At 61.7% G+C, this 56,010-nt stretch carries 53 protein-coding genes (1 of these 53 running past the window's edge); 31 read left to right on the top strand and 22 right to left on the bottom strand.

Features of this window, described 5'->3' with window-relative positions:
- Window positions 1–220, top strand: partial view of a response regulator transcription factor ErdR gene (gene erdR / locus ACVWZP_RS14290; protein ID WP_046384506.1) — the end only. 431 nt of this gene lie to the left of the window's left edge; 220 of the gene's 651 nt are visible here — the last part of the coding sequence; its start codon lies off the left edge, out of view; it ends in the stop codon at window positions 218–220.
- 75 nt (window positions 221–295) lie between these two features.
- Complete coding sequence (locus tag ACVWZP_RS14285) at window positions 296–658, top strand: diacylglycerol kinase (RefSeq protein ID WP_017137081.1); 363 nt, start codon at window positions 296–298, stop codon at window positions 656–658.
- Between the two features lie 3 nt (window positions 659–661).
- Here the strand turns inward: ACVWZP_RS14285 and ACVWZP_RS14280 are convergent, their stop codons facing one another.
- A complete protein-coding gene (locus ACVWZP_RS14280) occupies window positions 662–1,588 on the bottom strand; it encodes a LysR family transcriptional regulator (protein WP_046384505.1) in 927 nt (308 codons plus the stop codon).
- Between the two features lie 125 nt (window positions 1,589–1,713).
- On the opposite strand from ACVWZP_RS14280, the gene fpr reads away from it, so the two are divergent.
- On the top strand, window positions 1,714–2,493 hold the full coding sequence (fpr, locus tag ACVWZP_RS14275) for a ferredoxin-NADP reductase (RefSeq protein WP_017844669.1): 780 nt from the start codon (window positions 1,714–1,716) through the stop codon (window positions 2,491–2,493).
- Between the two features lie 117 nt (window positions 2,494–2,610).
- On the opposite strand, the gene tsaA is transcribed toward fpr, so the two are convergent.
- The 5 genes from tsaA to rimO all read right to left on the bottom strand — a co-directional run bounded on the left by tsaA (window position 2,611) and on the right by rimO (window position 6,551).
- Window positions 2,611–3,306 (bottom strand): tRNA (N6-threonylcarbamoyladenosine(37)-N6)-methyltransferase TrmO, encoded by a 696-nt coding sequence (gene tsaA / locus ACVWZP_RS14270; protein WP_288077717.1) that lies wholly within the window; start codon window positions 3,304–3,306, stop codon window positions 2,611–2,613.
- Window positions 3,307–3,309: 3 nt separating this feature from the next.
- A complete protein-coding gene (locus tag ACVWZP_RS14265; protein ID WP_457369867.1) occupies window positions 3,310–3,771 on the bottom strand; it encodes a DUF1456 family protein in 462 nt (153 codons plus the stop codon).
- Window positions 3,772–3,839: 68 nt separating this feature from the next.
- Window positions 3,840–4,550 (bottom strand): rRNA pseudouridine synthase, encoded by a 711-nt coding sequence (locus ACVWZP_RS14260; protein WP_017844672.1) that lies wholly within the window; start codon window positions 4,548–4,550, stop codon window positions 3,840–3,842.
- A 71-nt stretch (window positions 4,551–4,621) separates the two neighbouring features.
- Window positions 4,622–5,095 (bottom strand): GNAT family N-acetyltransferase, encoded by a 474-nt coding sequence (locus ACVWZP_RS14255; protein ID WP_126586102.1) that lies wholly within the window; start codon window positions 5,093–5,095, stop codon window positions 4,622–4,624.
- 115 nt (window positions 5,096–5,210) lie between these two features.
- Entirely contained in the window at window positions 5,211–6,551 is a 1,341-nt protein-coding gene (gene rimO, locus ACVWZP_RS14250; RefSeq protein WP_046384502.1) for a 30S ribosomal protein S12 methylthiotransferase RimO, read from the bottom strand.
- Window positions 6,552–6,864: 313 nt separating this feature from the next.
- Here rimO and ACVWZP_RS14245 point away from each other — a divergent pair, with 313 nt between their 5' ends.
- The 3 genes from ACVWZP_RS14245 to ACVWZP_RS14235 all read left to right on the top strand — a co-directional run bounded on the left by ACVWZP_RS14245 (window position 6,865) and on the right by ACVWZP_RS14235 (window position 10,555).
- A complete protein-coding gene (locus ACVWZP_RS14245) occupies window positions 6,865–8,766 on the top strand; it encodes a potassium transporter Kup (RefSeq protein WP_046384501.1) in 1,902 nt (633 codons plus the stop codon).
- A 225-nt stretch (window positions 8,767–8,991) separates the two neighbouring features.
- Window positions 8,992–10,098, top strand: a complete 1,107-nt coding sequence (locus ACVWZP_RS14240; RefSeq protein WP_128191527.1) for an NADH:flavin oxidoreductase/NADH oxidase — start codon at window positions 8,992–8,994, stop codon at window positions 10,096–10,098.
- A 271-nt stretch (window positions 10,099–10,369) separates the two neighbouring features.
- Window positions 10,370–10,555 (top strand): hypothetical protein, encoded by a 186-nt coding sequence (locus tag ACVWZP_RS14235; protein ID WP_017844677.1) that lies wholly within the window; start codon window positions 10,370–10,372, stop codon window positions 10,553–10,555.
- Window positions 10,556–10,614: 59 nt separating this feature from the next.
- Here ACVWZP_RS14235 and ACVWZP_RS14230 read toward each other — a convergent pair whose 3' ends face one another.
- From ACVWZP_RS14230 to ACVWZP_RS14195, 8 genes are all read right to left on the bottom strand, one after another.
- Window positions 10,615–12,240 carry a glucan biosynthesis protein D gene (locus ACVWZP_RS14230; RefSeq protein ID WP_026139759.1) on the bottom strand — a complete coding sequence of 542 codons (1,626 nt, stop codon included), beginning with the start codon at window positions 12,238–12,240 and terminating at the stop codon, window positions 10,615–10,617.
- 355 nt (window positions 12,241–12,595) lie between these two features.
- On the bottom strand, window positions 12,596–14,020 hold the full coding sequence (locus ACVWZP_RS14225; RefSeq protein ID WP_448123835.1) for a gamma-aminobutyraldehyde dehydrogenase: 1,425 nt from the start codon (window positions 14,018–14,020) through the stop codon (window positions 12,596–12,598).
- An 82-nt stretch (window positions 14,021–14,102) separates the two neighbouring features.
- The gene (locus ACVWZP_RS14220; RefSeq protein ID WP_010563467.1) at window positions 14,103–14,912 is read right to left on the bottom strand and encodes an ABC transporter permease; all 810 of its coding nucleotides are present in this window, start codon (window positions 14,910–14,912) and stop codon (window positions 14,103–14,105) included.
- Window positions 14,902–15,825, bottom strand: coding sequence for an ABC transporter permease (locus tag ACVWZP_RS14215; protein WP_017844680.1), 924 nt, complete (start codon window positions 15,823–15,825; stop codon window positions 14,902–14,904). The genes ACVWZP_RS14220 and ACVWZP_RS14215 overlap by 11 nt, the downstream gene beginning before the upstream one ends.
- Window position 15,826: 1 nt before the next feature.
- Entirely contained in the window at window positions 15,827–16,861 is a 1,035-nt protein-coding gene (locus ACVWZP_RS14210) for an ABC transporter ATP-binding protein (RefSeq protein ID WP_057005799.1), read from the bottom strand.
- A 120-nt stretch (window positions 16,862–16,981) separates the two neighbouring features.
- Complete coding sequence (gene ydcS / locus ACVWZP_RS14205; protein ID WP_017844682.1) at window positions 16,982–18,133, bottom strand: putative ABC transporter substrate-binding protein YdcS; 1,152 nt, start codon at window positions 18,131–18,133, stop codon at window positions 16,982–16,984.
- Between the two features lie 72 nt (window positions 18,134–18,205).
- The gene (locus ACVWZP_RS14200; RefSeq protein ID WP_017844683.1) at window positions 18,206–19,663 is read right to left on the bottom strand and encodes a gamma-aminobutyraldehyde dehydrogenase; all 1,458 of its coding nucleotides are present in this window, start codon (window positions 19,661–19,663) and stop codon (window positions 18,206–18,208) included.
- Window positions 19,664–19,795: 132 nt separating this feature from the next.
- The gene (locus tag ACVWZP_RS14195; RefSeq protein ID WP_017844684.1) at window positions 19,796–20,707 is read right to left on the bottom strand and encodes a LysR family transcriptional regulator; all 912 of its coding nucleotides are present in this window, start codon (window positions 20,705–20,707) and stop codon (window positions 19,796–19,798) included.
- A gap of 168 nt (window positions 20,708–20,875) precedes the next feature.
- On the opposite strand from ACVWZP_RS14195, the gene ACVWZP_RS14190 reads away from it, so the two are divergent.
- Window positions 20,876–21,586 (top strand): tellurite resistance TerB family protein, encoded by a 711-nt coding sequence (locus ACVWZP_RS14190; protein ID WP_017844685.1) that lies wholly within the window; start codon window positions 20,876–20,878, stop codon window positions 21,584–21,586.
- A 368-nt stretch (window positions 21,587–21,954) separates the two neighbouring features.
- Here the strand turns inward: ACVWZP_RS14190 and ACVWZP_RS14185 are convergent, their stop codons facing one another.
- Both ACVWZP_RS14185 and ACVWZP_RS14180 read right to left on the bottom strand, forming a co-directional pair.
- A complete protein-coding gene (locus tag ACVWZP_RS14185) occupies window positions 21,955–22,566 on the bottom strand; it encodes a hypothetical protein (protein ID WP_057005795.1) in 612 nt (203 codons plus the stop codon).
- Complete coding sequence (locus ACVWZP_RS14180; RefSeq protein WP_457369866.1) at window positions 22,563–24,008, bottom strand: PAAR domain-containing protein; 1,446 nt, start codon at window positions 24,006–24,008, stop codon at window positions 22,563–22,565. Before ACVWZP_RS14180 ends, ACVWZP_RS14185 begins: the two co-directional genes overlap by 4 nt.
- A 216-nt stretch (window positions 24,009–24,224) precedes the next feature.
- On the opposite strand from ACVWZP_RS14180, the gene ACVWZP_RS14175 reads away from it, so the two are divergent.
- From ACVWZP_RS14175 to ACVWZP_RS14105, 15 genes are all read left to right on the top strand, one after another.
- Complete coding sequence (locus ACVWZP_RS14175; protein WP_046384494.1) at window positions 24,225–25,847, top strand: methyl-accepting chemotaxis protein; 1,623 nt, start codon at window positions 24,225–24,227, stop codon at window positions 25,845–25,847.
- A complete protein-coding gene (locus ACVWZP_RS14170) occupies window positions 25,847–26,359 on the top strand; it encodes a chemotaxis protein CheW (protein ID WP_057004707.1) in 513 nt (170 codons plus the stop codon). Before ACVWZP_RS14175 ends, ACVWZP_RS14170 begins: the two co-directional genes overlap by 1 nt.
- Complete coding sequence (locus ACVWZP_RS14165) at window positions 26,356–27,615, top strand: CheR family methyltransferase (protein WP_057004708.1); 1,260 nt, start codon at window positions 26,356–26,358, stop codon at window positions 27,613–27,615. The genes ACVWZP_RS14170 and ACVWZP_RS14165 overlap by 4 nt, the downstream gene beginning before the upstream one ends.
- Window positions 27,608–28,309 carry a chemotaxis protein CheW gene (locus ACVWZP_RS14160; protein WP_017844692.1) on the top strand — a complete coding sequence of 234 codons (702 nt, stop codon included), beginning with the start codon at window positions 27,608–27,610 and terminating at the stop codon, window positions 28,307–28,309. Before ACVWZP_RS14165 ends, ACVWZP_RS14160 begins: the two co-directional genes overlap by 8 nt.
- Window positions 28,306–30,588 (top strand): hybrid sensor histidine kinase/response regulator, encoded by a 2,283-nt coding sequence (locus tag ACVWZP_RS14155; RefSeq protein WP_128191890.1) that lies wholly within the window; start codon window positions 28,306–28,308, stop codon window positions 30,586–30,588. The genes ACVWZP_RS14160 and ACVWZP_RS14155 overlap by 4 nt, the downstream gene beginning before the upstream one ends.
- A complete protein-coding gene (cheB, locus tag ACVWZP_RS14150; RefSeq protein WP_046384489.1) occupies window positions 30,585–31,595 on the top strand; it encodes a chemotaxis response regulator protein-glutamate methylesterase in 1,011 nt (336 codons plus the stop codon). The genes ACVWZP_RS14155 and cheB overlap by 4 nt, the downstream gene beginning before the upstream one ends.
- Window positions 31,596–31,646: 51 nt before the next feature.
- Window positions 31,647–32,648 carry a response regulator gene (locus ACVWZP_RS14145; RefSeq protein ID WP_046384488.1) on the top strand — a complete coding sequence of 334 codons (1,002 nt, stop codon included), beginning with the start codon at window positions 31,647–31,649 and terminating at the stop codon, window positions 32,646–32,648.
- Between the two features lie 240 nt (window positions 32,649–32,888).
- A protein-coding gene (prfB, locus tag ACVWZP_RS14140; protein ID WP_098100956.1) for a peptide chain release factor 2 occupies window positions 32,889–33,984 on the top strand; the annotation gives its coding sequence in 2 pieces (ribosomal slippage) (window positions 32,889–32,960 and window positions 32,962–33,984; 1,095 coding nt in all).
- A 70-nt stretch (window positions 33,985–34,054) separates the two neighbouring features.
- On the top strand, window positions 34,055–35,557 hold the full coding sequence (gene lysS, locus ACVWZP_RS14135) for a lysine--tRNA ligase (protein WP_024073787.1): 1,503 nt from the start codon (window positions 34,055–34,057) through the stop codon (window positions 35,555–35,557).
- 106 nt (window positions 35,558–35,663) lie between these two features.
- Window positions 35,664–36,380, top strand: a complete 717-nt coding sequence (locus ACVWZP_RS14130; RefSeq protein WP_017844698.1) for a TetR/AcrR family transcriptional regulator — start codon at window positions 35,664–35,666, stop codon at window positions 36,378–36,380.
- A 15-nt stretch (window positions 36,381–36,395) separates the two neighbouring features.
- Window positions 36,396–36,944 (top strand): hypothetical protein, encoded by a 549-nt coding sequence (locus ACVWZP_RS14125; protein ID WP_169881960.1) that lies wholly within the window; start codon window positions 36,396–36,398, stop codon window positions 36,942–36,944.
- A 21-nt stretch (window positions 36,945–36,965) separates the two neighbouring features.
- A complete protein-coding gene (locus tag ACVWZP_RS14120) occupies window positions 36,966–38,243 on the top strand; it encodes a flavohemoglobin expression-modulating QEGLA motif protein (RefSeq protein ID WP_017844700.1) in 1,278 nt (425 codons plus the stop codon).
- A 106-nt stretch (window positions 38,244–38,349) separates the two neighbouring features.
- Window positions 38,350–39,255 carry an alpha/beta hydrolase gene (locus ACVWZP_RS14115; protein ID WP_046490139.1) on the top strand — a complete coding sequence of 302 codons (906 nt, stop codon included), beginning with the start codon at window positions 38,350–38,352 and terminating at the stop codon, window positions 39,253–39,255.
- On the top strand, window positions 39,252–39,578 hold the full coding sequence (locus tag ACVWZP_RS14110) for a hypothetical protein (protein ID WP_017844702.1): 327 nt from the start codon (window positions 39,252–39,254) through the stop codon (window positions 39,576–39,578). The genes ACVWZP_RS14115 and ACVWZP_RS14110 overlap by 4 nt, the downstream gene beginning before the upstream one ends.
- A gap of 119 nt (window positions 39,579–39,697) precedes the next feature.
- Window positions 39,698–40,048 carry a hypothetical protein gene (locus tag ACVWZP_RS14105; protein ID WP_046384486.1) on the top strand — a complete coding sequence of 117 codons (351 nt, stop codon included), beginning with the start codon at window positions 39,698–39,700 and terminating at the stop codon, window positions 40,046–40,048.
- Between the two features lie 47 nt (window positions 40,049–40,095).
- Here the strand turns inward: ACVWZP_RS14105 and ACVWZP_RS14100 are convergent, their stop codons facing one another.
- From ACVWZP_RS14100 to ACVWZP_RS14090, 3 genes are all read right to left on the bottom strand, one after another.
- A complete protein-coding gene (locus ACVWZP_RS14100; protein ID WP_017844704.1) occupies window positions 40,096–40,881 on the bottom strand; it encodes an OmpA family protein in 786 nt (261 codons plus the stop codon).
- A gap of 56 nt (window positions 40,882–40,937) precedes the next feature.
- On the bottom strand, window positions 40,938–41,363 hold the full coding sequence (locus ACVWZP_RS14095; protein WP_026139763.1) for a DUF4398 domain-containing protein: 426 nt from the start codon (window positions 41,361–41,363) through the stop codon (window positions 40,938–40,940).
- 284 nt (window positions 41,364–41,647) lie between these two features.
- The gene (locus tag ACVWZP_RS14090) at window positions 41,648–41,992 is read right to left on the bottom strand and encodes a hypothetical protein (protein WP_017844706.1); all 345 of its coding nucleotides are present in this window, start codon (window positions 41,990–41,992) and stop codon (window positions 41,648–41,650) included.
- A 198-nt stretch (window positions 41,993–42,190) separates the two neighbouring features.
- Between ACVWZP_RS14090 and ppc the strand changes: the two genes are divergently transcribed.
- From ppc to ACVWZP_RS14060, 6 genes are all read left to right on the top strand, one after another.
- Window positions 42,191–44,836 carry a phosphoenolpyruvate carboxylase gene (ppc, locus tag ACVWZP_RS14085; protein ID WP_457369865.1) on the top strand — a complete coding sequence of 882 codons (2,646 nt, stop codon included), beginning with the start codon at window positions 42,191–42,193 and terminating at the stop codon, window positions 44,834–44,836.
- A 279-nt stretch (window positions 44,837–45,115) separates the two neighbouring features.
- On the top strand, window positions 45,116–45,763 hold the full coding sequence (gene adk / locus ACVWZP_RS14080) for an adenylate kinase (RefSeq protein ID WP_046384484.1): 648 nt from the start codon (window positions 45,116–45,118) through the stop codon (window positions 45,761–45,763).
- 90 nt (window positions 45,764–45,853) lie between these two features.
- Window positions 45,854–46,540 (top strand): tRNA (adenosine(37)-N6)-threonylcarbamoyltransferase complex dimerization subunit type 1 TsaB, encoded by a 687-nt coding sequence (gene tsaB / locus ACVWZP_RS14075; RefSeq protein WP_104903816.1) that lies wholly within the window; start codon window positions 45,854–45,856, stop codon window positions 46,538–46,540.
- A gap of 160 nt (window positions 46,541–46,700) precedes the next feature.
- Entirely contained in the window at window positions 46,701–47,000 is a 300-nt protein-coding gene (locus ACVWZP_RS14070) for a hypothetical protein (RefSeq protein WP_017844710.1), read from the top strand.
- The gene (locus ACVWZP_RS14065) at window positions 47,000–47,860 is read left to right on the top strand and encodes a DUF72 domain-containing protein (RefSeq protein ID WP_104903815.1); all 861 of its coding nucleotides are present in this window, start codon (window positions 47,000–47,002) and stop codon (window positions 47,858–47,860) included. Before ACVWZP_RS14070 ends, ACVWZP_RS14065 begins: the two co-directional genes overlap by 1 nt.
- A 27-nt stretch (window positions 47,861–47,887) precedes the next feature.
- Window positions 47,888–48,715, top strand: a complete 828-nt coding sequence (locus tag ACVWZP_RS14060; protein ID WP_017844712.1) for an isocitrate lyase/PEP mutase family protein — start codon at window positions 47,888–47,890, stop codon at window positions 48,713–48,715.
- 40 nt (window positions 48,716–48,755) lie between these two features.
- Here the strand turns inward: ACVWZP_RS14060 and ACVWZP_RS14055 are convergent, their stop codons facing one another.
- Window positions 48,756–49,376: a hypothetical protein gene (locus ACVWZP_RS14055; RefSeq protein WP_017844713.1), complete on the bottom strand. Its 621-nt coding sequence runs from the start codon at window positions 49,374–49,376 to the stop codon at window positions 48,756–48,758.
- A 96-nt stretch (window positions 49,377–49,472) separates the two neighbouring features.
- On the opposite strand from ACVWZP_RS14055, the gene ACVWZP_RS14050 reads away from it, so the two are divergent.
- Complete coding sequence (locus tag ACVWZP_RS14050; protein WP_324744536.1) at window positions 49,473–50,255, top strand: class I SAM-dependent methyltransferase; 783 nt, start codon at window positions 49,473–49,475, stop codon at window positions 50,253–50,255.
- A gap of 18 nt (window positions 50,256–50,273) precedes the next feature.
- On the opposite strand, the gene ACVWZP_RS14045 is transcribed toward ACVWZP_RS14050, so the two are convergent.
- Window positions 50,274–50,933, bottom strand: coding sequence for a TetR/AcrR family transcriptional regulator (locus ACVWZP_RS14045; RefSeq protein ID WP_026139764.1), 660 nt, complete (start codon window positions 50,931–50,933; stop codon window positions 50,274–50,276).
- Window positions 50,934–51,026: 93 nt separating this feature from the next.
- Between ACVWZP_RS14045 and ACVWZP_RS14040 the strand changes: the two genes are divergently transcribed.
- Window positions 51,027–52,127 carry an efflux RND transporter periplasmic adaptor subunit gene (locus ACVWZP_RS14040; protein ID WP_046384480.1) on the top strand — a complete coding sequence of 367 codons (1,101 nt, stop codon included), beginning with the start codon at window positions 51,027–51,029 and terminating at the stop codon, window positions 52,125–52,127.
- Between the two features lie 6 nt (window positions 52,128–52,133).
- Complete coding sequence (locus tag ACVWZP_RS14035) at window positions 52,134–55,205, top strand: efflux RND transporter permease subunit (protein ID WP_457369864.1); 3,072 nt, start codon at window positions 52,134–52,136, stop codon at window positions 55,203–55,205.
- Window positions 55,206–55,330: 125 nt separating this feature from the next.
- Here ACVWZP_RS14035 and ACVWZP_RS14030 read toward each other — a convergent pair whose 3' ends face one another.
- The gene (locus ACVWZP_RS14030; RefSeq protein ID WP_046490157.1) at window positions 55,331–55,786 is read right to left on the bottom strand and encodes an Lrp/AsnC family transcriptional regulator; all 456 of its coding nucleotides are present in this window, start codon (window positions 55,784–55,786) and stop codon (window positions 55,331–55,333) included.
- Window positions 55,787–56,010: the final 224 nt, after the last annotated feature.

The raw sequence follows: 56,010 nt of genomic DNA, 5'->3' as shown, positions 1-56,010 counted from the left end.
GGCTGCCCGCGATGGTCTGGCCAGCTTGACGCCCCAGCAGTTCCGGGTGCTCACCATGGTCTGCGAAGGCTTGTTGAACAAGCAGATCGCTTACGAGTTGAGCGTGTCGGAAGCGACCATCAAGGCCCATGTCACCGCGATCTTTCGCAAGCTGGGGGTGCGAACGCGAACCCAGGCGGCGTTGCTCTTGCAACAACTTGAGTCAATTTCGCAGCATTAAGCTATTGCCGATTCACGCTTTTTTGACTTCGCGTGATCTAGTTTTCCCACTTCTTTGGTTCAGTTGCCTACATTTATGTCGCCTTTCAAGGGTCAAACCGGTATCAAACGTATCTTCAACGCAGGGGGCTATTCCCTGGATGGCCTGCGCGCAGCCTTCACCGGTGAGGCGGCGTTCCGTCAGTTGGTGTTGCTGAACGTCATCCTGATCCCGCTGAGTTTTTTCCTGCATGTCAGCCGCGTCGAACGGGCGCTGTTGATCGCGGTGTGCCTGCTTGCGTTGATCGTCGAGTTGCTCAACTCGGCCGTGGAAGCGGCCATCGACCGCATTTCCCTGGACCGTCACCCACTGTCGAAAAACGCCAAGGACATGGGCAGCGCCGCGCAATTCGTGGCACTGACCATGATCACCCTGGTGTGGGCCGTGATCCTGATCTAAGCCTCAGGCAATGTTCGGCAGCACGATTTCGTCGCTGCGCTGAACCCCGGCGGTGAAGGCGCGGCACAGCTCGAGAAACTCGCGCATCGCCGAGGTCTGGTACTTCTGCTTGTGCCAGATGAAGTAGAACTGCCGGGCCAGGTCCAGGTCCGGGGTTTCTACCGGCACCAGGCTGCCGCGGCGGAAAGCATCGCGCAGCGCCAGCCGGGAAATGCAGCCAATCCCCAGCCCCGACTCCACCGCACGCTTGATCGCTTCGGTGTGTTCCAGCTCGAGGCGAATGTTCAGCGCGCTGCGATGATGGCGCATGGCCTGATCAAAGGTCAGGCGCGTGCCCGAGCCCTGTTCGCGCAGGATCCACGCTTCGTGGGTCAATTCTTCCATGCTGGCGACACCGCGCTGGGCCAGGTGATGCTGAGGCGCGCAAAATACCACCAGCTCATCTTCCACCCAGGTCTGCACTTCGATATCCGGGTGGCTGCAGTCGCCTTCGATTAGACCCAAGTCAATTTCATAATGCGCAACCTGGTGCACGATATGTGCAGTGTTCTGCACGTGCAGCTTCACCTGGCTCTCGGGGTGCTGCTGCATGAAGCTGCCGATCAGCAGCGTGGCCAGGTAATTGCCGATGGTCAGCGTGGCGCCGACGGCCAGTGAACCGAAGCCAGACTTGCCGTTGAGCAGGTCTTCGATCTCCTTGGCCTGGTCCAGCAGGGCTACCGCCTGGGGCAACAACTGACGGCCGAGGGCGTTGAGGCTCAGGCGTTTACCCGCCCGGTCGAATAACTGGCAGCTGGATTGACGCTCCAGCTCGGTGATTGAGGTGCTGGCGGCGGATTGAGATAAGGCCAGAAGGCCAGCAGCGCGTGAGACGCTTTCCTGCTGGGCGACGGCGACGAAGACTTGCAGCTGACGGAGAGTAAATCGCATATCGATATAACCGATAACCCTTATCTTAATAATCCAGTTAACAGATATTGTCGCCGCCATTAGAATGCTGTGCAATTGCGCACTTATCATTTTGGCGCAGACCCATCTCCAGGAGTCCCCCGTACATGAGCAACATGAACCACGAGCGTGTCCTCAGTGTTCATCACTGGAACGACACTCTGTTCAGCTTCAAGTGCACCCGCGATCCGGGCTTGCGCTTCGAGAACGGTCAGTTCGTGATGATCGGCCTGCAACAACCCAACGGCCGCCCGCTCATGCGCGCTTATTCGATTGCCAGCCCGAACTGGGAAGAGCATCTGGAGTTCTTCAGCATCAAGGTGCCTGATGGCCCGCTGACTTCCCAGTTGCAGCATCTGAAGGAAGGCGACGAGATCATCATCAGCAAAAAACCGACAGGCACCCTGGTGCTTGACGATTTGAAGCCGGGTAAACACCTCTACCTGCTCAGCACCGGTACCGGCCTTGCGCCATTTATGAGCGTGATCCAGGACCCGGAAACCTACGAGCGTTTCGAAAAAGTGATCCTGTGCCACGGCGTGCGTTACGTCAACGAAGTCGCCTACCGCGAATTCATCACCAAGCACCTGCCGCAGAATGAATTCTTCGGCGAAGCCCTGCGTGAAAAGTTGATCTACTACCCCACCGTGACCCGCGAGCCGTTCGAAAACCAAGGCCGTCTGACCGACCTGATGCGCAGTGGCAAGCTGTTCCGCGATATCGGCCTGCCACCGATCAACCCCCAGGACGACCGCGCCATGCTGTGCGGCAGCCCAAGCATGTTGGACGAGACCAGCGAAGTGTTGAACAGCTTCGGCCTGAAAGTTTCGCCACGCATGCGTGAGCCGGGTGACTACCTGATCGAACGCGCCTTCGTCGAGAAGTAAACGCGGTCAAAAAAATGTGGGAGGGAGCTTGCTCCCGATTGCTGAGTGTCAGTCAATGCATCCGGTGACTGACCCGCCGCTATCGGGAGCAAGCTCCCTCCCACATTGGTTTTTGGTTTATTTAGCTGCAATCACTTCCAGCACACAGATGACGCCCGCCTCGGGATAGTGCCAGCGCACATCCACGTCCCAGAACTGCGCGCCATATTCCCGCTCGGGCCCGGGCGTTTGATAGGCCGGCCGCGGGTCTTGCGCCAAACACTGTTCGATCAACGCCACCAGCGGTTCAGCAAGGCGCTGAGCGTGGTCTTGCGCCTGGTGCAGAGCCGTCTTCAGCCACTGCACGGGAATCAGTGGCGGCGTGCCATTGGCGATGCCGTTGGCGGCGTTGTCGACAATGTCGGCATACGGCACATACGGCTTGATATCCAGCACCGGCGTGCCATCGAGCAGATCGATCCCGGAGATCCACAACCGGCCCGGTTCGACCTTGTCCAGCTTCACCACCGACTGGCCAATCCCGTTGGGCCGATGGGTCGCACGGGTGGCAAACACGCCCATGGACTTATTGCCGCCCAGACGGGGCGGGCGCACTTTCAGGCGGGGTTTGTCTTCCAGGGCCTGGTGGAACAGAAACAGCAGCCACACATGGCTGACCTGCTCCAGGCCCTGCACCGCCTCGCCGTGGTCGAACGGCGCGACCAGCTCCAGCACGCCGCGGGCGGCAGGCGCCAGTTGCGGTTGGCGCGGGATGGCGAACTTCTCCTTGAAGCAGGAGCGCACGAAGCCGACGGGCGAGACCTGGTAACTCATGGCTTACGCGCGAACCCGCAGGGTCAGGCCCTTGAGGAAGTTGCGCAGCAACTGGTCGCCGCAGGTGCGGTAATTGGTGTGGCCGAACTTGCGGAACAGCGCGCTCAGCTCAGGCTTGGACACCGGGAACTCGGCCGCCTTGAGGATGGCGTGCATGTCGTCTTCCTTCAGTTCGAAGGCCACGCGCAGCTTCTTGAGGATGATGTTGTTGGTCACCGGGGTTTCGATCGGTTGCGGCGGACGGCTGTCGTCCTTGCCGCGCTTGAAAATCACCAGGCCGTCAAGGAAGTGCGCCATGACTTCGTCCGGGCAGAACACAAAGCCTTCTTCCTCGTCTTTCTTGAGGTAAGTCAGCAGGTCTTCCTTGGTCACGTCCATGCCGCCGAGTTTGATCAGATCGACCATCTTGTTGTCGCTGATGTCGAGCATGTAGCGCACGCTGCGCAGTACGTCGTTGTGAATCATGGTGGGCAATCCTGGTTTTCAACGGTGGACACCGCCCACGCAGGCGGTGTCGAAAAAGGGGGAGTGGCTCAGAACTTCTCTTTGCCGGACAGGTAACGCCATTGGCCGACCGGCACCTTGCCGATGGACACGCCGCCGATGCGGATACGACGGATGGCGATGACTTTCAAGCCGACAGCTTCGCAGAACAAGGCGATCACCCCCGGTTGCGGGTTTTTCATCGCAAAGCGCAGGCGGTTTTCGTTCTGCCAGCTGGCTTTCACCGGCGGCAGCTCTTTGCCTTTGTAGGTCAGGCCATGGTTGAGGCGGTTCAGGCCGTGAGCAACCATGTCACCTTCGACCTCCACCACGTATTCCTGCTCGATCTTGGCGGCATCGGCGGTCAGTTTGCGCAGAATCTTCCAATCCTGGGTGAACACCAGCAGGCCGCTGGCCTTGGCTTGCAGGTCAGCGCTGGCGGTCAGGCGCAGGAAGTGGCCCTTGAGCGGGCGCTTGCTGAAGCGGTGTTCTTCCGACAGCGTTTCGGCGCTGATCGACGCCATTGCCGTCTCGGCATCCACGCCCACCGGCGCGTGCAGCAGGATGGTCACAGGCTCTGGCGCGGTGGCCTTGGCCTCGGGGTCCAGTTCGACCTTCTGGGTGGTGACCTTGAACTGTGGCTCGTCGATCACTTCACCGTCCACCGAGACCCAGCCGCCTTCGATAAACAGCTCAGCCTCCCGACGGGAGCAACCGACCAGTTCGATAAGGCGTTTGGAGAGGCGTATGGGGTCAGTCATGACAAGGGCCGTAGCAAAAGGGGGCCGCTATTGTACCTGTGTGGGCGCGGTTAATCCCGGCCCCATTTCATTTAGCCCTGACGCGCCTCTTGCTGAACCTGGCGCAAACGCATGTGCAGCAGCGGATAAGGCTGCCCCAGGCCATCATGCTCCGTGCGGCCGATGACTTCAAAGCCTTGCTTGAAGTAAAAGCCCAGCGCCTGCGGGTTCTGTTCGTTGACGTCCAGCTCATCGGCGTTCATGCGCTCGATCGCGTAACGCAGCAATTGCCGGCCGAGGCCCTGGCCACGGTGCTGCGGGTCGATGAACAGCATCTCGACCTTGCCCGCGGCCACCCCGGCGAACCCGGTGATGCGCTGGCGCGTGTCCTTGGTGCAGATCAGCATCACCGCATCGAGGTAGCGGGTCAGCACCAGGTTTTTCAGCAGCGTGATGTAGCTGTCCGGCAGAAAGTCGTGGGTGGCGCGCACCGACGCCTCCCAGATCCGCGCCAACTCGGCGTAGTCGCTGGTTTTAGGGGTGTGGATAACCGAATGCTGACGCATGCCCGCTGCCCTTTGTGGATGTTCGGTGTCGATGGGCAAAACGATAGACCTAAAAAAGCCCCGCATCTTGTCCAGAAGCAGGGCTTTTTCACTTTTTTATCCGCGCCTGATGCGATCAGTCGCGCTTTTCGGCCCACAGGTCGTATTCGTCGGCATCGGTCACGGTGCACCAGACCTTGTCACCCGGCTTCAAACCGCTGGCATCGTCGATAAATACGTTACCGTCGATTTCCGGGGCGTCGAAGAAGCAGCGGCCTACGGCGCCTTGCTCGTCGACTTCGTCGATCAGCACTTCGATTTCCTTGCCGATGCGCAGTTGCAGGCGCGCCGAGCTGATCGCCTGCTGGTGCGCCATGAAGCGCTCCCAACGGTCTTGCTTGACGTCATCCGGTACTACGGCCAGGTCCAGCAGGTTGGCCGGGGCGCCTTCGACCGGCGAGTACTGGAAGCAGCCGACGCGGTCCAGTTGGGCTTCGGTCAGCCAGTCGAGCAGGTACTGGAAGTCTTCTTCGGTTTCGCCCGGGAAGCCGACGATGAAGGTCGAACGGATGATCAGTTCCGGGCAGATCTCGCGCCAGTTCTTGATGCGCGCCAGGGTCTTGTCTTCGAAGGCCGGGCGTTTCATGGCCTTGAGCACTTTCGGGCTGGCGTGCTGGAACGGGATGTCCAGGTACGGCAGGATCTTGCCGGCGGCCATCAACGGGATCAGCTCGTCCACGTGCGGGTACGGGTACACGTAGTGCAGGCGCACCCACACGCCCAGGCTGCTCAAGGCTTCGCACAGCTCGGTCATGCGGGTTTTCACCGGCGCGCCGTTCCAGAAACCGGTGCGGTATTTCACGTCGACGCCGTAGGCGCTGGTGTCCTGGGAGATCACCAGCAGTTCTTTAACGCCGGATTTGACCAGGCGCTGGGCTTCGTCCAGCACATCGCCCACCGGGCGGCTGACCAGCTTGCCGCGCATCGACGGGATGATGCAGAAGCTGCAACTGTGGTTGCAGCCTTCGGAAATCTTCAGGTACGCGTAGTGGCGCGGGGTCAGCTTGATGCCTTGCGGCGGCACCAGGTCGATCAGCGGGTTGTGGTCCTGGCGCGGCGGCACCACCTGATGCACGGCGTTGACCACCTGCTCGTACTGCTGCGGGCCGGTCACGGCCAGCACGCTCGGGTGTACGTTGCGGATATTGCCTTCTTCCACGCCCATGCAGCCGGTGACGATGACCTTGCCGTTTTCCTTGATGGCCTCGCCGATCACTTCCAGGGATTCCGCCTTGGCCGAGTCGATGAAGCCACAGGTGTTGACCACCACCACGTCCGCGTCCTGGTAAGTGGACACGACGTCATAACCTTCCATGCGCAGTTGCGTCAGGATGCGTTCGGAGTCGACCAGAGCCTTCGGGCAGCCCAGGGAAACAAAGCCGACCTTGGGGTTGGCTTTTGCGATGGTGGTGGACATGTCTAACCTCGGTATTGAATGACGCCGCCAGTCGGGCACGACAAGGCGGTAGACGGGCACTTAGCGCGCTCGTAAAAGAGCATGCTTTTGTGCCTCTGATCAAAAAGTGCGCAATTCTAGCGACGGGCAACGCACTTGACCAGCTTTATGCAGGGAAATACGACGAGTGCTGCGCTATGCTTCGCGCCGTTGCGAACGGGTGAAATCCTTGGGTCAACAAAACGTCTGTTACGAGAAGTAAAACAGCGCATGCTAAGGTCAGCTTAGATGCGTTGTTTATAAGAGACCTCAGGTCATAGGGCAGGAGTGGTTGATGGGTCAGGCAAGTAGTCAGGCAGCGGGTGCCGAGCATTCCAATGCCAAGCCGATTGGCATGCTGGTGGCAGCGGTCGGGGTGGTTTATGGCGATATCGGGACCAGCCCGCTCTATACCCTTAAAGAGGTGTTCGGTGGAGGGTATGGGGTTCAGGTCAACCAGGACGGAGTCTTCGGGATCCTGGCGCTGATCTTCTGGTCGCTGATCTGGGTCGTTTCGATCAAGTACGTGTTGTTCATCCTGCGCGCCGACAACCAGGGCGAGGGCGGCATCATGGCCCTCACCGCCTTGGCGCGGCGAGCGGCGTCGCCGTATCCGAAGCTGCGTTCGGTGCTGGTGATTCTCGGGTTGATCGGCGCTGCGCTGTTTTACGGCGACAGCATGATCACCCCGGCAATCTCGGTGCTCTCGGCGGTAGAAGGCCTGGAACTGGCCTTCGAAGGGCTTGAACGCTGGGTCGTACCGCTGTCGCTGGTGGTGCTGGTGGGGCTGTTCCTGATCCAGAAACATGGCACCGACCGTATCGGCAAGCTGTTCGGGCCGGTCATGGTGTTGTGGTTCCTGGTGCTGGCGGGCCTGGGCGTGCATGGCATCAGCCAGCATCCGGAAGTGCTCAACGCATTGAACCCGGTGTGGGGTGTGCGTTTCTTCATGGTCCACCCTGGCATGGGTGTGGCGATTCTCGGCGCCGTGGTGCTGGCATTGACCGGTGCCGAAGCGCTGTACGCCGACATGGGCCACTTCGGGCGCAAACCCATTGCCCGTGCCTGGTTCGCCCTGGTGCTGCCGGCGCTGGTGCTCAACTATTTCGGCCAAGGTGCGTTGCTGCTGGAAAACCCCGAAGCGGCGCGTAACCCGTTCTACCTGCTCGCACCGAGCTGGGCGCTGATTCCGTTGGTGGTGTTGTCTACCCTGGCCACGGTGATTGCGTCCCAGGCGGTGATTTCCGGCGCGTTCTCCCTGACCCGTCAGGCGATCCAACTGGGTTACATCCCGCGCATGCACATTCAGCATACGTCCAGCGCCGAACAGGGCCAGATCTATATCGGCGCGGTGAATTGGTCGCTGATGGTCGGCGTGATCCTGCTGGTGCTGGGCTTCGAGTCGTCCAACGCGCTGGCTTCGGCCTACGGCGTGGCGGTGACCGGCACCATGCTGATCACCAGCATCCTGGTGTCGGCAGTGATGCTGTTGCTGTGGAAATGGCCACCGGTGTTGGCGATTCCGGTGCTGATCGGTTTCCTGTTGGTCGACGGGCTGTTCTTCGCCGCCAACGTGCCGAAAATCGTCCAGGGCGGTGCATTCCCGGTATTGGCGGGGATTGTGCTGTTTATCCTGATGACGACGTGGAAACGCGGCAAGGAACTGCTGATGGACCGCCTCGACGAGGGCGGCCTGCCGCTGCCGATCTTTATCAGCAGTATCCGCGTGCAGCCGCCCCATCGCGTGCAGGGCACCGCGGTGTTCCTCACCGCGCGGCCCGACGCGGTGCCCCATGCGCTGTTGCATAACCTGCTGCATAACCAGGTGTTGCACGAGCAAGTGGTGTTGCTGACGGTGGTCTACGAAGACATTCCCCGCGTTCCCGCCGCACGGCGCTTCGAGGTGGATGCCTACGGCGAAGGGTTCTTCCGCGTGATCCTGCACTTCGGTTTCACCGATGAGCCGGACGTGCCCGAAGCGCTGAAGCTGTGCCACCTGGATGATCTGGATTTCAGCCCGATGCGTACCACGTACTTCCTCAGCCGCGAAACGGTCATCGCCTCGCGCATCAAAGGCATGGCCCGTTGGCGCGAAGGCTTGTTCGCGTTCATGTTGAAGAATGCCAACGGCAACCTGCGGTTCTTCAAACTCCCGGTCAACCGGGTGATCGAGCTGGGCACCCAGGTCGAAATGTAAGCGGTTGTTGGACGGGAGCCGGCAATCGGCTCCCGCTTTGTCTTCTGAACCCTGTGCAATCCCCCGTTGTCGACTAGGCTCTAAGCACTGTTGTGTAGGAGCGGGCTTGCCCGCGAAAAACCTTAACGGTAACGCGTCGATCCTGGATAAACGCGGCGCCCATGAGGCTTTCGCGAGCAAGCGCGCTCCTACAGAAGTGCCCAAAAAGCCAAGAAGAGGTGCGCCATGAGTCAGTTGCTCGAACCGTATACCCTGCGCCAATTGACCCTGCTCAATCGCATTGCCGTGTCGCCGATGTGCCAGTACTCCAGCGTCGATGGCCTGGCCAACGACTGGCACCTGGTCCACCTCGGCAGCCGCGCTGTCGGCGGGGCGGGGCTGATTTTCACCGAAGCCACCGCCGTGACCGCCGAGGGCCGTATCACCGCCGAAGACCTGGGCCTGTGGAACGACGCACAGATCGCCCCGCTGCAACGTATCACGCGCTTTATCACTGCCCAGGGCGCCGTGGCCGGGATTCAACTGGCTCACGCCGGGCGCAAAGCCAGCACCCATCGGCCGTGGATCGGCAAACACGGCAGCCTCAAGCCGCAAGACGGCGGCTGGGTGCCGGTGGGGCCCTCGCCGATTGCCTTTGACCCGAACCATACGCAACCCCGGCCGCTGGACGAGGCGCAGATCGAGCAAGTGATCGCCGACTTCGTCGCCGCCGCCAAGCGCGCGTTGACCGCCGGTTTCAAAGTGGTGGAGATCCACGCCGCTCACGGTTACCTGCTGCATCAATTCCTCTCGCCCATCAGCAATCAGCGTCAGGACCAGTACGGCGGCACCTTTGAAAACCGTATCCGCCTGGTGCTGCAAGTCACCGAAGCGGTGCGCGAAGTCTGGCCGCAAGACCTGCCGCTGTTTGTGCGGGTGTCAGCCACCGATTGGGTGGAGGACGGCTGGAACCCCGATGAAACCGTGGAACTGGCACGTCGCCTGAAAGCTTTGGGAGTCGACCTGATCGACGTGTCCTCCGGCGGCACCGCCGCCAACGCCGAGATCCCCATCGGCCCCGGCTACCAGACGCGGTTTGCCGAGCGTGTGCGCAAAGAGTCGGGCATCGCTACCGGCACCGTGGGCATGATTACCGAGCCGGCCCAGGCCGAACACATCCTGCGCACCTGCCAGGCCGATATCATCTTCCTCGCCCGCGAGCTGCTGCGTGACCCGTATTGGCCATTGCATGCCGACGATGACCTGGGCGGGCGCAAGGCGACCTGGCCGGCCCAGTACCAGCGGGCGACCCATCGGGAGCAGCCGATTCATGAGTCTGATCTCAGGGATTGAGCCTTCTTAGGTTCCAACAAAACCCACCCTTATCCGGTGGGTTTTTTTTGCCAGGCGCTGTGGGATAGGGCTGTAGGTATTTATTCCTGACCCAATTATTTAAGTGAATACTCTAAAAAAATCCCACACGTCATGAGATTGTTTCTACGCTTAGAGTACGCCTGATTTCTGGCCCAGGGAGCCAGTCGGTTTGTCTACCGAGGCATTGCGCTTCACGGCAGGCGGGTAATGGGCACACGGAGTTTTTGATCGATATCAGGAGAAACAGTCCATGGCCAAGTCCTATGGTGTAGCGGGTGTGGTGGCGTCTTTTCTGACCCGCAGGGTGTCCTTGCGTGCCCGAAGGTTGAGTTCCGATGAAGCTGAATTGCTCGCGCAGTATCGCGCCTTGACCGAGAACGATCAGGTGGCGATGCGCTATTTGATTGGGGCGATGAAGAGTGTGTCGCGGTTCTGAGCGGGCTGTGACCCCATGTGGGGGCGGGCAAGCCCGCGCTCACATGGTCGGTCACGGTGTCAGGTGTATTTACGCTGCTCCGGTGCCGGCGGGAAGTACTGATACAACCAGGTTTCACTCAAGGTGCGGTCCTGCGTGCGGATAAACAGGCGCAGTTCCACTGGCTCCACGCTGTCGCTGGTCGGGTACCAGTCGAAGAGGATGCGATAGCCCTTGATGCTGTCGAGCACCAGCACGCTGAAGTCTTTCACCTCGCCGTGGGAACAGGTCACCACCGGCTCGATCCCGGTGCCGGCTGCCAGGCGATCCAGGCCGCCGCCCTTGAAGTCCACGGCAAACCGCCGCGCCCAGACTGGCGGGTAATGTTCGCCCGGTGCCCAGCCTTCGGTGAAGCCGCCCATGCCTGAACGCGTGGCGTCGACTTGCGCCAACGGCGTGCTCACCGGTGGCAGGGCGCTCCAGTACAACTTGTAGCCATAGTTGAGTGAATCACCGGCGGCCACCGGTTTTTTCGGGGTCCAGAAGGCCACTATGTTGTCCAGGGTTTCGCCGGTGGTCGGGATCTCCAGCAGGTCGATCGAGCCTTCGCCCCACGCGGTGGTCGGTTCGACCCACAGGCTTGGGCGCTTGCTGTACCAGTCGACGGTGTCCTGGTAGCTGGCGAATTCATGGTCGGTCTGCACCAGGCCGAAGCCTTTCGGGTCGGTGTCGGCGAACGCATTGAATTGCAGCTTGGCCGGGTTGTTCAGCGGGCGGCAGATCCACTCGCCGTTGCCGCGCCACATTGCCAGGCGGTCCGAGTCGTGGATCTGCGGGTGGATGGTGTCGCACATGCGCCGCTCGTGGGTGCCGCAACTGAACATGCTGGTCATCGGCGCGATGCCCAGTTGTTCGATGGCGGTGCGCGCATTGATATGGGCGTCGATTGCCATGACCACCTGGTTGGCCTGGCAGTCGATATCGAAACGGTAGGCGCCGGTGGCGCTCGGCGAGTCGAGCAGGGCGTAGACCACAAAGCGCGTGGCATTTTTATCCGGGGTTTCGAACCAGAACTGCGTGAAGTCGGGGAATTCCTCGCGCTTTTTCGCGTAGGTATCGATCGCCAGGCCGCGTGCGGAAAGGCCATATTGCCCCGTGGAATCCACCGCGCGGAAGTAACTGGCGCCGAGAAACGACAGCACGTCATGGCGATCCAGTTCCGGCGCCTTGAACAGCTTGAAGCCGGAGAAACCCAGGTCGCCGGTCAGTTGTTGGGTGTCGACCGTGGTTTTTTCATAGTTGAACAGCGAAGGGCGGAAATGCACTTCGCGGGCCTCGCGGGTCGTGGGGTCGACGGCGTGCATGCGAACGGGCGTCTTGAAGCCCATGCCGACGTGGAAAAACTGCACGTCCAACTGGCCGTTCACTTCCTTCCACAGCGAGTGTTTGCCGTCGTAGCCGATGGCGTTGAAATTTTGCGGGGTCATGGTCGCCAGGGTGGGCGGCAGCACCTGTTTGGTGTCTTTATACGCGGTCCCGGCGAGTTGCCTGGCCTGGGTCTTCAGCGTTTCGAAGTCGAACGCCACGGCCTTGCCGTCGGCGGCGCGGTTCCCGGCCCAGGCTTGCGCAGCCAACAGGCCGCTGGCCGATAAACCGGTGTAAGCCGCAATGGCCATGGACGCTTTAAGCAAATTCCTGCGGTGCATAGAGACAACCTGTCGTGAGCAAATCCCGCGCCGGCCCTGGCGCGTGCTGGATCAAAGATAACGGTTCGGACATGCCTTCGGCCAAACGCAACGGACATTAAACAGACGCCGCATAGCTTAAGCGGTTCGATGGCGTAGGAAAAATGATTGATGGCGGGATGATGGCTTGGCAAATGAGACAAGACATTTCCGGGCTTTGAGTGAGCACATTACCCAGGAATTATGAAGATCCAATGTGGGCGGGGGCTTGCTCGCGACAGGCGCCTGGACACCGCGTTTAATCGGATGCCCCGCATTATCGTTGGCGTTCTTCGCGAGCAAGCTTGCTCCTACAGTCAAGGCATCAGGGCGAGGTTCAGTGCTTGAACATCACATGGCGCACGGTGGTGTAGTCCTCCAGCCCGTACATGGACATGTCCTTGCCATACCCCGACAGTTTCTGACCGCCGTGAGGCATTTCGCTGACGAGCATGAAGTGAGTGTTCACCCAGGTGCAGCCATACTGCAAGCGCGCAGCCAAGCGATGGGCGCGTCCCACGTCGGCGGTCCATACGGATGACGCCAGACCGTAGTCCGAATCGTTGGCCCAGCCCAGCACCTGTGCCTCATCGGCGAACTTGGTCACCGACACCACCGGCCCGAACACCTCGCGGCGCACGATTTCGTCGTCCTGCTGCGCATCGGCCAAAACCGTCGGCTCAAAGAAGAAGCCGTTGCCTTCCACCGCCTTGCCGCCGGTGACCAGGCGGATATGCGGCTGCGCCACGGCACGTTCGACGAAACCGGCCACGCGGTCGCGGTGTTGCGCGGTGATCAGCGGGCCCAGCTCGGTGGTCGGGTCGTCCTGCAAGCCGTACTTGATACTGGCGACTGCCGCGCCGAGCTTCTCGACGAACGCGTCATAGATTTCCGCTTGGGCATAGATACGGCACGCCGCGGTGCAATCCTGGCCGGCGTTGTAGAAACCGAAGGTGCGGATGCCTTCCACCGCCGCGTCGATGTCCGCGTCGTTGAAGATGATCACCGGCGCCTTGCCGCCCAGTTCCATGTGCATGCGCTTCACGCGGTCGGCGGTGTTGGAAATGATGTTGGCGCCCGTGGCGATGGAGCCGGTCAGCGACACCATGCGTACTTTCGGGTGGTTAACCAACGGGCTGCCCACGGTGGGCCCACGGCCGAAGACCAGGTTGAGCACGCCGGCCGGGAAGATCTCCGACGCCAGTTCGACCATGCGCAATGCGGTCAGCGGGGTTTGCTCCGACGGCTTGAGCACCACGGTATTACCGGCGGCCAGGGCTGGGGCGATTTTCCAGGCGACCATCATCAGCGGGTAGTTCCACGGGGCGATGGAAGCGATCACGCCCACCGGATCGCGGCGGATCATCGAGGTGTGGCCCGGCAGGTATTCACCGCCGGCCGAGCCGCTCATGCAGCGGCTGGCACCGGCAAAAAAGCGGAACACGTCGGCAATCGCCGGGATCTCGTCGCTCAGTGCCGCACTGTAGGGTTTGCCGCAGTTGTCCGATTCCAGCTTGGCCAGTTCTTCGCCGTGGGCTTCGATCACGTCCGCCAGTTTCAGCAGCAACAGCGAGCGATCCTTGGGCGTGGTCTGTGACCAGCTTTCAAACGCTGCATCGGCGGCCCGCACGGCGGCGTCGACCTGGGCTTCGCTGGCTTCGTTGATTTCCACCAGCACACGGCCCAACGCCGGGTTGAATACGGCCTGCGCCGGGCCTTCGCCTTTGACCAGTTGGCCGTTGATCAAGAGTTTGGTTTGCATGGTTCACTCCTCCAAAAAACTGTTGTTATTGCCCTGAAGAAACCGGCTCTGAGTGTGGGGGGGCACTTCTCCAATACCCACATTATTTACCGCCACTGCCTGCCACGCTTTCACCGCCGCGGGTCAGGTAATAGGCGCCCAGAATCGGGAACATCGTCACGATCATCACCAGCATCGCCACCACGTTGGTCACCGGCACATCCCGTGGGCGACTCAACTGGTTGAGCAGCCACAGCGGCAAGGTGCGCTCATGCCCGGCGGTGAAGGTGGTGACGATGATTTCGTCGAACGACAGCGCAAACGCCAGCATGCCGCCGGCCAGCAGCGCCGAGCCGAGGTTGGGCATGATGATGTAGCGGAAGGTCTGCCAGCCGTCGGCGCCCAGGTCCATCGAGGCTTCGATCAGGCTGTGGGAGGTGCGGCGCAAGCGGGCGATGACGTTGTTGTAGACGATCACCACGCAGAAGGTCGCGTGGCCGACGATGATGGTGAACATCCCCGGCTCGATGCCCAGCGTCTTGAACGTCGCCAGCAGGGCGATACCGGTGATGATCCCCGGCAGCGCGATCGGCAGGATCAGCATCAGCGACACGCCTTGCTTGCCGAAGAACTCGCGGCGATACAGCGCGGCTGAAGCGAGGGTACCGAGGACCATGGCGATCAGGGTAGCGATCGCCGCGATCTGCAGCGACAGCTTGATCGCTTCGAGCACGTCCGGGCGGGCGAAGGCCACGCTGAACCACCTCAGGGTGAAGCCCTGGGGTGGAAAGCTGAATGCCGCCTCTTCGGTGTTGAAGGCGTAAAGGAAGATGATCAGGATCGGGAAGTGCAGAAACACCAAGCCGCCCCAGGCCGCGATCTTCAGGCCGATGGATGATTTCTCAGAGTGCATCGAAGGCCCCCAGACGTTTGACGATGGACAGGTAAACCGCGATCAGCACGATCGGCACCAGGGTGAACGCCGCGGCCATGGGCATGTTGCCGATGGCGCCTTGCTGGGCGTACACCATGCCGCCGACGAAATAGCCCGGCGGCCCGACCAGCTGCGGCACGATGAAGTCGCCCAGGGTCAGCGAAAACGTGAAGATCGAACCGGCGGCAATCCCCGGCACCGACAGCGGCAGGATCACCTGCATGAAGGTCTGGCGCGGCTTGGCGCCCAGGTCGGCCGAGGCTTGCAGCAACGACGGCGGCAAACGCTCCAGCGACGCCTGGATCGGCAGGATCATGAACGGCAGCCAGATGTAGACGAACACCATGAACCGCCCCAGGTGCGAGGTGCTCAAGGTGCTGCCGCCCACGCCGGGGATTCCCAGCACGAACTGCAACAGCGGCCCCAGGCCCAGGTGCTGCACAAACCATTGCGCTACGCCGCCCTTGGCCAGCAGCAGGGTCCAGGCATATGCCTTGACGATATAGCTGGCCCACATCGGCATCATCACCGCGATATAGAAGAACGCCTTGGTCTTGCCCGTGGTGTAGCGCGCCATGTAATAGGCGATGGGGAAAGCGACGATGGCGCTGGCGAGCGACACCACGATCGCCATGCTCAGGGTGCGCAGGATGATGTCGAAGTTCGATGGCTGGAACAGTGCGGCGAAGTTGGCCAGGGTCAGGTCCGGCGTGACCGCCATGGTGAAGTCGTCGAACGTGTAGAAGCCCTGCCACAGCAAGGTCAGCAACGAGCCCAGGTAGATCGCGCCGAACCAGATCAGCGGCGGTATCAGCAGCATTGCCAGGTAGAGGTTGGGTTTGCGATACAACAGGTTGGAAAACCTGCGCATCGGCGCTTGGGTCAGGCTCATGTCACACCTCGCCTGCGTGGTCGGTCAGGGTGGTCATGGCGGCCCGCGCCCAGCGTGCGGTGATGGGCTGGCCGACCTGATAGCCGTTGCTGATGTCCAGCCACTGGTTATTCGCCTGGCTGATGTTCAACGCCTGGCCGTTCGCCAGTTTCAGTTCGTAGCGGGTGGCGCTGCCCTGGTACTGGATGTCATGCAACAGGCCGCTGATTTCCACTTCGTCGGCCGCCAGTGGGCCTTCGGCAAAGCGCACGTGCTCCGGGCGGATCGAGAACGGCTGCGGGCTGCCGCTGAGGCGCTGGGCCAACTCGCCGCGAATCACATTGGAGGTGCCGACGAATTCGGCGACGAACGCGGTGGCCGGTTTCATATAGAGGTTGCGCGGGGTGTCGACCTGTTCGATGCGGCCCTTGTTGAACACGGCCACGCGGTCGGACATCGACAGCGCTTCGGTCTGGTCGTGGGTCACGAAGATAAACGTGATGCCCAACTGACGTTGCAGCTTTTTCAGCTCGCTTTGCATCTGTTCGCGCAGCTTGAGGTCGAGGGCGCCCAGCGGTTCATCCAGCAGCAACACGCGCGGGCGATTGACCAGCGCGCGGGCCAGGGCGACCCGTTGGCGCTGGCCGCCGGAGAGCTGCACCGGCTTGCGCTCGCCGTAGCCGCCGAGGGCGACCATGGTCAGGGCTTCTTCGGCGCGGTCGAGGCGCTCGGTCTTGCCCACGCCTTTGACTTTCAGGCCGTAGGCCACGTTGTCGCGCACATTCATGTGGGGGAACAGCGCGTAATCCTGGAATACCGTGTTGACGTCACGCTGATACGGCGGCAAGCCGGCGGCTTCCTCGCCATGAATCCGGATCGAGCCTGCGCTCGGTTGCTCGAACCCGGCGATCAGGCGCAGGCAGGTGGTCTTGCCCGAGCCGGAAGGGCCGAGCATGGAAAAGAACTCGCCGTCCTGGATATCGATGGAAACCCGGTCAACGGCTTTCACTTCGCCGAACTGACGGGAAACGTGGGTGAATTGGACTGCAAGCGTCATGGTGCGGTGCTCCCAAAAGGCGCGGGTCGTCGCAGCGGCCCGGCCTGGACTTCTGAAAAAACAGAACATCGGTGAATGTGCTCAATGTGGGAGGGAGCAAGCCCCCTCCCACAGGGGGGATTAGCGCCCGCCCATGATCGCAATGTAATCCTGGGTCCAGCGACTGTACGGCACGAACTTGCCGCCCTCAGCCTGCGGGGTTTTCCAGAAGGCGATCTTGTCGAACTGGTCGAAGCCGTTGGTCTTGCAGCCCTCGGCGCCGAGCAATTCGCTACCGGTGCAGGCCGCCGGCACCGCCGGCAGGGAGCCGAACCAGGCGGCGACATCGCCCTGGACCTTCGGCTGCAGCGACCAGTCCATCCATTTGTAGGCGCAGTTCGGGTGCTTGGCCTCGCTGTGCAGCATGGTGGTGTCGGCCCAGCCGGTGGCGCCTTCCTTGGGAATGGTCGAGGCAATCGGCTGCTTCTCGTTGATCAGGCCGTTGACCTGATACGGCCAGGCGCTGGAGGCGACCACGCCTTCGTTCTTGAAGTCACTCATCTGTACGGTGGTGTCGTGCCAGTAGCGGTGGATCAACGGTTGCTGTGCGCGCAACAGGTCGAGCACGGCTTTGTATTGGGTTTCGGTCAGTTCGTAGGGGCTCTGGATGCCCAGCTCCGGCTTGGTCGACTTGAGGTACAGCGCCGCATCGGCGATGTAGATCGGGCCGTCGTAGGCTTGCACGCGGCCTTTGTTCGGCTTGCCGTCTGGCAGGTTCTGCGCCTCGAACAGCACATTCCAACTGGTGGGCGCGGTCTTGAACACGTTGGTGTTGTACATCAGCACATTCGGCCCCCACTGGTACGGAGTACCGTAGGTTTGCTGGCCGACCACGTACCACGGCGCGTCTTTCAGGCGCGGGTCGATAGTCTTCCAGTTGGGAATCAACGCGGTATTGATCGGCTGCACCCGCTTGCCGACGATCAACCGCAGCGACGCATCGCCTGACGCGGTGACCAGGTCGTAACCGCCCTTGGCCATCAAGCTGACCATTTCGTCAGAGGTGGCGGCGGTTTTCACATTGACCTTGCAGCCGGTTTCCTTCTCGAAACCTGTGACCCAGTCGTAAGCCTTGTCGCTTTCGCCCCGTTCGATATAGCCGGGCCAGGCGACGATATCCAGCTGGCCTTCGCCGGCGCCTACCGCTTTGAGCGGTTCGGCGGCCTGCAGGCTGGCGCTGGCCAGCAGCGCGGTGGTCAGGGCACTGAGCAGTGCGGTCTTATGCGCGGACATGGGGAATCCCTCTTCTTTAATTATGGTCGGGGCAGTTTTTGCAGCCGGTGACGCTTGAGCTTAGTTGTTGTTTTAAAGGTGCTGGCCGTGGCGAGCCATGATGTGCCGCACCACGCTGTAGTCCTGTAGCGAATCGCTGGACAGATCTTTGCCATACCCGGAGCGCTTCAAGCCGCCGTGGGGCATTTCGCTGACCAGCATGAAATGGCTGTTGATCCAGGTGCAGCCGTATTGCAGGCGCGCTGCGACCTGCATGGCCTTGTCCAGGTTCTGCGTCCACACCGACGAGGCCAGGCCGTATTCGGAGTCGTTGGCCCAGTCCACCGCTTGTTCCAGTTCGTCGAAGCGGGTCACGGTGACCACCGGGCCGAACACTTCGCGCTGGACGATTTCATCACTTTGTTTACAGCCGGCGAGCAAGGTCGGCTGATAAAAGAAGCCCGCGCCGGAATGCACGGCGGCGCCGGTGACGCGTTCGATATGCGGCTGGCCGAGGGCGCGTTCGACAAAGCTGGCGACGCGGTCGCGCTGGCGCGTGCTGATCAGCGGGCCGAGTTCGTTGTCGGCATCGCGCTTGCCGGCAAAGCGCAGGCTGCTGACCGCCGCGCCCAGGTCGGCGACCAATTTGTCGTGAATACCCGCTTGGGCGTAGATGCGACACGCGGCGGTGCAGTCCTGGCCGGCGTTGTAGTAACCGTAGGCGCGCACGCCTTCGACCACGGCTTGCAGGTCGGCGTCGTTGCACACAATCACTGGCGCCTTGCCGCCCAGTTCCAGGTGCGTGCGTTTAAGGGTTTTCGACGCGGCTTGCAGGATCTTTTGTCCGGTGACGATATCGCCGGTCAACGACACCATCCGCACCTTCGGGTGGCTGACCAGATGGCTGCCGACGCCTTCGCCGCCGCCGCACACAATGTTGATCACCCCGCGCGGCAACAACTGGTTGAGCGCTGGAGCGAGGGCGAGGATCGACAGCGGCGTGTGTTCCGACGGCTTGAACACCAGGGTATTACCGGCGGCCAGGGCGGGGGCGATCTTCCACGCGGCCATCATCAGCGGGTAATTCCACGGCGCAATCGAGGCCACCACGCCAATCGGGTCACGCCGCACCATGCTGGTGTAGCCCGGCAGGTATTCGCCGCTGAGCTGGCCGGTCTGGCAGCGCACGGCGCCGGCAAAGAAGCGGAACACATCGACGGTGGCGCTCAAGTCATCCTGGCGGGCCAGGTGCAACGGTTTGCCGCAGTTCAGGGATTCGAGGCGGGCCAGGTAGTCGGCTTGGTGCTCGATGGCATCGGCGATGCCCAGCAGAATGTTCGAACGTTGCTGCGGCGTGGTGCGGGACCAGCCGGCAAATGCGCGGTGGGCGGCGAGGATCGCGGCTTCGACCTGTTCGATGCTGGCTTCGGCGATCTGGGTCAGCACTTCGCCCGTGGCTGGGTTGAGAATCGGTTCGACAAAGCCCTGGCCCTGGACCAGTTCGCCGTCGATCAGCAACGCAGTGAGCAGCGGGGTGGGCGCAGCGGACATTTTTCGCGATCTCTTTTCTTGTGTGGCCATGGGCGTTCTCTTACAAGGCGCCCGACTTTCTCTTATGGATGCACAGAGACTAGAGGTCAGGCGCGAGGTCAACAAATACTAAATACTGAATGCAGCATTCGATTAAATAGATGGCTTACGTGGGTGCGGCTGTTCCCGCGCCACGGTCAGGAACGGGTCGACCAGCGCCGGGCGCGCGGTGCCACGGCGCCAGGCGAGGCCGACGTCGAGGGTCTGGCTGAGGTCGGCGATGGGGCGCGCTTCGATAATGTCGCCCTCCAGGGACCAGGGGCGGTAGGTCATGTCCGGCTGGATCGACACGCCCAGGCCGGCGGCCACCAGGCTGCGCACGGCTTCGGTGGAGGCGGTGCGCAAAGTGACGTGTGGTTGCAGGCAGGCAGAGGCCCACATGCGTTGAGCGTTGTGGCCCATTTCGTCGACGTTCAGCTGAATCAACGGCTCACGCGCCACATCGGCCAGGTTGATGCTGTCGTGCTCCAGCAGTGGATGTTGCGCCGGCAGCCACAGGCGGTGGGGCGAGTGGGTGAGTACTTCGGTCTGCAGGGCGTGGCGGTCTTCGAGGTTGGAGAGGATCAACACGCCCACATCGATCTCGCCGCTGACCAGCAAATGCTCGATGTACGGGCGCTCATCCTCCATCACGCGGATTTCCACATTGGGGTAGGCGCGTTGGAAGCGGGTGAGCAGGTCGGCCAGGTAATAACCGGCCACCAGGCTGGTCACGCCGACGATCAATTGCCCGGCCACCTGGTCGGTGCTCTGCTGCAGGCTGCGCTTGGCGTTGTCGACGGTGGCCAGGATCAAGTGCGCCTGGCGCAGGAACTGATGGCCCTGGTGGGTCAGGGTCATGCCCTTGGCGTGGCGGTTGAACAGGTTGACGCCGATTTCCTGCTCCAGTTGCTGGATCGCCAGGGTCAGGGTCGACTGCGAAATAAACGCGGTTTGCGCAGCGGCGGAGATCGAACCGGTCTCGGCCACGGCGATGAAGTGGCGGATCTGACGCAAGGTCATCATGCTGGAATTACCAGTGGGGTGTTTTTATCGATTTGCTCGAGTGTATATCGATTTAACCGAAGGATAGCCGCGTTACATCTGGAAGCACTCTAGATCGGGGTTTTTTGGCGCTAAGTTTTACGCTGGGAGTCTATTGGTCTTATGAACCCTGGTGTCTGGAGGCTACGCATGAATACCCGTGGATTACTCGAACAACTGCTCAAGTCTGGTCAGGACATGTTGCAGAACAAGGCCGGCGGCCAGCGCAAATCCGACGACAAAGGCGCCCTCGGCGGCCTGCTCGGCAGTGGCGGGCTTGGCAGTTTGCTCGGCGGCGCTGGCGGCGGGGCCCTGGCCGCTGGGGCCATGGGCCTGCTGCTGGGCAATAAAAAAGCGCGCAAATTCGGCGGCAAGGCCCTGACCTATGGCGGGTTGGCGGCATTGGGCGTGATCGCCTACAAAGCCTATGGCAACTGGCAGGCGCAACAGGCCAGCGCGCCCCAAGGCGAGCCGCAGACCATCGACCGCCTGCCGCCAGCCCAGGTCGAGCAACACAGCCAGGGCATCCTCAAGGCGTTGGTGGCGGCGGCCAAGGCCGACGGGCATGTGGATGAGCGCGAGCGCGCGCTGATCGAAGGTGAATTCAACAAGCTGGATAACGACCGTGAATTGCAAAGCTGGCTGCACGGCGAGCTGAACAAACCCCTCGACCCGGCCGACGTGGCGCGGGCCGCCGGCACCCCGGAAATGGCCGCCGAGATGTACATCGCCAGTGTGATGCTGGTGGATGAGGAGAACTTTATGGAGAAGGCGTACCTGGATGAGCTGGCGCGGCAGCTCAAGTTGGAGCCCGGTTTGAAGGTTGAATTGGAGAAACAGGTGCGCCAGGCGACGCTTTAGGGGTCGTTCCTCCTCATAAATGTTCTGGCGCGACCGCAAGCAGGTCTCAAGTGAGCCCAACCCCCGGTCCTCACCTTCAAGGGCGATGTCCACTTGGGTGATGCGAAAGCCCGTCAAACCGCCGCCGACGGTCCCGCCAGCGGTGGTCTTGGCTCCTCGGGTAATGAAATAGCGGCGCATGCCAGCGATGTCCTTTTGTTCGCAGGGACTAGCACGCTAGGCTCGGCGAGAAAAGCCTGGTAGTCGGACGCTTCGCGGGTTTTTGTAGGTTGGTTCTGTGAAAAGGGTGCCTCAGGCCACCCTCTAGGCATGCCTGCGCACGATGAAGATCGTTCTCACGTTCTGTGGAAACGATTTAACAAATCTATTTATGGCAGCCCCCACGGCCTGGATAATTCCAGTGTAATGAGGTACCGCTCTTCTGTGGGATGCCGATAGTCCTTGAAGCGCCCAACTACCAACATGACTTGGTATTTGTTTTCTGCCCGCCAGTAAGACTTGCCACCCCGGTTCACATTTCGCAATCGAGCACGCCATTCAGGTGTGTCGGCGAATGGAGGGTTGGAGGCGACTCGGATGGGCAGCCAGCCGGCATTGCTCCATTGTTTTTGCAAATACAGCACGACGTTGAGGGTGTCATCGAGCAATAGCGGTTCGATTTGGGGGGACATGCGGATACTACCAACGCGCTCCTTGTCGAAACTTACCGCGAGGAAGCGGGCAGGCGGGGTAACGAATCCATATTGAGGGTCTATAAAGCGTAGGCGCGCATCGGACTTTGGTAGCCTCCCCCATATTTCTCCGGGAATAGCAGGGGCGATTGCTGCACTGGAGCGCTGACGCATGTCTTCCCAAGGCTCCCCAAGCATCAGTGCGATTTCTGGCGTACTGGTGAAGAAACGTATCATTCCTACCAGTAGTACGGCAGCGAACAATACAAGTGCGGCATGTCGCCAGTTTACTTGTGAGAGCCGGTTCATCGCATGCCCCGACCTGCAGCGACATCATCCAGCGCTTGTTCGATTCGATGCCGCTCACCGCTATTTAACAGCTTGTCAAATTGCGCCGCGGCCTTGAGCACGAAGGTCATGCGTTGATCGATATCGGCCAAGTTGGCGATGGGGTTGTTGCTGAACTCAATGACCCTGCCGTCATCAACAGAGCGGCATTGGCTTGCCAGCGTTAGCTCAATGGCCTGTGCTGCTCCGGACGGTATGCCCGTGACGTATGAAAGATGGTTGCTACGTAGCAGAGCCACTAATTTTTGGTCGGTATACATGGTTGGCTGAAGGATATTCTGCTGTTCATGCCAAGCCAGATACTTAACACTTTCGGCGATATTTCCTTCGTCAATGGCCTGAAAGGCTTGCAGAATGTAGTCGTGGTCAAGCCCAAACCTTAAATTTTCCTGCCCCACCGGCCACAACACCCGCTGCAGCCCATCCTCAAAAATGTTCTGGCGCGAGGACAGGCAGGTCTCAAGCAACCCCAACCCCCGCTCCTTATAAAACGCATGCAACGGAAACACATCCAAAAACAGCGTGGTATTGCCCATCGCCATCATCTCGTACACATGTTGATAAAGCTGTTGCACGCTCGATAGCGGTTCACCCTCGCGCCGCCAATCAACATCAGGCACCGGGTTATTACGGCTGGCCTGTTCATGCTCCCGCAGGCGCCGCTCGTACTCCCGCAGCTTTGCCTGCCGTTCACGCTCCTCGGCGCTGAACAACCCCCAAACCCCTTTCCGGGCACTCTTTCGCAATTGCTCCGCCGCTTCAAATTCCGCCTGAATTTTCTCGATGGATTCTGCCGCGTGCAGCAAACCGCACCCCACTTGCTTGGAGGCAAACGCCGCAAGGCCAGCCCACTGAAAACGGTTATCGAGGCGCCAGAGCTGGGCATACGCCGAGTTGATGAGCCGGTTGCGCAATCTGGGGTCGGCGATCAGCTTGCCGCCGGGGGCGATCACGTCTTCTGCCGGCTTCTGGTAGAAGCGCCAATTGCGCTCGCAGGCTGACTCGAGTATTTCGCTGAAAGCGGAAGGTGCTGAGCTCGGGGTAGGATTTCTCGCGGGTGTTGGCGCTGGCGCTTCCGATGCGGTCGCGCTTCGGCGGTGTGCCGCGGAGTCTTCAGCAGTAAGGGTCTGAAACCGCTCGAACTGGTCGGCCAGCAGGCGAGGGGGCGGGTCGCATTTACAGCGGCAGAGATCGTCCGAGAGCGCCACCCGTCGCCCTCGTGCCCACTGCTCCAGGCGCGGGCCAACACAGACTATGACTCCGGTGGTTTTGCACATTGGGCAAAGCACCTCGTGACCTTCAAGGGCGATGTCCACTTGGGTGATGCGAAAGCCCGTCAAACCGCCGACGACGGTCCCGCCAGCGGTGGTCTTGGCTCCTCGGGTAATCAAATAGCGGCGCATGCCAGCGATGTCCTTTTGTTCGCAGGGACCAGCACGCTAGGCTCGGCGAGAAAAGCCCGGTAGTCGGACGCTTCGCGGGTTTTTGTAGGTTGGTTCTGTAATTACCCTTCGGGATGTTTTTGCATTCTGTGGGCACCACGTCGAAACCCATTGATAAATGAAGGCTTGTGCTCAGCTATACTCCCCCCCATTTGAATGGCTCTTCGAGGAAACACTGTGAAGAATTGGACCTTGCGCCAGCGGATTTTGGCGAGCTTTGCGGTCATTGTCGCGATCATGCTGCTGATGGTTGTGGTGTCCTACTCGCGGTTGCTGAAGATCGAAGCCAGCCAGGAATCGGTCCGGGACGATGCGGTACCGGGGGTTTACCTCAGTTCGATGATCCGCAGCGCATGGGTCGACAGCTATCTGCTGACCATCGATATCATCGGCCTGCGCGCAGATAAAACCCTCACCAGTGCCGATAAGACGGACTTCAAGTCTTTCGAAGCGCGTATTGAACAGCAGATGGCCAATTACGAAAAAACCGTCAACAGCCAGGCTGATCGCATGGAGTTCGATAACTTCAAGGCGGCGCATATCAACTACAACAAGGCCCTCGCCGAGGTGCTGGCGCGCATTGAAGCCAATGATTTGCCGGGTGCGAGCGTGCTGGTCGAAGAGCAATTGACGCCGATCTGGACCGAAGGGCGCATGAAGCTCAATGACATCATCACCGAAAACAAGAGCGTGTCTGACCGCGCCACATCGGCCATCGACGAGTCGGTGATGTCGGCCAAGCTCAGCATGGCGGTTTCGCTGATCATCGCCATCTTCGCCGCTGGCCTGTGCGGTCTGCTGTTGATGCGCGCAATCATGGCGCCGATGCAGCGTATCGTCGAGATCCTCGACGTCATGCGTACCGGTGACCTGAGCAAGCGCTTGAACCTGGAGCGCAAGGACGAATTCGGCGCGGTCGAAACCGGCTTCAACGACATGATGACCGAACTGACCGCCCTGGTGTCCCAGGCCCAGCGTTCGTCGGTGCAGGTGACTACCTCGGTCACCGAGATTGCCGCCACCTCCAAGCAACAACAGGCCACGGCCACGGAAACCGCGGCAACTACCACCGAGATCGGCGCTACTTCGCGGGAGATCGCCGCCACTTCCAAGGACCTGGTCCGTACCATGACCGAAGTCTCCACCGCCGCCGACCAGGCCTCGGTCGCCGCCGGTTCCGGCCAGCAAGGCCTGGCGCGAATGGAAGAAACCATGCACTCGGTGATGGGCGCGGCTGAGCTGGTCAACGCCAAGCTGGCGATCCTTAACGAGAAGGCCGGCAACATCAACCAGGTGGTGGTGACCATCGTCAAAGTTGCCGACCAGACCAACCTGTTGTCCCTCAACGCCGCCATCGAGGCCGAGAAGGCCGGTGAGTACGGCCGCGGTTTTGCCGTGGTGGCCACTGAAGTGCGCCGCCTGGCCGACCAGACCGCCGTGGCCACCTACGACATCGAGCAGATGGTGCGCGAGATCCAGTCGGCGGTGTCCGCCGGGGTGATGGGCATGGACAAGTTCTCCGAAGAAGTGCGCCGGGGCATGTTCGAGGTGCAGCAAGTGGGCGAGCAACTGTCGCAGATCATCCACCAGGTCCAGGCCCTGGCGCCGCGGGTATTGATGGTCAACGAAGGCATGCAGGCCCAGGCCACCGGGGCCGAGCAGATCAACCACGCGCTGGTGCAATTGGGCGATGCCAGCAGCCAGACGGTGGAGTCCTTGCGCCAGGCCAGCTTTGCCATTGATGAACTGAGCCAGGTTGCGGTCGGTCTGCGCAGCGGCGTGTCGCGTTTCAAAGTCTGATGAGCGACCTCGCGGCTAAACTCGGCGTCGTCCCGGCAGCGAAAAAGGCGTTGTTCCTGGTGTTCCACATCGGCCACGAACGGTATGCCCTCAAGGCCACCGAAGTGGCCGAAGTGCTGCCGCGCCTGCCGCTCAAACCCATCGCCCATGCACCGCTGTGGGTGGCGGGTATCTTTGCCCATCGTGGCGCGATGGTGCCGGTCATCGACCTCAGTGCCTTGACCTTCGGCGAGCCGGCCCAGGCGCGGACCAGCACGCGGCTGGTGCTGGTCAACTATAAACCTGAGCCCTGGCTCGAGGCGCGTTGGCTGGGACTGATTCTGGAGCAGGCCACCGAAACCCTGCGTTGCGACCCGGCGGAGTTCAAGCCCTACGGCCTGGACAATCCCCTGGCGCCCTACCTGGGGCCGGTGCGCGAAGATGCCTTGGGCTTGATGCAATGGATCGGCGTCGCGGATATGCTCACCGATGAAGTGCGCGCCTTGCTGTTTTCTGCCGAGCCGAGCCTATGAGCAACGACCCGCGCTTCTTTGCCTTCTTGAAGGAACGCATTGGCCTGGACGTGGCCTCGGTGGGCGAAGCCATCATCGAACGCGCCGTGCGCCAGCGCAGCCAGGCCGTCGCGGCCCACACGGCGGATGAGTACTGGCAGCACCTACAGCACTCCCACGACGAACAGCAAGCGCTGATCGAAGCGGTGATCGTGCCCGAGACCTGGTTTTTCCGTTACCCCGAATCCTTTGCGACCCTGGCCCGTCTGGCCAAGGCGCGCCTGGCCGAGATCAACCAGTTGCGCGCGCTGCGCATCCTCAGCCTGCCCTGTTCCACCGGCGAAGAACCCTATTCGATCGCCATGGCCTTGCTCGATGCCGGCCTGGCGCCGCACCAGTTCAAGGTGCAGGGCATGGACGTCAGCCCGCTGTCGGTGGAGCGTGCCCAGCGCGGCGTGTATGGCCGCAACTCGTTTCGCGGCGGCGACCTTGAGTTTCGTGACCGCCACTTCACCGAGCAGGCCGATGGTTATCGCATCGACGACCGCGTGCGCGAACAGGTGCGCCTGCAAGTCGGCAACCTGCTCGACCCGGGGTTGCTCGCCAATGAGCCGAGCTACGACTTTGTGTTTTGCCGCAACCTGCTGATCTATTTCGACCAACCCACGCAAAAACAAGTGTTCGACGTGCTCAAGAACCTGACCCACGTGGACGGCGTGCTGTTTATCGGCCCGGCCGAAGGCAGCCTGTTGGGGCGTCATGGCATGCGTTCGATCGGCGTGCCGCAGTCGTTTGCATTCAGCCGGCACACCGAGCCGGTCAAGCCTGAGCCGATATTCGTGCCGATACCCGCGCCCGCGCCTCGGCGCAGCATCGCAGCGGTCCCGCCCAAGCCGCGACCGTTCAGTACGCTCAATGCCCAGGTGGTGCCGATCAAGGCGCCAGCGTCGGAGGCCGGCGACCTGCTCAGCCAGATCGCGACCCTGGCCAACGAAGGCAAAAGCGCCGAGGCCCGTGCCGCCTGCGAGCGTTATTTAAGTCAACACCCGCCGGCCGCCCAGGTGTTTTACTGGTTGGGGCTGCTCAGCGATGTGGCCGGCAACGCCCTGGACGCCCAGGGGTTTTATCGAAAAGCCTTGTACCTGGAACCGCAGCATCCGCAGGCCCTGATGCAACTGGCCGCGTTGCTCGAAGCCCAGGGCGACATTGCGGCGGCGCGTCGGTTGCAGGCGCGGGCCGCGCGTAGCGAGCTGACAGTGAGCAAAAACCATGAGTAGCCCCAACGCGCTCGACACTGCGGGCCTGGCCCTGACGATGGACGACACCCAGGCCATCGACGATTGCTGGAACCGGATCGGCATTCACGGCGACAAGTCCTGCCCGTTGCTGGCGGACCATATCCACTGCCGCAACTGCTCGGTGTACTCCGCCGCCGCTACCCGCTTGCTGGATCGCTATGCGTTGCAGCAGGACGATCATCGTCCGGTCGCCGATACCCAGGCGAACGAAGACATCGTCACCCGGTCCCTGCTGATATTCCGCCTCGGCGAAGAATGGCTGGGGATCGCCACCCGATGCCTGGTGGAAGTGGCAACCCTGCACCCGATCCATTCCCTGCCGCACCAACGTTCCCGCGCGTTGCTTGGCGTGGCGAACGTGCGCGGCGCGCTGGTGGCGTGCCTGTCGCTGGTCGAGCTGTTGGGCCTGGACGCCATCAGCCACGGCACGCCGGGCGGGCGCATCATGCCGCGCATGTTGATCATCGCCGCGCAGGATGGCCCGGTGGTGGTGCCGGTGGATGAAGTCGACGGTATCCATGCCATCGATGAGCGTACTTTGACGGCGGCATCAGCCTCCGGCACCCAGGCCAGCGGCCGCTTCACTCAGGGCGTGTTGCAGTGGAAGGGCCGCAGCCTGCGTTGGCTGGACGAGGCTCAGTTGCTGTCTGCCGTGACCCGGAGCCTCACATGACCCCCGACCAGATGCGCGATGCCTCGCTGCTGGAATTGTTCAGCCTGGAAGCCGATGCCCAGACCCAGATACTGAGCGCGGGCCTGCTGGCCCTGGAGCGCAACCCGACCCAGGCCGACCAGCTCGAAGCCTGCATGCGCGCCGCGCACTCGCTCAAAGGCGCGGCGCGGATTGTCGGGGTGGACGCCGGGGTCAGCGTGTCCCATGTCATGGAGGATTGCCTGGTCAGCGCCCAGGAAAGTCGCCTGTATCTGCAGCCGGAACACATCGACGCGCTGTTGCAAGGCACCGACCTGCTGATGCGTATCGCCACGCCGGGCAACACCGTGGGGCCGGCGGATGTCGAGGCGTATGTGGCCTTGATGGAGCGCCTGCTCGACCCGTCGCAGCCCACGGCCAAAGTGGCGCCGCCGCCAACTGCGCCTGCTCCAGCGCCCACTCCGCTGATTGAAGCACTGCCCGCCGAACCCGAGCCTGCGCTGTCCCTCGGCAGCGAACCGCTGCGTCAGAACAAGCGCATGACCGAAGGCGGCGAGCGCGTACTGCGTGTGACCGCCGAGCGTTTGAACAGCCTGCTGGACCTGTCGAGCAAATCCCTGGTCGAAACCCAGCGACTCAAGCCATACCTGGCCAGCCTGCAACGCCTCAAGCGTGTGCAGGGTAACGGTGTGCGTGCGCTGGACCACCTCGATGGTCACCTCAAGACCCTCGACTTGAGCCTGGAAGCCCAGGAGTCCCTGGCCGATGCCCGCCGCTTGCTGAGCGAAGCCCAAGCCCTGCTGGCGGAAAAAACCGCTGAGCTCGATGAGTTCGGCTGGCAGGCCGGGCAACGCGCCCAGGTGCTTTACGACACCGCGCTGGCCTGCCGCATGCGCCCGTTTGCCGATGTGCTCGCCGGCCAGGTCCGCATGGTGCGCGACCTCGGCCGCAGCCTGGGCAAGCAGGTGCGCCTGGAGATCGAGGGCGAAAAGACCCAGGTCGACCGCGATGTGCTGGAGAAGCTCGAAGCGCCGCTCACCCACTTATTGCGCAATGCCGTCGACCACGGCATCGAAACGCCGGAACAACGCCTGCTGGCGGGCAAGCCGGCCGAAGGCTTGATCCGCTTGCGGGCCTCCCACCAGGCCGGCTTGCTGGTGCTGGAACTGAGCGACGACGGGAATGGCGTCGACCTCGAACGCCTGCGTGGCACGATCGTTGATCGGCATCTGTCGACGGTGGAAACCGCCTTGAACCTCAGCGAGGAGGAGTTGCTGACGTTCCTGTTCCTGCCGGGCTTCAGCCTGCGCGACAAGGTCACCGAAGTCTCCGGGCGCGGCGTCGGCCTGGATGCGGTGCAGCATATGGTCCGCCAACTGCGCGGCGCGGTGGTGCTGGAGCAAGCGGCGGGGCAGGGCAGCCGTTTCCATCTGGAAGTGCCGTTGACCCTGTCGGTGGTGCGCAGCCTGGTGGTGGAAGTCGGCGAAGAAGCCTATGCCTTCCCGCTGGCGCATATCGAGCGCATGTGCGACCTGGCGCCCGACGACATTGTGCAGCTCGAAGGCCGCCAGCATTTCTGGCACGAAGGCCGGCATGTCGGCCTGGTCGCCGCCAGCCAACTGTTGCAGCGCCCGCCGGGGCAAGGTAATGACGAGACGTTGAAGGTGGTGGTGATCCGCGAGCGCGATGCGGTGTATGGCATTGCCGTGGAGCGTTTTATCGGCGAACGCACGTTGGTGGTGCTGCCGCTGGATGATCGGTTGGGCAAGGTCCAGGATATTTCCGCCGGGGCGTTGCTGGACGATGGCTCGGTGGTGTTGATCGTCGACGTCGAAGATATGCTGCGCTCGGTGGACAAGCTGCTCAATACCGGCCGCCTGGAGCGTATCGCCCGGCGCAGCCAGCAGGCCGCCGAAGCCCCGCGCAAACGCGTGCTGGTGGTGGACGATTCGCTCACCGTGCGTGAATTGCAGCGTAAATTGCTGCTTAACCGCGGTTATGAAGTGGCCGTCGCCGTCGATGGCATGGACGGCTGGAACGCCTTGCGTTCCGAGGACTTCGACCTGCTCATCACTGACATTGATATGCCTCGTATGGACGGGATCGAATTGGTCACACTCTTGCGCCGGGATGCTCGCCTGCAATCGTTGCCGGTGATGGTGGTGTCTTACAAGGACCGCGAAGAAGACCGACGCCGTGGACTCGACGCCGGCGCCGATTACTATCTGGCCAAAGCCAGTTTCCACGATGACGCCCTCCTTGATGCCGTAGTGGAACTGATCGGAGGCGCGCGGGCATGAGGATTGCAATCGTCAATGACATGCCCATGGCCGTGGAGGCGTTACGCCGCGCCGTGAGCTTCGAGCCCGCGCACCAGGTGGTGTGGGTAGCCAGTAATGGCCTGGAAGCGGTGCAGCGTTGCGCCGAATTGACCCCGGACCTGATCCTGATGGACCTGATTATGCCGGTGATGGACGGCGTGGAAGCCACCCGGCGGATCATGGCCGAGAGCCCGTGCGCGATTGTGATCGTCACCGTCGACCGCCAGGCCAATGTCAGCCGGGTGTTCGAAGCCATGGGCCATGGCGCCCTGGATGTGGTGGATACGCCGGCCCTGGGCGTCGGCAATCCCAAGGACGCCGCCGCGCCGTTGTTGCGCAAGATCCTCAATATTGGCTGGCTGATCGGCCAGCGCGGCAGCCGTGTGCGCGCCGAAACCGCGCCGCCGCGCAGCACCGGCAAACGCCAGAGCCTGGTGGCGATCGGTTCTTCGGCCGGCGGCCCGGCGGCCCTGGAAGTCCTGCTCAAGGGCCTGCCCCGGGACTTTCCCGCCGCCATCGTGCTGGTGCAGCATGTGGACCAGGTGTTCGCCGCCGGCATGGCCGAGTGGCTGAGCAGCGCCTCCGGCCTGCCGGTGCGCCTGGCCCGCGAGGGGGAGCCGCCACAAAGCGGGGTCGTGCTGCTGGCTGGCACCAATCACCACATTCGTCTGTTGAAAAATGGCACGCTAGCCTATACAGCCGAGCCGGTGAACGAGATTTACCGGCCGTCCATCGATGTGTTTTTCGAAAGTGTGGCCAGCCACTGGAATGGTGATGCCGTCGGCGTGCTGCTGACCGGCATGGGTCGCGACGGAGCCCAGGGGCTCAAATTAATGCGGGAACAAGGATATCTGACCATCGCCCAGGACCAGCAGAGTTCGGCGGTGTATGGCATGCCCAAAGCGGCGGCGGCGATTGACGCTGCTGTTGAAATTCGCCCACTGGACAGAATTGCGCCCCGACTGCTGGAGGTATTTGCAAAATGATCAATATCCCCGGCGGTGCTGGTTTGCGGGCAGTAATTCAGGTGATTGCAGATGAATGATTTACAGATCGACGGCATCAAGACCGACGAAAATGCCGCCATGGTGTTGCTGGTCGACGACCAGGCCATGATCGGCGAAGCCGTGCGGCGTGGCCTGGCCCATGAAGAAAACATCGACTTCCACTTTTGCGCCGACCCGCACCAGGCCATCGCCCAGGCGATCCGCATCAAACCCACGGTGATTCTGCAGGACTTGGTGATGCCCGGCCTGGATGGCCTGACGCTGGTGCGCGAATACCGCAACCACCCGGCCACGCAGAACATCCCGATCATTGTGCTCTCCACCAAGGAAGACCCTCTGATCAAAAGCGCGGCGTTTTCGGCCGGCGCCAATGATTATCTGGTCAAGCTGCCGGACAACATCGAACTGGTGGCGCGTATCCGCTATCACTCGCGCTCCTATATGACCCTGTTGCAGCGTGATGCGGCCTATCGCGCGCTGCGCGTCAGCCAGCAGCAACTGTTGGACACCAACCTGGTACTGCAACGGCTGATGAACTCCGACGGCCTCACCGGGCTGTCCAACCGCCGGCATTTCGACGAATACCTGGAACTGGAATGGCGCCGCGCCATGCGGGACCAGACCCAATTGTCGCTGCTGATGATCGACGTGGACTTCTTCAAGACCTACAACGACAGCTTCGGCCACGTTGAAGGCGACGAAGCCCTGCGCAAGGTTGCCGCCAGCATCCGCGAAGCCAGCAGCCGGCCTTCGGACCTGCCGGCGCGCTACGGCGGCGAAGAGTTCGCCCTGGTTCTGCCGAGCACTTCGCCGGGTGGCGCACGGCTGGTCGCCGAAAAACTGCGCATGGCCGTCGCCGCCCTGAAAATCCCGCACATCGCCCCGGCCGAGGGCGCGAGCCTGACCATCAGCATCGGCCTGTCGACCATGACGCCGGTGCAAGGCACCGATTGCCGCCAGTTGATCATGGCGGCGGACAAGGGGCTGTATACGGCCAAGAACAACGGGCGCAATCAAGTCGGTATCGAGTGATCCGAGGCCAGTGCCGGTCCACATGTGCGAGGGGCGGCGCGACGACTCGGCTTGCCCCCCGATGGCGGTGTGACAGTCACCGGGTGTAGGGCTGACACACCGCCATCGGGGGCAAGCCCCCTCTCACAGTGGATTTTCACTGTTCTTGAACCTGCCTTTTCGCCAAGCGGACTGCCGTTTGCGCACGTTTGTCGTTATACTCGTCGGCTTTCAAAAGTTCGCCAACGAGTGCTGCCCGCCATGGAAATCAACCCGATCCTTAACACCATCAAGGACCTGTCCGAGCGCTCCGAAACTATTCGGGGGTATCTTTGACTACGATCAAAAGCATGAGCGTCTGACCGAAGTCAATCGCGAGCTTGAAGATCCGAGTGTCTGGAACAAACCCGAATACGCCCAGGAATTGGGCCGCGAGCGCGCAGCGCTGGCGCAGATCGTCGACACCCTCGACGAACTGAACACCGGTCTGGCCGATTGCCGCGACCTGCTGGACATGGCTGTCGAAGAAAACGACGAAGGCGCGGTAGGCGATGTCGTCGCCGAGCTGGCCCGTCTCGAGGAAAACCTCGCCAAGCTTGAATTCCGCCGCATGTTCAGCCACGAAATGGACCCGAACAACGCCTACCTGGACATCCAGGCCGGTTCCGGCGGCACCGAAGCCCAGGACTGGGCCAACATCCTGCTGCGCATGTACCTGCGCTGGGCCGACAAACGCGGTTTCGACGCGACCATCATGGAGCTGTCGGCCGGTGAAGTCGCCGGCATCAAAGGCGCCACCGTTCACATCAAGGGTGAATACGCCTTCGGCTGGCTGCGTACCGAGATCGGTGTGCATCGCCTGGTGCGCAAGAGCCCGTTCGACTCCGGCAATCGCCGCCACACCTCGTTCTGCGCGGTGTTCGTCTCGCCCGAGATCGACGACAAGGTGGAAATCGAGATCAACCCGGCCGACCTGCGGATCGACACCTATCGCTCCTCCGGTGCCGGTGGCCAGCACGTAAACACCACCGACTCGGCGGTACGTATCACCCACGTGCCGACCAACACCGTGGTCAGTTGCCAGAACGAACGTTCCCAGCACGCGAACAAGGACACCGCCATGAAAATGCTGCGGGCCAAGTTGTACGAGCAGGAAATGCAGAAGCGCAACGCCGCTTCCCAGGCGTTGGAAGACACCAAGTCGGATATCGGCTGGGGTCACCAGATCCGTTCCTATGTTCTGGACGCGTCGCGGATCAAGGATCTGCGCACTAACATCGAACGCAGCGACTGCGACAAGGTGCTCGACGGCGACATCGACGAATACCTGGAAGCCAGCCTGAAATCGGGGCTGTAAACCGCCAGCCCGACCTCAAGTCCCCCGTCAGTGGCGGGGGCAACGAACCTGTGATGGAAAATTTAAAGACATGAGCGACCAACAACTCGACCCGCAAGCCCTGCAACAGGAAGAAAACTCCCTGATCGCCCTGCGCAAGGAAAAGCTTGCTGCCGAGCGCGCCAAGGGCAATGCCTTCCCCAACGACTTCCGCCGCGATGCCTACTGCGAAGACTTGCAGAAACAGTACGCGGACAAGACCAAGGAAGAGCTGGCAGAGGCTGCGATCCCGGTCAAGGTGGCAGGTCGCATCATGCTCAACCGTGGCTCGTTCATGGTGATCCAGGACATGTCCGGGCGCATCCAGGTCTACGTCAACCGCAAGACCCTGCCGGAAGAAACCCTGGCCGCCGTGAAAACCTGGGACCTGGGCGACATCATCGCCGCCGAAGGCACCCTGGCCCGTTCCGGCAAGGGCGACCTGTACGTTGAAATGACCAGCGTGCGCCTGCTGACCAAATCCCTGCGCCCGCTGCCGGACAAGCACCACGGCCTGTCCGACACCGAGCAGCGTTATCGCCAGCGCTACGTTGACCTGATCGTCAACGAAGACGTGCGCCACACCTTCCGCGTGCGTTCGCAAGTGATTGCCCACACCCGCGCCTTCCTGATGAAGCGTGACTTCCTGGAAGTGGAAACGCCGATGCTGCAGACCATCCCCGGTGGTGCCGCAGCCAAGCCGTTCGAAACCCACCACAACGCGCTGGACATGGAAATGTTCCTGCGGATCGCGCCGGAGCTTTACCTCAAGCGCCTCGTGGTCGGCGGCTTCGAAAAAGTCTTCGAGATCAACCGCAACTTCCGCAACGAAGGCGTCTCGACCCGGCACAACCCTGAGTTCACCATGTTGGAGTTCTACCAGGCCTACGCCGACTACGAAGACAACATGGACCTGACCGAAGAACTGTTCCGCGAACTGGCGCAGCTGGTCCTGGGCAGCACCGACGTGCCGTATGGCGACAAGGTGTTCCACTTCGGCGAGCCGTTCGTGCGGCTGTCGGTGTTCGACTCGATCCTCAAGTACAACCCCGAGTTGACTGCCGACGACCTGACCGACATCGACAAGGCCCGCGCCATCGCCAAGAAAGCCGGCGCCAAGGTGCTGGGCTTCGAAGGCCTGGGCAAGCTGCAGGTGATGATTTTCGAAGAACTGGTGGAGCACAAGCTGGAACAGCCGCACTTCATTACCCAGTACCCGTTCGAAGTGTCGCCGCTGGCCCGTCGCAACGATGACAACCCGAACGTCACCGACCGTTTCGAACTGTTCATCGGCGGCCGCGAAATCGCCAACGCCTACTCCGAGCTCAACGACGCGGAAGACCAGGCCGAGCGCTTCATGGCCCAGGTGGCCGACAAGGACGCCGGCGACGACGAAGCCATGCACTACGACGCCGACTTCGTGCGCGCCCTGGAGTACGGCATGCCGCCGACCGCGGGCGAAGGCATCGGCATCGACCGCCTGGTGATGTTGCTGACCAACTCGCCGTCGATCCGCGACGTGATCTTGTTCCCGCATATGCGGCCACAAGCGTAACCGTAGCGAAATCCGAAGCCGCCTTTTATAAGGCGGCTTTTTTATGTGGCGTAAATAAGCGTCAAGCAAACAGCGCCAGGTTTTGATCTTTTCAAGGATGTGTGTCGTGAACCGCGTAATCGCTCAGGAAGGAGCCGCTGGCATTGCCGCTGCCGTGGCTGAAAGTGTCCAGTACCAGGGCCGCAAGGCCAGTCGTCGGGGCAGCGAGCAACGCAGGCAAGATATTCTCGATGCCGCCATGCGGATCGTGGTGCGTGATGGCGTGCGAGCCGTGCGTCACCGTGCCGTGGCGGCGGAAGCTGGGGTGCCCCTGTCGGCGACCACCTATTACTTCAAGGACATCGATGACCTGCTCACCGATACCTTCGCCCAATACGTCGAGCGCAGCGCCGCATTCATGGGCAAGCTGTGGGTGCGTAACGAAGGTTTGTTGCGCGAGATGGTCGCGTATGGCGATGGCAGCCCGGAGTCGCGTTCGCAACTGGCCGATGACATTGCGCGGTTGACCGCCGATTACGTGCAGCGCCAATTGAGCAATCGTCGCGAGTACTTGATGGCCGAGCAGGCCTTTCGCCAGGAAGCCTTGCTCAACCCGCGCCTGGCCGAGCTGGTGCGTTCTCACCAGCAGATCCTGTTGCAGGGCACCGGGCAGTTTTTCCAGGTATTGGGCTCGCGCGAGCCGCAACAGGATGCCAAAGTGTTGACGGCGATTATCGGTCGGATGGAATATCAGGGCCTGCTGGACGGCGCGGAACCGCTGAGCGCTGACGACATGCTTGAGATCCTCAAGCGTTACATGCATTTGGTGTTGGCCTCGGTCTGACACCGGGAGTGTCCAATGAAAGCCTGGCGTGTCGCGGTCGTCGCCTTGTCGTTCCTCTTCCTCAGCGGTTGCCTGGTGACCTTCAAGGAACCGCTGCCGGCCAGCGAGGCGGCGCCCGCTGCGCTGGTGGGCCAATGGACGAGCAAGAATGCCTGGGGCGAGCCGCTCAACCTGCAGATCAGCCGCGCCGGCAAACACCGCTACAAAGCCGTGAGCTACCCTCAGGCCAAGCCCGGCCAGCGTGATGAGTATGTGTTCAGCGTCTCGCGCCATGGCAATCGCTGGTATCTGTCGGCGCCGTTGCCGGGCAAACTCGGTGGGCATTACGTCCTGGCGGGGTTCGAACTCGACGAAACGCACGAATTGGTGGTCTATAACCTCGACCTCGAGCAAATTCACCAGGCCATCGGGCAGCGGTCGTTGCACGGCAGCACCGTGGACACCGTGGAAGGCCCCGGCGTACTGGTCGACAGCTCGATGGATCAGGTGTTTGCCTACCTGGATGACCCGGCCAATGCCGATGTGTTCGTTGAAGCTGCGCGCTACCGGCGTGCAGATAAATAACGTTTAAAGAGGAAGTACCGGGTGGACGATTACCAGCAGACGATACGCAGTTTGTCCGATCGCATTGTGCTGGCGCAAACACCGATCCGCGTCCTCGACGCAGTGAAATGGGACGACAACATTCGCCAAGGCTTCCTCAAGGCCAAGGGCAAGGCAATGCCCGCGGTAGACCGCGATTACTACCTGAACCGGCCGCTGTCGTTCGATTCGAGCGCGGTGAAGCTGGAGTTTCAGAACATCGAGCGCGACATCACCCGCCGCCTCGGCCAGTTCAGCCCCGTAGGGCAGATCATGCGCCGCATGTGCCGAGAGTACCGCATGGTGGTGCGTATGCTCGAAGCGCGCGGCACCGAGGATTTCGGCCTGATTTCCCAGGAACTCTACGGCGCCGCCTCCGATGCCTTCCATGCCGGCGACCCGACCCTGGCCGACCTCGGCCTGATGCTCTCCGACTACCTGAACAATATCGACGTGCGTGGCGACCTGAAGGACGAGGCCAAGACCCTCACCGCCAAGGACGCGGTCAGCCTGCTGCAAACCCGTCTGAACAAGGTGTTTGGCGAGGCCGAGGAAACCATCCGCGTGTTCGAGTCCGACGGCATCGTCGCCGACGCAGCGGCGGGGGCCGACTACATCAAGATCCGCGCCGATGCGATGTTCAACGAGCGCGACGTGCGCGCCCTCGAAGTGCATGAAGGCCTGGTGCATGTGGGCACCACCCTCAACGGCCTGAACCAGCCGATCTGCACCTTCCTGTCCAAGGGCCCGCCATCGTCGACCGTGACCCAGGAAGGCCTGGCGATCCTGATGGAAATCATCACCTTCGCCTCCTACCCGAGTCGCTTGCGCAAGCTGACCAACCGCACCCGTGCCATCCACATGGTGGAAGAGGGCGCCGATTTCCTGCAGGTGTTCGAGTTCTTCCGCGAGCAAGGTTTTGAAATGGCCGAGAGCTACGGCAACGCCAGCCGGGTGTTTCGCGGCTCGGTGCCGAACGGTCTGCCGTTTACCAAGGATTTGTCCTACCTCAAGGGCTTTATCATGGTCTACAACTACATCCAGCTGGCCGTGCGCAAAGGCAAGCTGGAACAAGTGCCGTTGCTGTTCTGCGGCAAGACCACCCTGGAAGACATGCGTACCCTGCGCCAACTGATCGACGAAGGCCTGGTGGTGCCGCCCAAATACCTGCCGGAGCAGTTCCGCGACATGAACGCCCTGGCGGCGTGGATGTGTTTCTCCAACTTCCTCAACCATTTGAGCCTGGATCGGATCGAGGCGGATTACTCCAACATCCTGTAAAGGCTGAACTGACCCAACCGGTCCAACAAGGTGGGAGGGGGCGTACTCCCACCTTGTTGGACCTGCACACGCCTGAACATTTCGACTATCAGCGAGGCTTCAACGGATGAGAATCCTCGGCATTCTTTGCCTGTTACTCACACTGAACGGCTGCAGCTCCCTGCTGTTCTACCCGGAGCCCGGCTTGCCGTTCACGCCGCAAAAGGCGCACCTGGCGTATCGCGACGTCACGCTCACCACCGCCGATGGCGTCAAGCTGCATGCCTGGTGGCTGCCGGCCAAGCCGGGAGTGCCGCTCAAGGGCACGGTGCTGCACCTGCACGGCAACGGCGGCAACCTGGCCTGGCACCTGGGCGGCAGTTGGTGGTTGCCGGAGCAGGGCTATCAAGTGCTGTTGCTGGACTATCGCGGCTATGGGCTGTCGCAAGGCAAGCCGTCGCTGCCGGCGATCTATCAGGACGTCGACGCGGCTTTCAGCTGGATCGACAAGGCGCCCGAAACCCAGGGCCAGCCGTTGATCGTCCTCGGCCAAAGCCTGGGCGGCGCGCTGGCCGTGCATTACCTGGCGGCCCACCCCGAGCGGCAGGCCCACCTCAAGGCCCTTGTGCTGGACGGCGTGCCCGCCAGTTATCGTGATGTAGGACAATTCGCCCTGAGCACCTCCTGGTTAACATGGCCGTTTCAGGTGCCCTTGTCTTGGCTGGTGCCCGACGCCGACAGTGCGATCAATGGCATGCCCCAGTTGAGCGGAGTCCCGAAACTGCTGTTCCACAGCCTCGATGACCCGATCGTGCCGCTGTCCAATGGCATCCGCTTGTATCAGGCCGCGCCCGCACCCAGGGTGTTGCAACTGACCCGCGGCGGCCATGTGCAGACCTTTGCCGACAAGACCTGGCAAACTGTGATGCTGCGTTATCTGGACGACCCGCAACACTTCAATGGCCTGCGTCGCCTGGGCGAGATTCCGAATTACCCTATTCCTAAAGTTGACTCATCAGAGAGCCCGCAATGAGCGAAGAACGCAACATGATCCCGCTGATCCTCACCGGTATCGGCACCATCATCGGCACCGTCGGCTGCCTGTGGTTTTATGGCTACCTGCATTTCGCCAAACCGGAAGACGCGTTGCTGCTCAGCGACTTCACCATGCTCAAGACCGTGCCCGGCGAGGACTACAAGATCTCCCTGACCCCGGCGGCGCAAGTGGCGCAATGCGTCGATGGCGTGCTGGTGATGTTCGATACCGAGCAAAAAGGCCTCAGCGGTGTGCTGGTGAACAACAAAAAGCAGGCCGTGCGTTGCGTCGGTCAGGAAACCCCACAGTTGCAGCAATAAACCGTTGCGCGCAGTACCGCCCGGCCTGAAATTTCTGGAACCGTTTTGCGTAAGACGCCACTGATTGGCTTGTCAGCGTTGCTGATAACAATCCTTACGAAAAAATCCGGGAGAGCGGTATGGCTATCAGTGCACTCGATAGAGCAATGGGCATGGTCAATGGGCAGAACAGCCTTGATCAGGGGGGCTTGCAAGAGGTTGGGCAGCAGCCGGGTAAGATGGGGGCCGAGCTGATCAAGAAGCTTCTGGAGAAACTGGAAGGCAGCAACGGTGCTCAGGGCGGTGGCGGTGCTCAAGGCGGTGGCGGTGCTCAGGGCAGTGGCGGTGCTCAGGGCGGTGGCGATTCCTCGGGCTCTGGCGGTTCCGGCGATCAACTGGATATGGAGAAACTGAAGAAGATGATGGCCGGGCGCCAAGGCATGGAAGCGATGATGCCGGACAGCGACAACGGTCGTAAGATCGGCGCCTGACAGGCAAAAAAAACCCACCGTTCAGGTGGGTTTTTTTCCAGCATCGATCAGTAAGCGACGGACGAACGTGGCTTGACCGGCTGGTTGTCGTTGGAGATGGTCACTTCAACGCGGCGGTTCATGGCGCGCCCGGAAACGCTGCCGTTATCGGCCACCGGGTATTCCTTGCCATAGCCCTGGGTCACGATGCGCGAAATGTCCACGCCTTGCTGGGCCAGTGCGCGCTGTACGGAAGCCGCACGGCGCTCGGACAGGCTCTGGTTGTACGAGTCGGAACCGGTGCTGTCGGTGTAGCCTTCGACGATCACTTTACGGTCCGGGTTATCGCGCAGGAACTGCGCCAGCTTGGTGATGTTGACCAGGCCGTTGGACTTCAGGTCGGACTTGTTGGTGGCAAACAGCACGTCACCAAAGGTCACCAGGGTGCCACGCTCGGTCTGCTTGGCGTTCAGGCTGTCTTGCAGTTGCTTGATCTGCGCATCGCGGGCATCGAGCAAGGCGCGGGCGCGCTCGTCACCGGCGTTTTTCAGTTTGGCTTCGGATTCGCGCAGCGCGATGGTGTCTTTGGCCACTTCAACGCGCTGGTTGGTCAGGTAGGCCAATTGGTCGACTTTCTTCTGGTCTTCCTTGTCGCGGTAAGCCTTGTCAGCCTTGTCCAGCCATTCGCTGGCGTCCTTGGTTTCCAGGGCCGCCACTTTGGTGGCTTGCGGGTTGGACTGCAGGGCCGAGAAGTTGGTCCGTGCATTTTCCAGGTTCGCGTTCGGCGGAGTGGAGCATGCTGCCAGAGCAACGCTCATCGCCAGCAGGGCAGGGATCATCAATTGTTTGCGCATAGTCGTGTCGTCCTTTCAATTCGATATCAGGTGCGATGCAGCCAAGGGGCGGCGGCTTATTTCTGTTGGATAGCAGCCGGGCGCATGCCTTCCTTGCGCAGTTCATCAACCGCTTTCTGCGAGTCCTTCACCGCCTGCTCAGCCTTGGCGGCCTGGGCTTTACGCTCAGCGACGCGGGCGTCCCATTCGGCTTGCTCGGCCAGGCGACGGGCTTCGTCATAGTTTTTGTCGTGCATGGCAATTTCGGCTTGCTTGAGCTTGTCCTGGGCCGACTTCATTTCCACGGCGGCGAACTCGGTGCCGCCGGCGCTGACTGCGCTGTTGACCGCAGACTGAGTCACCGCGTATTGCTCGGTCGGTGGGTTGCCAGCGCAGCCCGCCAGGACGAAGCTAGTGCCGATGGCCAACGCGGCCAGTTTGAGCCCGCGCAGGTGGTTAAACGTGGATTTGGCAGTGCTGGTCTTCATCGTCTTCAACTCCATTGGATAACGCCTCAAAAACATCAAAATCCATCGCACTGGTCAGCGGCTGCGGGCCCGGCGGTAAAGCACGAAACGCCTATTCAAACGGCCGTTCCAAGTGATGGCTTACTGGTTGTGACCTGCGGCTTTTTTCAAAAGTTCAGAGAAGATGGCTATTGGCCTGAAAAAATACCTGACTGATCGGTCAGCGCTTTTTGGCTTGAACTTTTGCCGCGCGCAGAGGTATGCCGGGCCCTTGTGAGGCCCGGAAATACGCGGGATGGAGGGTGTTTAAGAACGGCTGATCAGTGCTTCGGTTCGTCGGCGCCGGCCGACATGTCGTGCAGATAGCGGCGCGACAATGTCAGGAAGCGCGGGGTGGGGCCAACGTCTTCATACAACGGATCACCCTCTTCGTCGGTGGCAATCACATGCTGGCCCTTGATGTACGGAAAGCTGGTTTCCAGCTCTTCGAGGGCGGCGCCGATCAGCTCGCCGAGCAATTCTTCGGGGTGGCGCTTGGGGTACATCTCCGCGATGGCCGCCAGGCGGGCGGCGGATTCCACGTCCAGATGGATCGCGTACTCCGTCTTGGTCAGGCGACCCTTGGCGTTTTCTTCCCAATGCTGGGCCAGTTCTCGAATTTTCATGGCAACCTCAATAAAACCCTGGGTAACGGGCGGTGATGAGCGACCAGCCGCCAGCGTGGATAAACGCGGCGACTCACTCATGAGACTAGCTGTAAGCCACAAGGTTTAAAGTGGTTTGTGCTTGGCCTTGTCAGAAAGTGACGCGGGCGGCACTCTGGAAGGCCTGCGCGTCCCGGATTTCTGGCTGGAGATTGGCTGATGAGTGATATCGATGCACGCTTGCGTGAGGATGTTCACCTGCTGGGTGAACTGTTGGGCAACACCATTCGAGAGCAGTACGGCGATGATTTTCTCGACAAGATCGAGCAGATCCGCAAAGGCGCCAAGGCTGACCGGCGTGGCGCGGTGGCCGATCAGGCGGCGGGCGAGGAACTCAGCGCCAGTCTGAACCAACTGCAGGAAAACGAACTGTTGCCGGTCGCCCGGGCCTTCAACCAGTTCCTCAACCTGGCCAACATCGCCGAGCAGTATCAGTTGATTCATCGGCGCGATGAGTCGCAACCGGCGCCTTTCGAATCGCGGGTGTTGCCGGAGTTGTTGGCGCGCCTGCAACGCGAAGGCCACAGCAATGAATCCCTGGCCCGTCAATTGGGGCGCCTGGAGATCGAGCTGGTCCTCACCGCGCACCCCACCGAAGTGGCCCGTCGCACCCTGATCCAGAAATACGACGCGATTGCCGCGCAACTGGCGCTGAAGGATCACCGTGACCTCACCACCGCCGAGCGCGAACAGATCCGCGAGCGCCTGCAACGGCTGATCGCCGAGGCCTGGCACACCGAGGAAATCCGCCGTACCCGGCCCACGCCCGTGGATGAAGCCAAATGGGGCTTCGCGGTGATCGAGCACTCGTTATGGCAGGCGATCCCGAATTACCTGCGCAAGGCCGACCATGCGTTGCAGACCGCCACCGGCCTGCGCCTGCCTTTGGAAGCGGCGCCGATTCGCTTCGCCTCGTGGATGGGCGGCGACCGTGACGGCAACCCGAATGTCACCGCGCCGGTCACCCGCGAAGTCTTGCTGCTGGCACGCTGGATGGCGGCCGATCTGTACTTGCGCGATATCGATCAGTTGGCCTCGGAGCTGTCGATGCAGCAGGCCAGCCCGGCGTTGCAGGCCAAGGTCGGCGACAGCGTCGAGCCGTATCGCGTGCTGCTCAAGCAACTGCGTGATCGCCTGCGGGCGACCCGCCAATGGGCCCAAGCCGCATTGAGCGCGGCCATCCCGGCACCGGCGGATGTGCTGCAACACAACCGCGACCTGCTGGACCCGCTGGAGCTGTGCTACCAGTCGCTGCATGAGTGCGGCATGGGCGTGATCGCCGATGGTCCGTTGCTCGATTGCCTGCGCCGCGCCGTCACCTTTGGCCTGTTCCTGGTGCGCCTGGATGTGCGCCAGGACGCCAGCCGCCACACCGCGGCGATGACCGAAATCACCGATTACCTCGGTCTGGGGCGTTACGAAGACTGGAACGAAGAGATGCGTATCGGCTTCCTGATGAAGGAACTGGTCAATCGTCGACCGCTGCTGCCGGGCTATTTCAAGCCGTCGGCGGATACCGCCGAGGTGTTGAACACCTGCCGCGAAATCGCCGCCGCCCCGGCCGCGTCCCTGGGCTCGTATGTCATCTCCATGGCCGGCGCCGCGTCGGATGTGCTGGCGGTGCAACTGTTGCTCAAAGAGTCGGGCGTGCAACGGCCGATGCGCGTGGCGCCGCTGTTCGAAACCCTGGCCGACCTGGACAACGCCGGCCCGGTGATCGAAAAACTGTTGCTGCTGCCGGGTTACCGCGCACGGCTGCAAGGCCCGCAGGAAGTGATGATCGGCTACTCGGACTCGGCCAAGGACGCCGGCACCACCGCCGCCGCCTGGGCGCAGTACCGGGCGCAGGAACGTCTGGTGGATATCTGTCGCGAGCAACAGGTGGAACTGCTGTTGTTCCATGGTCGCGGCGGCACCGTCGGACGAGGCGGCGGCCCGGCCCACGCGGCGATTCTGTCGCAACCGCCGGGCTCGGTGGCGGGGCGGTTCCGCACCACTGAACAAGGCGAAATGATCCGCTTCAAATTCGGCCTGCCGGACATCGCCGAGCAGAACCTCAATCTGTACCTGGCGGCGGTGTTGGAAGCGACGTTGTTGCCGCCGCCACCACCGCAGCCGGACTGGCGCCATTTGATGGATGAATTGGCAGCGGACGGCGTCAGCGCCTACCGCGCGGTGGTGCGGGAAAATCCGCAATTCGTCGAGTATTTCCGCCAGTCCACCCCGGAGCAGGAGCTGGGGCGCCTGCCCTTGGGCAGTCGCCCGGCCAAACGCCGTGCCGGTGGTATTGAAAGCCTGCGGGCGATCCCGTGGATCTTCGGCTGGACCCAGACCCGCCTGATGCTGCCCGCCTGGCTCGGCTGGGAAGCGGCGTTGAGCAAGGCGCTGGAGCGCGGGGAAGGCGAGTTGCTGGGGCAGATGCGCGAGCAATGGCCGTTCTTCCGCACCCGCATCGATATGCTGGAAATGGTGCTGGCCAAGGCCGATGCCGATATCGCGCGGCTCTATGACGAGCGCCTGGTGCAGCCCGAGCTGTTGCCGTTGGGCGCGCATTTACGCGACCTATTGTCGCAGGCCTGCCAGGTGGTGCTTGGCCTGACTGGCCAGTCGCAACTGCTGGCCCATAGCCCGGACACCCTGGAGTTCATCCGCCTGCGCAACACCTACCTCGACCCCTTGCACCTGTTGCAGGCCGAATTGCTGGCGCGCTCGCGTCGCCAGGAAGCGGCACAGGACAGCCCTCTGGAACAGGCGTTGCTGGTGTCCGTGGCCGGTATCGCCGCCGGCTTGCGCAATACAGGCTGAGGTTTTTTGCGTGTGCTCAACGGCTTGCAGATAACCCACGACGGCCGTCCTTAACAGGGCGGTCGGCGTTTAGGGGGGCGGGTTGCACTCAGGCACACCTCTCCTATGACGCATGTGTGGTGCGGGTTTTTCCTACTTTTGGCGGCTTGTGTGGTTAAGGCCTGCTGTGTATCTTGATCAGCCTTTGGCCGTTTGGGCGGCCTGGACCCACATTTTTACGAGATTGGCCCCCGCGGCGAATCCGAGCGTCATCTCTATAAAAAATTGAGGAGCACATCGATGCGCGTCATTCTGCTGGGAGCTCCCGGGGCCGGTAAAGGTACTCAGGCAAAGTTCATCACTGAAAAATTTGGCATTCCACAAATCTCCACCGGTGACATGCTGCGCGCTGCGGTAAAAGCAGGCACCGAGCTGGGCATTAAAGCCAAAAGCATCATGGATGCTGGCGGTCTGGTTTCCGATGACCTGATCATCGCGCTGGTCAAGGACCGTATCGCGCAACCTGATTGCGCCAATGGTTTCCTGTTCGACGGCTTCCCACGCACCATTCCCCAGGCAGAAGCCCTGGTGACGGCAGGTGTCGAGTTGGACGCCGTGGTCGAAATCGCGGTTGAAGACGAAGAGATCGTACAGCGTATCGCCGGTCGCCGCGTTCACGAGGCCTCGGGTCGCGTGTACCACACCATCTACAACCCGCCGAAAGTGGAAGGCAAGGACGATGTCACCGGTGAAGACCTGGTGCAGCGTAAAGACGACACCGAAGAAACCGTGCGTCATCGCCTGTCGGTCTACCATTCCCAGACCAAGCCGCTGGTGGATTTCTACCAGAAGCTGTCGGCTGCCCAAGGCAAGCCGAAGTACAGCCACATCCCTGGCGTCGGCTCGGTGGAAGCGATCACCGGCAAGGTGCTGCAAGCACTGAGCTGATCGAACCATCGGCTTTACGCACAACGGCCCGCTTGCGGGCCGTTGTTGTTTATACTGGCGCACTTTTTTTCGACTTGGACACCGACACCGATGAGCACCCTGCTGGCCCTGGACACTGCGACTGAAGCTTGCTCGGTTGCCTTGCTGCACGATGGCAAGGTCACCAGCCACTACGAGGTGATCCCGCGCCTGCACGCGCAGAAGCTGTTGCCGATGATCAAGCAACTGCTGGAGGACGCCGGCACGAGCCTGTCGGCCGTGGACGCCATCGCCTTCGGCCGTGGCCCGGGCGCCTTTACCGGCGTGCGTATCGCCATCGGCGTGGTCCAGGGCCTGGCCTTTGCGTTGGAGCGCCCGGTGTTGCCGGTGTCCAACCTCGCCGTACTGGCCCAGCGTGCGTTGCGTGAACACGGTGCGCGGCAAGTGGCGGCGGCGATCGATGCGCGGATGGATGAAGTCTATTGGGGCTGCTACCGCGAAACCGACGGCGAGATGCGCCTGGCAGGCGTTGAGGCCGTGCTGCCCCCCGAAGCGGCGGAGTTGCCGAGCGATGCCAGCGGTGATTGGTTCGGTGCCGGTACGGGCTGGGGTTATGGCGAGCGCATCGGTGTGCCGCTGGTTGGCCAGGACGCCACAATGCTGCCGCATGCCGAAGACCTGCTGACCCTGGCGCGCTTTGCGTTCGAGCGCGGCGAAGCGATTGCTGCGGACCAGGCTGCGCCGGTGTATCTGCGCGATAAAGTCGCGCAGACCAAGGCCGAACGCGGGATAATTTGACGTCAAAAATACGGGTGTTTTTGGCCAAAGCGCGCCAATCGTCAGAATTTGCCCCGGCGTTTAAACCTTTTTCCATTTATGTGTTCTAGTTATCACCAGAGCATTTGCGCGCTACGGATTGCGCCACTAAAATGCCATTACTGATACCGAGTTCGCATCGATGCGTATAGACGGCTTTTCCTCACAGTCCTACCCCCTCAAGCGTAAGCCGCGCAAGGCAAACGTCACGGTAGACGAGTCCGTCGAGGATTCGCCGGACTTCATCGAGGTCCAGTCCGAAGCGTCCAGCCCCCAAGGCGCTGCAAACGCGCGTACCAGTGGTCTTCCTGCCCGCCAGCAAGACATGGTCTTCCCGCGCTCCATGAGCAAAAGCGTCGCCACCGCCCTGGCCAGCTACCTGACCACCGCCGGCTTTGTCGAATGGGATATGGAAGTGCTGGGTCTCGACATCCACATCTGATGCGCCTGCCTTATTTCATCGGTTGCCCGTCCTGGAGTGAAAACGCCTGGCGCGAGTACCTGTACCCTGTCGATGCGCGTTCCAGCGATTACCTCGCCCTCTACTCGCAAGTCTTCAACGCGGTGGAAGGCAACACCACGTTTTATGCGCGCCCGTCGGCCGCCACCGTGCAGCGCTGGGCCGAGATCATGCCCGCGGATTTTCGCTTCACTGCCAAGTTCCCCGGTGACATCAGTCACGGTGGCGACCTGCGTGAGCAACTGCCGGCGGCACACAGTTTCGTCGGCTTGATGAGCCCGTTGGGTGAGCGCGTTTCGCCGCTGTGGCTGCAATTGTCGGCCAGCTTTTCGCCGCAGCGCCTTGGTGAGTTGGCCGGGTTTATCGACGGGCTGGAACGCCCCCTGGCCGTGGAAGTGCGCCACCCGCAATTCTTCGCCAAGGGCGATGCCGAGCGCATGCTCAACCGCCTGCTGCGCGACCGTGGCGTCGAACGGATCTGCCTCGACCCTCGCGCCCTGTTCAGTTGCACATCCACCTCGGCCGCGGTGCTGCATGCCCAGGCGAAAAAACCCAAGGTACCACCGCGTCCGGCGGCGTTGACCCTGTTTCCCCAGGTGCGCTTCATCGGCCACCCCGAGCTTGAAGCCAACGACCCCTTCCTGATCCCGTGGGTGGAAAAGATCGCCGGTTGGATCGAAGAGGGACGCACCCCCTACGTGTTCCTGCACACCTCGGATAATCGCCTCGCCGCGCAACTGGCGCTGCGTTTTCACGCCAAGCTGATGGCACGTTTGCCCGGCTTGCCCGCGTTGCCGACCTTGCACCGCGAACCCGCAGCGCAGCAACTGGGGTTACTCTAAGGCTCCTTTTCCCGCCAGGAGTCAGTCATGGATGCCCAAACCCTTCGCGCCGAAACCTTCAAGGCCCTGCATGCACGCGATCGTGCGTTTGTGATGCCCAACCCGTGGGACGCAGGCTCGGCGATCATGCTCGCCAGCCTCGGCTTCGAAGCCCTGGCCACCACCAGCGCGGGCTACGCGTTCAGCCTGGGGCGCCCGGATGCCGAAGGGGCGCTGTCCCTGGAAGACACCCTGGTCAACGCCACGATGATCGCCAAGGCCACCGCGTTGCCGGTGGCCGCCGACCTGGAAAACGGCTTCAGCGACACCCCCGACGGTTGCGCCCGGACCATTTTGCGCGCGGCGGCCAGCGGTATCGTCGGTGGCTCCATCGAAGATGCCACGGGTATCGCCGTCGACCCGATCTATTCCTTTGACCTTTCCGTCGAGCGTGTGGAAGCTGCGGTCGTTGCTGCGCGCAGCCTGCCATTCCCGTTCATGCTGACGGCCCGTGCAGAAAACCTCCTGCATGGTCGCCTGGATTTGCCTGACACTATTCGCCGCCTGCAGGCCTACGCCGAAGCCGGTGCGGACGTGCTCTATGCGCCGGGGCTGCGCAGTGCCGAGGAGGTGCTGGCGGTGGTCAAGGCCGTGGCCCCAAAACCGGTGAATGTGTTGATGTCCGGCGGCCTGAAACTCAGTGTGGCGCAGTTGAGCGCGATGGGCGTCAAGCGCATCAGCGTGGGCTCGGCCATGGCGCTGGCGGCGTATGGCGAGTTTTACCGCGCGGCGCAGGAGGTGTACCAGTCCGGCACGTTTACTTTCACCGAGCGCTCGATGCCCTACAGCCAGGCCAGTCAATTCTTCAAGGATTAAGCGACGCGTGTTCGCACGGCATGGGGCGCGGCGTTGAGGCTTATGCTGCCAGGCGCAGGTTGTTGACGATCAGCGGACGCGCCCAGTGGTAGTCGAAGTCCAGGGCCTTTTGTTGGGCGACCAGCTCTTCTTGCGGGAACGGCGTGGCGGCCGGTGGCAGCAGGTCCAGTTCGAACTCGGCGATCGGCAAGTGCAATGGGCGCGGTTCCGGCGCGGCGCCGGGTTCCGGTAGCGGTTGGCCGGCGCTCAGCACGATCGGGCGCACCCAAGTGCTTTCGAAATTCTGCTGGCGCTGCTGGGCGACGATCTCTTCTTGCGGGAATGGCGTGGCGGCCGGTGGCAACAACTCGGTTTCGAATTCGGCAATCGGCAGGAACAGCGGTTCAGGCGGGGCGATCTCGGTGTCTTTCACGTCGCACTCACGCTGGGTGAGGATCTGCGACAGCAGGTCAGCGCCAGCGCTGGGTTCCACCGCTGGGTCCAGCGGCGCTGGCGCCTTGGCCGCGAGCGCGTCCGGCGTTTCGCCGAGCTGCTCGGCCAACGCGCGGGCGAAGAAGTCCTGCCACACATGACTGACGCCGGCCAGCGCTTGAGTATTGCGCAGGCCGTAGTGGTTGTGGGTCGGCAGTACACCGATGGTTAGCGGAAGAATGTCTGACATTTTTCTCGGTCGACGCTCAGCTCTGGCAAAATACCTGATCCTTGTTTCTATCGGCCGTTGTTGGCCGATCCTTAATATTTTTGAGCGTAGCGATTCATGAGCGAACAACCAGCGGCCAGCCGCATCCAGGTCGAGGCCTTGGCCGACGGCTTCCAGGCCCGCGCCGAACAGTGGGCTGCGCTGCTGGGCTTGCCGCTACAGCTGGCGGATGCGGAGTTTTCCCTGCAAGTCGGGGAGCAGGGCCTGCAGTTGCAACAGCTCGGGCCTGACGCGCCAGGGCCGGTGCGCGTGGATTTCGTCGAAGGCGGCGCGGCGCATCGGCGGTTGTACGGCGGTGGCAGCGGGCAGATGATCGCCAAGGCCGTGGGCATCGCCCAGGGCGTGCGCCCACGGGTGCTGGACGCCACGGCCGGGCTGGGCAAGGACGCATTCGTGCTGGCCAGCCTGGGCTGCGAGATGAGCCTGATCGAACGTCAGCCGCTGATCGGCGCATTGCTCGAGGATGGCCTGGCACGCGCGGCGGAGGATTCTGAGGTGGCGCCGATCGTGGCGCGGATGACGCTGCTCAAGGGCAACTCCATCGAGGTGATGCTCAATTGGCAAGGCGAGCCGCCCCAGGTGATCTACCTCGATCCGATGTTCCCGCACCGTGAGAAAACCGCCCTGGTGAAGAAGGAAATGCGCCTGTTCCGCCCCTTGGTCGGCGACGATCCAGACGCACCGGCCCTACTGGCGGCGGCGCTGGCCCTGGCCAGTCACCGCGTGGTGGTCAAGCGCCCGCGCAAGGCGCCGTGCATCGAGGGGCCCAAGCCGAGCCATGCGCTGGATGGTAAATCCAGCCGCTACGACATCTATCCGAAAAAGGCACTCAAGTCCTGAGCCTCGCGCTGCAAGCGATCACCCGTTGCCGCTTGCAGCGGGTTCTCGGCGATAGGCCCGCATAAACAATCCCACCACATCCTGCACGTGGGCTTCGGCCGCTTCCTCGCTCAATTGCCCGCCGCAGCCATACAACAAGCAGAAGTTCGCCGTGCCCTTGAGCAGGCAGAAGAAGTGTTCGGCTGCGGTAAAAGGCTTGTCGATGCTCAGCGCGCCGCTCTGGTCGATGTGCCCGAGCAGACGCTCCATGCCTTGCAACATCCGCATCGGCCCGGCTTCGAAGAAGATCTGCGAGAGTTTCACGTCCTGATTGCCCGTGGTCATCATCAGGCGGTGCAGGTTCACCGATTCCTTGCTGTTGACCAGGCGATGGAAGCGGCGCCCGATATTCAGCAGCACCGTCTCCACAGGCACACCCTCGGGCAGCTCAAAGTACATCACCGGCAACTGTTCTTCGCACTTGGCCATCACGGCGGCGGTGAACAAGGTCTCTTTGTCGGTGAAGTGGCTGTAGACGGTCAGTTTCGATACGCCGGCCTCAAGGGCCACGGCATCCATGCTGGTATTTGCGTAACCGTTGCTCAAAAACAGGATTTTCGCTGCTTCGAGGATTGCCTGGCGTTTTGCCATGTCCTTGGGACGCCCAGGGCTACTGGTATTGACAAGATTGTCGGACATTTCCACCTTTAATACTGGACTGGTGAGTTTGGTATTAATAACATACTGCCCAGTATAATTATTCCTAGCACCATTTGCGAAAGGTCCTTCAGCATGCGCAGCATTCTCCTGCCCCTTGCGTTGCCTGCCAGCCTGGTCTTTCTACTCGCCGCCTGCGGCCATGAAGAATCGCCCCAGACTACCCTCCGCCCGGCCATGGTGGTGCAACCACAGCCTGCGGCGCAGACGATGGACAGTTATCCAGGCGAGGTGCGTGCCCGGTACGAACCGGACCTGGCCTTTCGCATTGGCGGCAAGGTCAGCAAACGGCTGGTGGAGGAGGGCGAGCGGGTCAAGGCCAATCAACCGCTGGCGGAACTCGACCCTCAGGATGTGCGCCTGCAACTGGAAGCCACCCGCGCCCAGGTGGCCGCCGCCGAGGCCAACCTGCGGCTGGTGCGTGCCGAGCGTGACCGCTACAAGACCCTGATGGATCGTCAGTTGGTCAGCCGTTCCCAGTACGACAATGCTGAAAATCTGTACCGATCAGGTGAGGCGCGCCTCAAGCAGATCAAGGCCGAGTTCGATGTGTCCAGTAACCAGGCCGGTTATGCCGTACTCCGCGCTCCGCAGGACGGCGTGGTTGCCAAGCGCGCGGTGGAAGTCGGCCAAGTGGTGTCCGCCGGCCAGACCGTGTTCACCCTGGCCACCGATGGCGAGCGTGAAGTGCTGATCAGCCTGCCCGAGCAAGGCTTCGGCCGGTTCAAGATCGGCCAGCCGGTGTCGGTCGAGTTATGGAGCCAACCGGACCAGCGATTTGCCGGACGTATTCGCGAACTGTCGCCCGCAGCCGATCCGAAATCGCGCACCTTCGCTGCGCGCATCGCCTTCACCGGCGGTAAGGTTCCGGCCGAGTTGGGCCAGAGCGCCCGCGTTTTCATACAGGCAGACGGTGTTATTCCGCTGTCGGTGCCGCTGTCAGCCTTGAGCGCGGAGAACGGCGTGTCCTACGTCTGGCGCGTGCAGCCGGATGACACCCTTGTGCGTACCCCGGTGCGTATCGGCGCCTTCGGCGAAAAAACCGTACCTGTGCTCGAAGGCTTGAGCCCTACCGACTGGGTGATTGCCGCCGGGGTTCATGTGCTCCATGAGGGGCAGCAAGTGCGCCCAGTGGATCGCTCCAACCGGGTGGTGAATCTGGCGGTCAAGGAGTAGTCCCCGATGGGTTTCAATCTTTCCGAATGGGCGTTGCGTAATCGCCAGATCGTACTGTTCCTGATGCTCCTGCTGGCGGTGGTCGGCACTTTGTCCTACACCAAGCTTGGGCAAAGCGAAGACCCGCCGTTCACCTTCAAGGCCATGGTGATCAAGACCAATTGGCCCGGTGCCACGGCCCAGGACGTGTCGCGCCAGGTCACCGAACGCATCGAGAAAAAGCTCATGGAGACCGGTGAGTACGAGCGCATTGTGTCTTTCTCGCGCCCCGGCGAATCCCAGGTCACCTTCATCGCCCGCGATGCCATGCGCTCGGCGCAGATTCCCGAGCTGTGGTACCAGGTGCGCAAGAAGATCAGCGATATTCGCCAGACCTTGCCGCCGGATATCCAGGGACCGTTTTTCAACGATGAATTCGGCACCACCTTCGGCAATATCTACGCCCTGACCGGCGACGGCTTTGACTATGCCGTGCTCAAGGACTACGCCGACCGCATCCAGATTCAACTGCAGCGCGTGCCGGATGTGGGCAAGGTCGAACTGCTCGGCCTGCAGGATGAGAAGATCTGGATCGAGCTGTCCAACCTCAAACTCGCCACGCTCGGCTTACCGCTGGCCGCTGTTCAACAAGCGCTGCAGGAGCAGAACGCGGTCTCCACTGCCGGCTTCTTTGAAACCCCGACTGAGCGCGTGCAACTGCGGGTGTCGGGTAACTTCAAGAGTGTGGAAGAGATTCGCAGCTTCCCGATTCGTGTAGGCGACCGAACCTTCCGTATTGGCGATGTGGCCGACATCCACCGTGGCTTCAATGATCCACCGGCGCCGCGCATGCGCTTTATGGGCGAAGACGCGATCGGTCTGGCCGTCGCCATGCACGAGGGCGGCGACATTCTGGTGTTGGGCAAAGCCCTCGAAGGCGAGTTCGCACGCCTGCAGAAGAACCTTCCGGCGGGCATGCAACTGCGCAAGGTGTCGGACCAACCGGCGGCGGTGAAAACCGGTGTCGGAGAGTTCGTCCGGGTACTGGCCGAGGCGCTGGGCATTGTCTTGCTGGTGAGTTTTTTCTCCCTCGGTATACGCACTGGCATGGTCGTGGCCCTGGCGATTCCGCTAGTGCTGGCGATGACCTTTGCCTGCATGTACTACCTCGGCATCGGCTTGCATAAGATCTCCCTCGGCGCGCTGGTGCTGGCCTTGGGCTTGCTGGTGGATGACGCGATCATCGCCGTGGAAATGATGGCGATCAAAATGGAGCAGGGGTACGACCGCCTTAAAGCGGCCAGTTTTGCCTGGACCAGTACCGCGTTCCCGATGCTGACCGGTACGCTGATCACGGCGGCCGGCTTCCTGCCGATTGCCACCGCGCAGTCGAGTACCGGTGAATACACCCGTTCGATCTTCCAGGTAGTGACCATCGCGTTGCTCGCCTCGTGGGTTGCGGCCGTGGTGTTCGTGCCGTACCTGGGCGAAAAACTCCTGCCGGACTTGGCGAAAATTCATGCGGCTAAACACGGCGCTGACGGTCCCGATCCCTACGGCACACCGTTCTACCGGCGTGTCAGACGTTTGCTGGAGTGGTGTGTCAGTCGGCGCAAGACCGTGATCGTGCTGACGCTGCTGCTGTTTGTCGGCTCGGTCGCACTGTTTCGTTTTGTGCCGCAACAGTTCTTCCCGGCTTCCGGCCGCCTGGAGTTGATGGTCGACCTGAAACTCGCCGAGGGCGCGTCCCTGAGCAACACCGCTGGCCAGGTCAAGCGCCTGGAAGCCCTGCTCAAGGAACACGCCGGCATCGACAACTACGTGGCTTATGTCGGCACCGGTTCGCCGCGCTTCTATCTGCCCCTCGACCAGCAACTGCCGGCCGCCAGCTTTGCGCAGTTCGTGGTGTTGGCCAAGTCCATCGAAGAGCGCGAAAGCCTGCGCATCTGGTTGATCGAAACCCTCAACGAGCAGTTCCCCGACCTGCGTTCACGGGTCACACGCCTGGAAAACGGCCCGCCCGTGGGTTACCCGGTGCAGTTTCGCGTGACCGGCGAGCATATCGACGAAGTCCGTGCCCTGGCGCGCAAAGTGGCGGCCAAGGTGCGCGAAAATACCCACGTGGCTAACGTGCATCTGGACTGGGAGGAACCGAGCAAGATCGTCTACCTCAATATCGACCAGGACCGTGCGCGCGCCCTCGGTGTGAGTACCGCCAACCTGTCGAAATTCCTGCAGAGTTCTCTGACCGGTGCCAGCGTCAGCCAGTACCGGGAAGACAACGAGTTGATCGAAATTCTCCTGCGCGGCACTGTCCATGAGCGCACTGAACTGTCGCTGCTGCCGAGTCTGGCCGTGCCGACCGACAACGGCAAAAGCGTCGCGCTGTCGCAGATCGCCACCCTCGAATACGGCTTTGAGGAAGGCATCATCTGGCACCGTAACCGCCTGCCCACCGTGACCGTGCGCGCCGACATCTACGGCAAGGAACAACCGGCGACCCTGGTTCAGCAGATCCTGCCGACCCTCGACGGCGTGCGTGCCGAACTGCCGGATGGCTACCTGCTGGACGTCGGCGGTACCGTCGAGGACTCGGCCCGCGGGCAGAATTCGGTCAAGGCCGGTGTGCCGCTGTTTATCGTGGTGGTGCTGACGCTGCTGATGCTGCAACTGCGCAGCTTCTCACGCACGGTAATGGTATTTCTCACGGCGCCTCTGGGGCTGATCGGGGTCACGCTGTTCCTGCTGGTGTTCCGCCAACCCTTCGGCTTCGTGGCCATGCTCGGCACCATCGCCCTGTCAGGAATGATCATGCGCAACTCGGTGATTCTGGTGGACCAGATCGAACAGGACATCAAGGCAGGGCTGGCGCCGTGGCAGGCCATTATCGAAGCCACTGTCCGACGCTTCCGGCCGATTGTTCTCACAGCCCTCGCGGCGGTACTCGCGATGATCCCGCTGTCACGCAGTGTGTTCTTCGGGCCGATGGCAGTGGCGATCATGGGCGGGTTGATTGTGGCGACGGCATTGACGTTGCTGTTCCTGCCCGCGCTTTATGCTGCATGGTTTCGTGTCAGGAAAACGGGTGACCAAGAGTAAGGAGAACAGGCGTATGTATATAAGTGCCTACGCCTGATGCACGCTGAAGAAAGTGTAAGGTGAGTGGGGAATGCTTGAAGCCGCGACAGCGGTTAATAGCGCCAGGATATCTCCCACAAGACTAATCAGAGGGCCGGCAGTTTCTTCTCGACGGTTTTTATAATCGATGTATTAGTGTCGGCCAGGGGGGCGATCTTTTGAAGGGTCAGGTCCAGGTGGGCAACTGAGTCGATATAAAGATGGCAGACAAAACTGTCGTCCCCGGTGATTTTGTAGCACACCACGCATTCAGCCATTTGCGCGAGCAACTGTTCAACCTGTTGGAATTTTCCAGTCAGGGGTTTAACCCTGACCAGCGCTTGCAATGCAAAGCCCAGGGCCTGGGCGTCCAACTCTACGCTGAAGCCGCTGATGACCCCCGAGCCTTCCAGACGCTTGAGGCGTTCGCTGCAACCGGGGGCTGATAACCCCACCTGTCGGCCGAGGGCGCGAATAGACGCGCGGGCGTTCTGGTGGAGGGCGACAATCAGCGCGCGATCAATAGGGTCAAGTGTCTGGTCGCCCTTTGTAAGCTTTTTCATTAGATGGACCTTACGAATTTTGATGAAAACGCGTGAAAATCTTACATACCATACACGGATGAAAAAAGAATAGACCTTTTCAAGGTGCCCACCTATTGTTTGATCAGCGGGCCCTGCAATATTGCGCCGCTCACTTAACGCCGTGTTGTGATGTTTCTATTGCAACTTTATCTATATTGTCGAGGGCGCGAGATGAACTACATACTTGATGCAAACTCGCTTTC

This window comes from Pseudomonas sp. TE36184 (assembly GCF_054060055.1).
This window is presented reverse-complemented; position numbering and strand designations above follow the sequence as displayed.

Excerpts from the sequence above, each read along its gene's own strand:
- ACVWZP_RS14280 (WP_046384505.1), bottom strand. The coding sequence starts at position 1,588 with ATGCGATTTACTCTCCGTCAGCTGCAAGTCTTCGTCGCCGTCGCCCAG.
- ppc (WP_457369865.1), top strand. The coding sequence starts at position 42,191 with ATGAGTGATATCGATGCACGCTTGCGTGAGGATGTTCACCTGCTGGGT.
- ACVWZP_RS14125 (WP_169881960.1), top strand. The coding sequence starts at position 36,396 with ATGAAAGCCTGGCGTGTCGCGGTCGTCGCCTTGTCGTTCCTCTTCCTC.
- ACVWZP_RS14170 (WP_057004707.1), top strand. The coding sequence starts at position 25,847 with ATGAGCGACCTCGCGGCTAAACTCGGCGTCGTCCCGGCAGCGAAAAAG.
- ACVWZP_RS14115 (WP_046490139.1), top strand. The coding sequence starts at position 38,350 with ATGAGAATCCTCGGCATTCTTTGCCTGTTACTCACACTGAACGGCTGC.
- ACVWZP_RS14050 (WP_324744536.1), top strand. The coding sequence starts at position 49,473 with ATGAGCGAACAACCAGCGGCCAGCCGCATCCAGGTCGAGGCCTTGGCC.
- ACVWZP_RS14210 (WP_057005799.1), bottom strand. The coding sequence starts at position 16,861 with ATGACGCTTGCAGTCCAATTCACCCACGTTTCCCGTCAGTTCGGCGAA.
- ACVWZP_RS14100 (WP_017844704.1), bottom strand. The coding sequence starts at position 40,881 with ATGCGCAAACAATTGATGATCCCTGCCCTGCTGGCGATGAGCGTTGCT.
- ACVWZP_RS14215 (WP_017844680.1), bottom strand. The coding sequence starts at position 15,825 with ATGAGCCTGACCCAAGCGCCGATGCGCAGGTTTTCCAACCTGTTGTAT.
- ACVWZP_RS14095 (WP_026139763.1), bottom strand. The coding sequence starts at position 41,363 with ATGGAGTTGAAGACGATGAAGACCAGCACTGCCAAATCCACGTTTAAC.
- ACVWZP_RS14255 (WP_126586102.1), bottom strand. The coding sequence starts at position 5,095 with ATGCGTCAGCATTCGGTTATCCACACCCCTAAAACCAGCGACTACGCC.
- ACVWZP_RS14155 (WP_128191890.1), top strand. The coding sequence starts at position 28,306 with ATGACCCCCGACCAGATGCGCGATGCCTCGCTGCTGGAATTGTTCAGC.
- ACVWZP_RS14230 (WP_026139759.1), bottom strand. The coding sequence starts at position 12,240 with ATGCACCGCAGGAATTTGCTTAAAGCGTCCATGGCCATTGCGGCTTAC.
- ACVWZP_RS14105 (WP_046384486.1), top strand. The coding sequence starts at position 39,698 with ATGGCTATCAGTGCACTCGATAGAGCAATGGGCATGGTCAATGGGCAG.
- ACVWZP_RS14285 (WP_017137081.1), top strand. The coding sequence starts at position 296 with ATGTCGCCTTTCAAGGGTCAAACCGGTATCAAACGTATCTTCAACGCA.
- ACVWZP_RS14040 (WP_046384480.1), top strand. The coding sequence starts at position 51,027 with ATGCGCAGCATTCTCCTGCCCCTTGCGTTGCCTGCCAGCCTGGTCTTT.
- tsaA (WP_288077717.1), bottom strand. The coding sequence starts at position 3,306 with ATGAGTTACCAGGTCTCGCCCGTCGGCTTCGTGCGCTCCTGCTTCAAG.
- ACVWZP_RS14110 (WP_017844702.1), top strand. The coding sequence starts at position 39,252 with ATGAGCGAAGAACGCAACATGATCCCGCTGATCCTCACCGGTATCGGC.
- ACVWZP_RS14060 (WP_017844712.1), top strand. The coding sequence starts at position 47,888 with ATGGATGCCCAAACCCTTCGCGCCGAAACCTTCAAGGCCCTGCATGCA.
- ACVWZP_RS14240 (WP_128191527.1), top strand. The coding sequence starts at position 8,992 with ATGAGTCAGTTGCTCGAACCGTATACCCTGCGCCAATTGACCCTGCTC.
- ACVWZP_RS14235 (WP_017844677.1), top strand. The coding sequence starts at position 10,370 with ATGGCCAAGTCCTATGGTGTAGCGGGTGTGGTGGCGTCTTTTCTGACC.
- ACVWZP_RS14035 (WP_457369864.1), top strand. The coding sequence starts at position 52,134 with ATGGGTTTCAATCTTTCCGAATGGGCGTTGCGTAATCGCCAGATCGTA.
- fpr (WP_017844669.1), top strand. The coding sequence starts at position 1,714 with ATGAGCAACATGAACCACGAGCGTGTCCTCAGTGTTCATCACTGGAAC.
- ACVWZP_RS14165 (WP_057004708.1), top strand. The coding sequence starts at position 26,356 with ATGAGCAACGACCCGCGCTTCTTTGCCTTCTTGAAGGAACGCATTGGC.
- ACVWZP_RS14265 (WP_457369867.1), bottom strand. The coding sequence starts at position 3,771 with ATGATTCACAACGACGTACTGCGCAGCGTGCGCTACATGCTCGACATC.
- cheB (WP_046384489.1), top strand. The coding sequence starts at position 30,585 with ATGAGGATTGCAATCGTCAATGACATGCCCATGGCCGTGGAGGCGTTA.
- ACVWZP_RS14045 (WP_026139764.1), bottom strand. The coding sequence starts at position 50,933 with ATGTCCGACAATCTTGTCAATACCAGTAGCCCTGGGCGTCCCAAGGAC.
- adk (WP_046384484.1), top strand. The coding sequence starts at position 45,116 with ATGCGCGTCATTCTGCTGGGAGCTCCCGGGGCCGGTAAAGGTACTCAG.
- ACVWZP_RS14195 (WP_017844684.1), bottom strand. The coding sequence starts at position 20,707 with ATGATGACCTTGCGTCAGATCCGCCACTTCATCGCCGTGGCCGAGACC.
- ACVWZP_RS14180 (WP_457369866.1), bottom strand. The coding sequence starts at position 24,008 with ATGCGCCGCTATTTGATTACCCGAGGAGCCAAGACCACCGCTGGCGGG.
- ACVWZP_RS14090 (WP_017844706.1), bottom strand. The coding sequence starts at position 41,992 with ATGAAAATTCGAGAACTGGCCCAGCATTGGGAAGAAAACGCCAAGGGT.
- ACVWZP_RS14160 (WP_017844692.1), top strand. The coding sequence starts at position 27,608 with ATGAGTAGCCCCAACGCGCTCGACACTGCGGGCCTGGCCCTGACGATG.
- ACVWZP_RS14220 (WP_010563467.1), bottom strand. The coding sequence starts at position 14,912 with ATGCACTCTGAGAAATCATCCATCGGCCTGAAGATCGCGGCCTGGGGC.
- ACVWZP_RS14055 (WP_017844713.1), bottom strand. The coding sequence starts at position 49,376 with ATGTCAGACATTCTTCCGCTAACCATCGGTGTACTGCCGACCCACAAC.
- ACVWZP_RS14065 (WP_104903815.1), top strand. The coding sequence starts at position 47,000 with ATGCGCCTGCCTTATTTCATCGGTTGCCCGTCCTGGAGTGAAAACGCC.
- lysS (WP_024073787.1), top strand. The coding sequence starts at position 34,055 with ATGAGCGACCAACAACTCGACCCGCAAGCCCTGCAACAGGAAGAAAAC.
- tsaB (WP_104903816.1), top strand. The coding sequence starts at position 45,854 with ATGAGCACCCTGCTGGCCCTGGACACTGCGACTGAAGCTTGCTCGGTT.
- ydcS (WP_017844682.1), bottom strand. The coding sequence starts at position 18,133 with ATGTCCGCGCATAAGACCGCACTGCTCAGTGCCCTGACCACCGCGCTG.
- ACVWZP_RS14190 (WP_017844685.1), top strand. The coding sequence starts at position 20,876 with ATGAATACCCGTGGATTACTCGAACAACTGCTCAAGTCTGGTCAGGAC.
- ACVWZP_RS14030 (WP_046490157.1), bottom strand. The coding sequence starts at position 55,786 with ATGAAAAAGCTTACAAAGGGCGACCAGACACTTGACCCTATTGATCGC.
- ACVWZP_RS14260 (WP_017844672.1), bottom strand. The coding sequence starts at position 4,550 with ATGACTGACCCCATACGCCTCTCCAAACGCCTTATCGAACTGGTCGGT.
- ACVWZP_RS14185 (WP_057005795.1), bottom strand. The coding sequence starts at position 22,566 with ATGAACCGGCTCTCACAAGTAAACTGGCGACATGCCGCACTTGTATTG.
- ACVWZP_RS14245 (WP_046384501.1), top strand. The coding sequence starts at position 6,865 with ATGGGTCAGGCAAGTAGTCAGGCAGCGGGTGCCGAGCATTCCAATGCC.
- ACVWZP_RS14070 (WP_017844710.1), top strand. The coding sequence starts at position 46,701 with ATGCGTATAGACGGCTTTTCCTCACAGTCCTACCCCCTCAAGCGTAAG.
- rimO (WP_046384502.1), bottom strand. The coding sequence starts at position 6,551 with ATGTCCACCACCATCGCAAAAGCCAACCCCAAGGTCGGCTTTGTTTCC.
- ACVWZP_RS14225 (WP_448123835.1), bottom strand. The coding sequence starts at position 14,020 with ATGCAAACCAAACTCTTGATCAACGGCCAACTGGTCAAAGGCGAAGGC.
- ACVWZP_RS14145 (WP_046384488.1), top strand. The coding sequence starts at position 31,647 with ATGAATGATTTACAGATCGACGGCATCAAGACCGACGAAAATGCCGCC.
- ACVWZP_RS14200 (WP_017844683.1), bottom strand. The coding sequence starts at position 19,663 with ATGTCCGCTGCGCCCACCCCGCTGCTCACTGCGTTGCTGATCGACGGC.